At 41.1% G+C, this 57,671-nt stretch carries 54 protein-coding genes; 16 read left to right on the forward strand and 38 right to left on the reverse strand.

What is annotated here, in order from left to right; genetic code table 11:
- The first annotated feature begins 263 nt into the window (after positions 1 to 263).
- Positions 264 to 827: an Npun_F5560 family protein gene (locus ACFFAP_RS01360; RefSeq protein ID WP_375509536.1), complete on the forward strand. Its 564-nt coding sequence runs from the start codon at positions 264 to 266 to the stop codon at positions 825 to 827.
- A 762-nt stretch (positions 828 to 1,589) separates the two neighbouring features.
- Here the strand turns inward: ACFFAP_RS01360 and ACFFAP_RS01365 are convergent.
- Positions 1,590 to 1,943 (reverse strand): STAS domain-containing protein, encoded by a 354-nt coding sequence (locus ACFFAP_RS01365; protein ID WP_375509537.1) that lies wholly within the window; start codon positions 1,941 to 1,943, stop codon positions 1,590 to 1,592.
- Between the two features lie 488 nt (positions 1,944 to 2,431).
- On the opposite strand from ACFFAP_RS01365, the gene ACFFAP_RS01370 reads away from it, so the two are divergent.
- On the forward strand, positions 2,432 to 3,064 hold the full coding sequence (locus tag ACFFAP_RS01370; RefSeq protein WP_375509538.1) for a DedA family protein: 633 nt from the start codon (positions 2,432 to 2,434) through the stop codon (positions 3,062 to 3,064).
- Between the two features lie 190 nt (positions 3,065 to 3,254).
- On the opposite strand, the gene ACFFAP_RS01375 is transcribed toward ACFFAP_RS01370, so the two are convergent.
- The 5 genes from ACFFAP_RS01375 to ACFFAP_RS01395 all read right to left on the reverse strand — a co-directional run bounded on the left by ACFFAP_RS01375 (position 3,255) and on the right by ACFFAP_RS01395 (position 8,754).
- Positions 3,255 to 4,457, reverse strand: coding sequence for an argininosuccinate synthase (locus ACFFAP_RS01375; RefSeq protein ID WP_375509539.1), 1,203 nt, complete (start codon positions 4,455 to 4,457; stop codon positions 3,255 to 3,257).
- A 316-nt stretch (positions 4,458 to 4,773) separates the two neighbouring features.
- Positions 4,774 to 5,247, reverse strand: coding sequence for a PEP-CTERM sorting domain-containing protein (locus tag ACFFAP_RS01380; protein ID WP_375509540.1), 474 nt, complete (start codon positions 5,245 to 5,247; stop codon positions 4,774 to 4,776).
- A gap of 115 nt (positions 5,248 to 5,362) precedes the next feature.
- Positions 5,363 to 7,324, reverse strand: coding sequence for an alkaline phosphatase (locus tag ACFFAP_RS01385; RefSeq protein ID WP_375509541.1), 1,962 nt, complete (start codon positions 7,322 to 7,324; stop codon positions 5,363 to 5,365).
- A gap of 39 nt (positions 7,325 to 7,363) precedes the next feature.
- Positions 7,364 to 7,576, reverse strand: a complete 213-nt coding sequence (locus ACFFAP_RS01390; protein ID WP_375509542.1) for a hypothetical protein — start codon at positions 7,574 to 7,576, stop codon at positions 7,364 to 7,366.
- Positions 7,577 to 7,779: 203 nt separating this feature from the next.
- A complete protein-coding gene (locus tag ACFFAP_RS01395) occupies positions 7,780 to 8,754 on the reverse strand; it encodes a cation diffusion facilitator family transporter (RefSeq protein ID WP_375509543.1) in 975 nt (324 codons plus the stop codon).
- Between the two features lie 729 nt (positions 8,755 to 9,483).
- Between ACFFAP_RS01395 and ACFFAP_RS01400 the strand changes: the two genes are divergently transcribed.
- Positions 9,484 to 10,437, forward strand: a complete 954-nt coding sequence (locus tag ACFFAP_RS01400) for a glycosyltransferase family 2 protein (protein WP_375509544.1) — start codon at positions 9,484 to 9,486, stop codon at positions 10,435 to 10,437.
- Positions 10,438 to 10,482: 45 nt separating this feature from the next.
- Here the strand turns inward: ACFFAP_RS01400 and ACFFAP_RS01405 are convergent, their stop codons facing one another.
- The 6 genes from ACFFAP_RS01405 to rpsB all read right to left on the reverse strand — a co-directional run bounded on the left by ACFFAP_RS01405 (position 10,483) and on the right by rpsB (position 19,442).
- Complete coding sequence (locus ACFFAP_RS01405; protein WP_375509545.1) at positions 10,483 to 13,254, reverse strand: ParA family protein; 2,772 nt, start codon at positions 13,252 to 13,254, stop codon at positions 10,483 to 10,485.
- Positions 13,251 to 13,700, reverse strand: coding sequence for a hypothetical protein (locus ACFFAP_RS01410; protein WP_375509546.1), 450 nt, complete (start codon positions 13,698 to 13,700; stop codon positions 13,251 to 13,253). Before ACFFAP_RS01410 ends, ACFFAP_RS01405 begins: the two co-directional genes overlap by 4 nt.
- 44 nt (positions 13,701 to 13,744) lie before the next feature.
- Complete coding sequence (recG, locus tag ACFFAP_RS01415) at positions 13,745 to 16,258, reverse strand: ATP-dependent DNA helicase RecG (RefSeq protein WP_375509547.1); 2,514 nt, start codon at positions 16,256 to 16,258, stop codon at positions 13,745 to 13,747.
- Positions 16,259 to 16,394: 136 nt separating this feature from the next.
- Positions 16,395 to 17,231: a hypothetical protein gene (locus ACFFAP_RS01420; RefSeq protein WP_375509548.1), complete on the reverse strand. Its 837-nt coding sequence runs from the start codon at positions 17,229 to 17,231 to the stop codon at positions 16,395 to 16,397.
- Positions 17,232 to 17,483: 252 nt separating this feature from the next.
- Positions 17,484 to 18,428, reverse strand: coding sequence for a translation elongation factor Ts (gene tsf / locus ACFFAP_RS01425; protein WP_375509549.1), 945 nt, complete (start codon positions 18,426 to 18,428; stop codon positions 17,484 to 17,486).
- Positions 18,429 to 18,647: 219 nt separating this feature from the next.
- Positions 18,648 to 19,442 (reverse strand): 30S ribosomal protein S2, encoded by a 795-nt coding sequence (gene rpsB / locus ACFFAP_RS01430; RefSeq protein WP_375509593.1) that lies wholly within the window; start codon positions 19,440 to 19,442, stop codon positions 18,648 to 18,650.
- Here rpsB and ACFFAP_RS01435 point away from each other — a divergent pair.
- Positions 19,367 to 19,531: a hypothetical protein gene (locus ACFFAP_RS01435; protein WP_375509596.1), complete on the forward strand. Its 165-nt coding sequence runs from the start codon at positions 19,367 to 19,369 to the stop codon at positions 19,529 to 19,531. The genes rpsB and ACFFAP_RS01435 overlap by 76 nt on opposite strands.
- A 267-nt stretch (positions 19,532 to 19,798) precedes the next feature.
- Here the strand turns inward: ACFFAP_RS01435 and ACFFAP_RS01440 are convergent, their stop codons facing one another.
- A complete protein-coding gene (locus ACFFAP_RS01440; RefSeq protein WP_375509550.1) occupies positions 19,799 to 20,596 on the reverse strand; it encodes an HAD-IIB family hydrolase in 798 nt (265 codons plus the stop codon).
- A gap of 104 nt (positions 20,597 to 20,700) precedes the next feature.
- Between ACFFAP_RS01440 and ACFFAP_RS01445 the strand changes: the two genes are divergently transcribed.
- The gene (locus ACFFAP_RS01445) at positions 20,701 to 21,522 is read left to right on the forward strand and encodes a hypothetical protein (RefSeq protein WP_375509594.1); all 822 of its coding nucleotides are present in this window, start codon (positions 20,701 to 20,703) and stop codon (positions 21,520 to 21,522) included.
- A 140-nt stretch (positions 21,523 to 21,662) separates the two neighbouring features.
- On the opposite strand, the gene ACFFAP_RS01450 is transcribed toward ACFFAP_RS01445, so the two are convergent.
- The 6 genes from ACFFAP_RS01450 to psbP form a co-directional block, all read right to left on the reverse strand.
- On the reverse strand, positions 21,663 to 22,373 hold the full coding sequence (locus ACFFAP_RS01450; RefSeq protein ID WP_375509551.1) for a DevA family ABC transporter ATP-binding protein: 711 nt from the start codon (positions 22,371 to 22,373) through the stop codon (positions 21,663 to 21,665).
- Between the two features lie 126 nt (positions 22,374 to 22,499).
- Positions 22,500 to 23,654 carry an ABC transporter permease DevC gene (gene devC, locus ACFFAP_RS01455; protein ID WP_375509552.1) on the reverse strand — a complete coding sequence of 385 codons (1,155 nt, stop codon included), beginning with the start codon at positions 23,652 to 23,654 and terminating at the stop codon, positions 22,500 to 22,502.
- 221 nt (positions 23,655 to 23,875) lie between these two features.
- The gene (locus tag ACFFAP_RS01460) at positions 23,876 to 25,300 is read right to left on the reverse strand and encodes an HlyD family efflux transporter periplasmic adaptor subunit (protein ID WP_375509553.1); all 1,425 of its coding nucleotides are present in this window, start codon (positions 25,298 to 25,300) and stop codon (positions 23,876 to 23,878) included.
- Positions 25,301 to 26,421: 1,121 nt separating this feature from the next.
- A complete protein-coding gene (locus ACFFAP_RS01465) occupies positions 26,422 to 27,159 on the reverse strand; it encodes a phycocyanobilin:ferredoxin oxidoreductase (protein WP_375509554.1) in 738 nt (245 codons plus the stop codon).
- Positions 27,160 to 27,255: 96 nt separating this feature from the next.
- Entirely contained in the window at positions 27,256 to 27,849 is a 594-nt protein-coding gene (locus tag ACFFAP_RS01470) for a Maf family protein (RefSeq protein WP_375509555.1), read from the reverse strand.
- Positions 27,850 to 28,011: 162 nt separating this feature from the next.
- Positions 28,012 to 28,557 (reverse strand): photosystem II reaction center PsbP, encoded by a 546-nt coding sequence (gene psbP / locus ACFFAP_RS01475; protein ID WP_375509556.1) that lies wholly within the window; start codon positions 28,555 to 28,557, stop codon positions 28,012 to 28,014.
- 1,032 nt (positions 28,558 to 29,589) lie between these two features.
- Between psbP and dapB the strand changes: the two genes are divergently transcribed.
- Positions 29,590 to 30,426, forward strand: a complete 837-nt coding sequence (gene dapB / locus ACFFAP_RS01480; RefSeq protein ID WP_190943690.1) for a 4-hydroxy-tetrahydrodipicolinate reductase — start codon at positions 29,590 to 29,592, stop codon at positions 30,424 to 30,426.
- 18 nt (positions 30,427 to 30,444) lie between these two features.
- Complete coding sequence (locus tag ACFFAP_RS01485; protein WP_375509557.1) at positions 30,445 to 31,131, forward strand: phosphate ABC transporter permease; 687 nt, start codon at positions 30,445 to 30,447, stop codon at positions 31,129 to 31,131.
- A 133-nt stretch (positions 31,132 to 31,264) separates the two neighbouring features.
- Here ACFFAP_RS01485 and ACFFAP_RS01490 read toward each other — a convergent pair whose 3' ends face one another.
- From ACFFAP_RS01490 to ACFFAP_RS01510, 5 genes are all read right to left on the reverse strand, one after another.
- Positions 31,265 to 31,894 carry a precorrin-8X methylmutase gene (locus ACFFAP_RS01490; RefSeq protein WP_375509558.1) on the reverse strand — a complete coding sequence of 210 codons (630 nt, stop codon included), beginning with the start codon at positions 31,892 to 31,894 and terminating at the stop codon, positions 31,265 to 31,267.
- Between the two features lie 104 nt (positions 31,895 to 31,998).
- Positions 31,999 to 32,808 (reverse strand): TPM domain-containing protein, encoded by an 810-nt coding sequence (locus ACFFAP_RS01495; protein ID WP_375509559.1) that lies wholly within the window; start codon positions 32,806 to 32,808, stop codon positions 31,999 to 32,001.
- An 869-nt stretch (positions 32,809 to 33,677) separates the two neighbouring features.
- A complete protein-coding gene (locus tag ACFFAP_RS01500) occupies positions 33,678 to 34,217 on the reverse strand; it encodes a DUF948 domain-containing protein (protein WP_375509560.1) in 540 nt (179 codons plus the stop codon).
- An 11-nt stretch (positions 34,218 to 34,228) separates the two neighbouring features.
- Positions 34,229 to 34,579, reverse strand: coding sequence for a YtxH domain-containing protein (locus tag ACFFAP_RS01505; protein ID WP_375509561.1), 351 nt, complete (start codon positions 34,577 to 34,579; stop codon positions 34,229 to 34,231).
- A gap of 236 nt (positions 34,580 to 34,815) precedes the next feature.
- Positions 34,816 to 35,151 carry a hypothetical protein gene (locus ACFFAP_RS01510; RefSeq protein WP_375509562.1) on the reverse strand — a complete coding sequence of 112 codons (336 nt, stop codon included), beginning with the start codon at positions 35,149 to 35,151 and terminating at the stop codon, positions 34,816 to 34,818.
- Positions 35,152 to 35,946: 795 nt separating this feature from the next.
- Here ACFFAP_RS01510 and ACFFAP_RS01515 point away from each other — a divergent pair.
- Positions 35,947 to 36,939, forward strand: a complete 993-nt coding sequence (locus ACFFAP_RS01515; RefSeq protein ID WP_375509563.1) for a metal ABC transporter solute-binding protein, Zn/Mn family — start codon at positions 35,947 to 35,949, stop codon at positions 36,937 to 36,939.
- A gap of 93 nt (positions 36,940 to 37,032) precedes the next feature.
- Here ACFFAP_RS01515 and ACFFAP_RS01520 read toward each other — a convergent pair whose 3' ends face one another.
- Complete coding sequence (locus tag ACFFAP_RS01520; protein ID WP_375509564.1) at positions 37,033 to 37,566, reverse strand: DUF4330 domain-containing protein; 534 nt, start codon at positions 37,564 to 37,566, stop codon at positions 37,033 to 37,035.
- 394 nt (positions 37,567 to 37,960) lie between these two features.
- Here ACFFAP_RS01520 and ACFFAP_RS01525 point away from each other — a divergent pair, with 394 nt between their 5' ends.
- The gene (locus tag ACFFAP_RS01525; protein WP_375509565.1) at positions 37,961 to 38,824 is read left to right on the forward strand and encodes a M48 family metallopeptidase; all 864 of its coding nucleotides are present in this window, start codon (positions 37,961 to 37,963) and stop codon (positions 38,822 to 38,824) included.
- Between the two features lie 99 nt (positions 38,825 to 38,923).
- Here ACFFAP_RS01525 and ACFFAP_RS01530 read toward each other — a convergent pair whose 3' ends face one another.
- Entirely contained in the window at positions 38,924 to 39,679 is a 756-nt protein-coding gene (locus ACFFAP_RS01530; protein WP_375509566.1) for a metallophosphoesterase family protein, read from the reverse strand.
- A gap of 251 nt (positions 39,680 to 39,930) precedes the next feature.
- On the opposite strand from ACFFAP_RS01530, the gene ACFFAP_RS01535 reads away from it, so the two are divergent.
- Positions 39,931 to 40,215 (forward strand): DUF2470 domain-containing protein, encoded by a 285-nt coding sequence (locus ACFFAP_RS01535; protein WP_375509567.1) that lies wholly within the window; start codon positions 39,931 to 39,933, stop codon positions 40,213 to 40,215.
- 61 nt (positions 40,216 to 40,276) lie between these two features.
- On the opposite strand, the gene ACFFAP_RS01540 is transcribed toward ACFFAP_RS01535, so the two are convergent.
- Entirely contained in the window at positions 40,277 to 43,423 is a 3,147-nt protein-coding gene (locus ACFFAP_RS01540; RefSeq protein ID WP_375509568.1) for a plasmid replication protein, CyRepA1 family, read from the reverse strand.
- Positions 43,424 to 43,838: 415 nt separating this feature from the next.
- Between ACFFAP_RS01540 and ACFFAP_RS01545 the strand changes: the two genes are divergently transcribed.
- Together ACFFAP_RS01545 and ACFFAP_RS01550 are read left to right on the forward strand one after the other, a co-directional pair.
- Positions 43,839 to 44,120: a hypothetical protein gene (locus ACFFAP_RS01545; RefSeq protein WP_375509569.1), complete on the forward strand. Its 282-nt coding sequence runs from the start codon at positions 43,839 to 43,841 to the stop codon at positions 44,118 to 44,120.
- Positions 44,121 to 44,345: 225 nt separating this feature from the next.
- On the forward strand, positions 44,346 to 45,410 hold the full coding sequence (locus tag ACFFAP_RS01550; RefSeq protein WP_375509570.1) for a tetratricopeptide repeat protein: 1,065 nt from the start codon (positions 44,346 to 44,348) through the stop codon (positions 45,408 to 45,410).
- Positions 45,411 to 45,525: 115 nt separating this feature from the next.
- On the opposite strand, the gene ACFFAP_RS01555 is transcribed toward ACFFAP_RS01550, so the two are convergent.
- Positions 45,526 to 45,777 (reverse strand): hypothetical protein, encoded by a 252-nt coding sequence (locus ACFFAP_RS01555; RefSeq protein ID WP_375509571.1) that lies wholly within the window; start codon positions 45,775 to 45,777, stop codon positions 45,526 to 45,528.
- Positions 45,778 to 45,952: 175 nt separating this feature from the next.
- On the opposite strand from ACFFAP_RS01555, the gene ACFFAP_RS01560 reads away from it, so the two are divergent.
- Entirely contained in the window at positions 45,953 to 46,210 is a 258-nt protein-coding gene (locus ACFFAP_RS01560) for a hypothetical protein (RefSeq protein WP_375509572.1), read from the forward strand.
- Complete coding sequence (locus ACFFAP_RS01565) at positions 46,200 to 46,625, forward strand: type II toxin-antitoxin system VapC family toxin (protein ID WP_375509573.1); 426 nt, start codon at positions 46,200 to 46,202, stop codon at positions 46,623 to 46,625. The genes ACFFAP_RS01560 and ACFFAP_RS01565 overlap by 11 nt, the downstream gene beginning before the upstream one ends.
- 63 nt (positions 46,626 to 46,688) lie before the next feature.
- Here the strand turns inward: ACFFAP_RS01565 and bchB are convergent, their stop codons facing one another.
- From bchB to ACFFAP_RS01580, 3 genes are all read right to left on the reverse strand, one after another.
- A complete protein-coding gene (gene bchB, locus ACFFAP_RS01570) occupies positions 46,689 to 48,215 on the reverse strand; it encodes a ferredoxin:protochlorophyllide reductase (ATP-dependent) subunit B (protein ID WP_375509574.1) in 1,527 nt (508 codons plus the stop codon).
- A 475-nt stretch (positions 48,216 to 48,690) separates the two neighbouring features.
- On the reverse strand, positions 48,691 to 49,260 hold the full coding sequence (locus ACFFAP_RS01575; RefSeq protein WP_375509575.1) for a peptidylprolyl isomerase: 570 nt from the start codon (positions 49,258 to 49,260) through the stop codon (positions 48,691 to 48,693).
- 121 nt (positions 49,261 to 49,381) lie between these two features.
- A complete protein-coding gene (locus ACFFAP_RS01580) occupies positions 49,382 to 51,361 on the reverse strand; it encodes a primary-amine oxidase (RefSeq protein ID WP_375509576.1) in 1,980 nt (659 codons plus the stop codon).
- Between the two features lie 192 nt (positions 51,362 to 51,553).
- Between ACFFAP_RS01580 and ACFFAP_RS01585 the strand changes: the two genes are divergently transcribed.
- Complete coding sequence (locus ACFFAP_RS01585; protein ID WP_375509577.1) at positions 51,554 to 52,057, forward strand: NINE protein; 504 nt, start codon at positions 51,554 to 51,556, stop codon at positions 52,055 to 52,057.
- Between the two features lie 145 nt (positions 52,058 to 52,202).
- Here ACFFAP_RS01585 and ACFFAP_RS01590 read toward each other — a convergent pair whose 3' ends face one another.
- The 4 genes from ACFFAP_RS01590 to rpmI form a co-directional block, all read right to left on the reverse strand.
- Complete coding sequence (locus tag ACFFAP_RS01590) at positions 52,203 to 52,727, reverse strand: tetratricopeptide repeat protein (protein WP_375509578.1); 525 nt, start codon at positions 52,725 to 52,727, stop codon at positions 52,203 to 52,205.
- Positions 52,728 to 52,816: 89 nt separating this feature from the next.
- The gene (locus tag ACFFAP_RS01595; RefSeq protein ID WP_375509579.1) at positions 52,817 to 53,644 is read right to left on the reverse strand and encodes a transporter substrate-binding domain-containing protein; all 828 of its coding nucleotides are present in this window, start codon (positions 53,642 to 53,644) and stop codon (positions 52,817 to 52,819) included.
- A 12-nt stretch (positions 53,645 to 53,656) separates the two neighbouring features.
- Entirely contained in the window at positions 53,657 to 54,013 is a 357-nt protein-coding gene (gene rplT, locus ACFFAP_RS01600; RefSeq protein WP_375509580.1) for a 50S ribosomal protein L20, read from the reverse strand.
- A 19-nt stretch (positions 54,014 to 54,032) separates the two neighbouring features.
- Complete coding sequence (rpmI, locus tag ACFFAP_RS01605; RefSeq protein ID WP_109007939.1) at positions 54,033 to 54,230, reverse strand: 50S ribosomal protein L35; 198 nt, start codon at positions 54,228 to 54,230, stop codon at positions 54,033 to 54,035.
- 128 nt (positions 54,231 to 54,358) lie between these two features.
- Here rpmI and ACFFAP_RS01610 point away from each other — a divergent pair, with 128 nt between their 5' ends.
- Positions 54,359 to 54,880, forward strand: a complete 522-nt coding sequence (locus tag ACFFAP_RS01610; protein ID WP_375509595.1) for a GrpB family protein — start codon at positions 54,359 to 54,361, stop codon at positions 54,878 to 54,880.
- Positions 54,881 to 55,044: 164 nt separating this feature from the next.
- Here the strand turns inward: ACFFAP_RS01610 and ACFFAP_RS01615 are convergent, their stop codons facing one another.
- The 3 genes from ACFFAP_RS01615 to rpmG all read right to left on the reverse strand — a co-directional run bounded on the left by ACFFAP_RS01615 (position 55,045) and on the right by rpmG (position 57,661).
- The gene (locus ACFFAP_RS01615) at positions 55,045 to 57,105 is read right to left on the reverse strand and encodes a ribonuclease catalytic domain-containing protein (RefSeq protein ID WP_375509581.1); all 2,061 of its coding nucleotides are present in this window, start codon (positions 57,103 to 57,105) and stop codon (positions 55,045 to 55,047) included.
- 143 nt (positions 57,106 to 57,248) lie between these two features.
- Complete coding sequence (rpsR, locus tag ACFFAP_RS01620; RefSeq protein WP_012411240.1) at positions 57,249 to 57,464, reverse strand: 30S ribosomal protein S18; 216 nt, start codon at positions 57,462 to 57,464, stop codon at positions 57,249 to 57,251.
- A 2-nt stretch (positions 57,465 to 57,466) separates the two neighbouring features.
- Positions 57,467 to 57,661 (reverse strand): 50S ribosomal protein L33, encoded by a 195-nt coding sequence (gene rpmG / locus ACFFAP_RS01625; RefSeq protein WP_094333178.1) that lies wholly within the window; start codon positions 57,659 to 57,661, stop codon positions 57,467 to 57,469.
- Positions 57,662 to 57,671 lie beyond the last annotated feature (10 nt).

Here is a 57,671-nt window from a genome sequence, read left to right on the forward strand (position 1 = left end):
GGGGAGATGAAGAAGCAGTTCTGGGGGCAAGGGGGAGAATAAAAAATTACCTCTTTCTCTCTCCCCTCTGCTCCTTGCTTTGTGCCCCTCTGCCTCTTTCCACTCCCCACTCCCTAATACTCCATCCCATTCAATAAAATTTTGTTTTTTCTTTTTCCGTGACTTGCTTGGGAATGCTAAATTAACAAATACTTGCCAAAGGTAGTACTCCCGCAGTTATACCTAAGAGTGGACAAGATTCTGAATGGGAGCTGTAAGCTACTGTGAGCCAATCTGATACACCCAATATTCAAGTTCTCTCTACGGAAGTATCGCAGCTACGCCAAGAGTTGCAACTTCGTGATTCCTTAGTGCAACAACTATCTCAAGAACTCTTCCGGCTGGTAAAGGGTAACACTAATTTTATGCCCCAGCAGCCGGATCTTGAGCGCGATCTGACCCAGTTACAGGCTTTGCAAGAACAACTCCAAGCTGTGGAGCAGCAGGTGGCGTTCTACCAAGAGCAAATTACAACTCGTGACTCCGAAATTTACCAATTGCGACAGTCAGTTCAAGAACTCACCGATCGCAGTCGGATGTTGGAGCAAGTAGTACAAGAGTTGCCTCAAATTTACCGACGGAAGTTTGAAGAGCGGATGAGGCCAGTCAGAGAAAAGGTAGCAATGCTACAACGGGAAAATCGCCAACTACAAGCAGAACTGCAAAGTGTGAGTTACCGTTTAGCACTCAAAACTCGCAATGCTAGTCACAGTGGCATTGATTTGCCAAATTTTCCCCGCCCAGCATCTGACGAAGAAACTAACATTTCAACTCCCCAAAACGTCTAAAGCGATCATTATGGTGGAATTGAACAGGTAAGAAATTGTCGCGACAAAGTGTCTTAGAGACATCTAACTAGTACCGCAAGGCGGAAGTCATGCATTCAACACATTCACGCATTCATCTATAATTGTATTCCAAGCTCTTGCGCCATTTGAAATGGTGAACCAGCGCTGCGGGAGGGTTTCCCTTTGCAGGCGACTGGTGAACCCGAAGGGTATGTTTATTTCCGCGCCTGCTGTACTAGTACACTAAGGCAATAAATAACAACTATCGAGTTATAAATAACGCAAAGGCTGATAGTATAACCTTTCTTACCTCCTGCTTTTTTGCACTAGTTATGTCGGCTATATAACAATTAGTTCAGAGTAATTTCAAAAGCTGGGGAGTCTCACAAATAATTGCATTGTTTTGACCGATTTTGGTCATTTCTTATTTTGCTGCTTTAGTTAGTGCAATGTCTAAGTTAGTAATGAAAAGTTTGTAGTAAGTACAAAGCGTGCTTAGAACATTAGGACTAAAGTCCTTACTACGAACTTGCTTATGCATCAATTTAAACTTGACGCACTAGTAGATGGCTTCCAATAAACAGGTTTATTCATCTGCTTATTGATATTACCTACGTCAAAGCCATGAGTTTGGCTCAAGATTCTTCTCTAGAAAAAAAGAAAATCAGCCTGCTAGCACCAGACCGTTCTCTTTAATTTGAGAATATGAAATAATGCAAATATTGCTTGACTCCACCATCCATCTATAGGTAGATTTATTATTTAGGCTGCTAGCACCAGGCTGTTATCTTTAACGGTGGTAAAAATGTCTTCATAAGTGGGAAAAATTTCAAACACTGAATCTAGTTGGGTAAGTTCCAAAATTAACCGTACAGGATCTTGCACGTTGCATAGAACCAAGCGACAACCACTCTGACGTGCAGCTTTCAACCCTTTTACTAAAGGGACTAACCCAGAACTGTCCATGAAATTAACTTCTGCTAGGTCGATAATCCAGAGTTGATGAGCTTGGGGCACTACTTTAGCCATCTGTTCACTCAAAGTCTTACCGCCTTCCAAATCTATACTTGCTTGGGGTTTAAACAAAATCACTTGAAGTTCTTGTGTGAGAATCATAAATTTAACAGGGTAGTTGGAATACTTGACGAGAAATTGAAAAAAGACATTAATACTTCTTTTCTTTCAACAGCAAAATTACTGTTTTACCCTGATATTTGGGTAATTGCAGTCGTGCAGTTGAGAGTGATTATTTCAGTATTCATGCCGTATAATTTGTGATAACTTTCATCAATATAGGCATAAACGCCTAACAATTTCGGTATCAACCGTATCTTTTACAAGATTTTTATCATTTAACTGGATATTTATAAATTTTTTATAAAAATTTTAATTTGTTTGTAATAAATTATGAAATTTTGGTATGAACCTCTAAAAAATGCATAATTAATAGTAAAAAATTAATAGTTACCGTAAACTATAATTTATCGATTATTCAGAATTAAACTAATGACTCAATGGCTCTATGTAGCGGTTTAATTGACACCCCGTGCATAAACAAACAATGATATAATAAAAGTAAAAATTTGTAAAGACGGTGGTGCGGGATGTCTTTAGAGCTGATTTCACTAGAAAATATCCAGAAAGTCGCCCATACATACGGGTATTGGGCAATTTTTTTGGGAATTTTGCTAGAAAATTTAGGCATTCCCCTTCCTGGCGAAACCGTAACCTTAGTAGGCGGGTTTTTAGCTGGCAGCGATGAACTGAATTTCTGGCTGGTTCTCGGTGATGCAGTTATGGGTGCTGTAATTGGCGGCACTTGTGGCTATTGGATTGGTAGAGTTAGCGGTTGGCCTTTTCTGGTAAAAGTTGGTAGCTTCTTTCGGGTTTCTGAAGTGCGGCTGCTGACTATTAAAGATCAATTTAGTCAAAATAGTGCTAAAGCAGTATTTTTTGGACGTTTTTTGGCATTGTTGCGAGTTTTTGCTGCACCACTAGCTGGTATAGCCGAAATGCCCTTTGGAAAATTCTTTTTATACAACTTTTTAGGAGCAGTTGCTTGGGCTAGCTTGATGGTGACATTGGCTTTTTTTGCTGGCAAAATTGTTTCTTTAGAGCAATTAGTTGCTTGGGTGGGTCAATTTGCGATCGCAGCCTTACTGATATTGGCTACCTTAATTTTTGTGCCCCTGTGGCTAGAGTCTCGCCAAGTTAAAGAAGCGAGTAGTGAAAAGTAAAAAATGAGGAGTGAGGAGTAGAGACGCGATTAATCGCGTCTGTACAAAGTTATTTTTTACTTTTTGTATTTTGCATTTTTAACTCCTAACTCTGCCAATTTTGGATTTTAGATTTCTCCTTCAATCCAAAATCCAAGTTGCGCTTCCAGCGCACCAAAGGTGCGACCCAAAATCTAAAATTGAATGATTGCTAACTTTTAATTTTCTGCGACCAAATACGAGTTGGTAGCCCCCAAACGTAAATAAAGCCTTCAGCAGCTTTGTGATCAAATTGGTCTTCGGCTCCGTAGGTTGCTAAATCAGGAGTATAGAGGGAATTATCACTCGAACGCCCAACTATCGTAGAGTTGCCCTTGAACAACTTGACTCGCACGGTTCCAGAGACTTGCTCTTGTGTCTTTTGAATAAAGGCATCCAGGGCAACTTTGAGTGGACTGTACCACAAACCGTTGTAAACGATTTGGCTGTAAGTCTCTTCAATCCCACGCTTGTAATGGGTGACATCTGCCGTCAAAGTCAAACTTTCTAAATCCCTATGTGCCTGAATTAGCACCAACATTGCCGGTGATTCGTAGATTTCCCGCGATTTGATGCCCACCAGACGGTTCTCGATCATGTCGATCCGTCCGATACCGTGATTTCCTGCCGCCTGATTGAGTTCTTCAATTAGTTCAACTGGCTTTTTAGCTATACCGTTGAGGGTTGTCGGAATACCACCGTGGAAGCCAATTTCGATGTACTCTGGCTCGTTAGGAGTATCAGCGATCGCTTTGGTCATTTCATAAATTTCTTCTGGTGGCTCAAATGACGGATCTTCGAGTAAACCAGCTTCAATACTACGACCGAGCAAATTTTTATCAATGCTGTAGGGAGAGGATTTTTTGACTGGTGAGAGGATACCAAACTTTTCCCCATAAGCGATGGTTTCCTCACGGCTCATGCCCCATTCTCTGGCTGGTGCGAGGATTTTTAGGTTGGGGTTTAAGGCGGTAACTGAGACATCAAAGCGAACCTGATCGTTACCTTTGCCGGTGCAACCGTGAGCGATCGCATCAGCGCCATATTTTTCAGCCGTTTCTACTAATACCTTGGCAATCAGTGGACGAGCAAGGGCAGTTCCGAGAGGATAACGACTTTCATAAAGAGCGTTGGCTTGAATCGCTCCAAAGGCGTAATCTCTAACGAAGCTGTCTTTGACATCCGCCACGAGGGATTCACTTGCACCCGATTTCAGAGCTTTTTCTCGAACTGGCTCTAATTCATCTCCCTGACCTAAATCTGCTGCTAGGGTAATCACCTCTTCCACACCCCACTCCTGTTTGAGGTAAGGGATGCAAACGGAGGTATCCACTCCACCAGAATATGCTAGGACAACCTTTTTGGCGCGACCCATTAATTTCTCCAGTTAGGAAAACAAACAATGAGTCATTATTATATCTAAACAATCCATGTATATTTTATTCATGCAACAACTAATAGGTTAATTAACTGCAAACCCAGACATTACCGTTAACTCTTGTCTGATGCTAATAAAACGATGTAGTAATCCTAAATTATTATGTGAATAACAAGATTCCCTAACTTTTTAGAAAAATTGGGAATCTGAGCTTTGAGATTTTCTAATTTTAAAAATTTGCGGGGTAGATAATCCTACCCCGTTATTCTTGATAATTTGATTTAAGCTTTTGTGCTTGATGGTTTAGAAGATGCTATCTTTTTACCCAAAATAAACTCAACCCGAATACAGACAATCCAAGCATCAAACTTGGCTCTGGAACACTGGTATAAGTGACGGTCTGAACACCTGCACTACTTGAATCGTTCAGATTGATAAAATTTTCGCGGTAGACATTAAAAGCGCTAGGTGTAAAATATAACCCTAACCCTGCTTGGTTAAAAATTGTTCCTGAGAAGTCAGTGAAAACTGACGCTAAAGGATCATCAGCTTCAGTGTATGACTGACCACCATAGCTAGCAGAAATCTTTAAACCTTCTGCGATCGTTACTTCTTGATCGTCTGCTGCTGCTTGGTCAAATGAAAAAGTGCCTGTGAGAGTTTTATCGTCGTTAGAAAAATTATAAGTTACGGCTGCTGCTTGAGCAGGGATAGTCTCCCCTAACGAAAAAATCAAAGCAGTTCCTACCGTTGCAGCTGCTAACTTCTTGAAGATGGAGTCAGTCATTTTTTACCCTTGATAAAGAACAGGTGCAATAGTTTTTTGAGACAGAGACGTGCTTACACACGTCTCTGCAACACAAAGCTTTTCAGTTAGTGTTTAGTGAAGCGGTGTATTAATTTCACGGACTTGCGATCGCAGTTTTCATGGCTTGGAAGATATGACTTTGGTCAACCACACCCCGAACACCAGGGACACTGTAAGTACCAGAGCTATCTTTAATCTGAAAACCTTGTCCTAGCGATCGGGTCAGAGTTGATGCGTAAGCACCTTGGTAGTAAACAGGTACAACGCGGCGGCTATGGCTACCCCAGAGATATTTGTAATTTGGATCAGACCCCCAGAAGTGACCAGCATCAGTAGGATTGTGCTTGACGAAGGTGATGTCCTTGGCGTTATATTTCAAGCCTTTAGCCTGATTTGGGTTAGGATTGGCAGTCAATTTAGAGGCAAAGTCATTATTCAGAGTTAGGTAATGGTCATGGTCAGCAGTAACCAGTAGCAGGTTCTTGCTCCAACCACCATGATTATCTACCCAACTAATTACCTGCTGGACTGCCTTATCAAAATCATTCATGGTACCAATCAGGTTATCCATGTTGTTGTCATGAGCAGCCCAATCGATATCGCCTCCCTCAACCATCAGCCAGAAGCCATCTTTGTCTTTACCTAAAACGGTTAAAGCTGCTTTGGTTAAATCAGCCAAAGTTGGATTTTCGTTAATTTCTTTGGCGATAAAGCTGGCATCAGTTTCACCAGGAGCCAGAGGACGAACAGTATCGGGTGCAGGAGCATTAGGAGCGATGGGATTACCAGCTGCATCAATGACAGGAACACAATCGCCAATACTACCAGTTATTATCTTTCCTGATGGACAGGTAGCCGGAGTTCCAGGCTTGACAACAGAGGTATAAAGTGTGAAGTTACCCAGACCTGTACTGCTGTAGTCACCTTTAGAGGAGCTGGTAGGAATGTTGCCATCTTGTCCACGCGCACCATACAGACCAAATAATCTGCCTCCCTTATTGGGGTCGATTTTAGCAGCCGTTTTTAGGAGTGTCTTAGCTGCATTAGGGCCGCGTTCCAAAAAGGTATAGCCGTAACGATTGGATGTAGGATTATTCTTCAAATGCTGGTAAGTGTCTTCTGTAATATACGTATACTTAAATACGCCATCGGCTGTACTTGTAGTGGCTTGATTTTCAAAATCTTTGGGATGACCGCCACCCAACAAAATATTGGGCTGAAAGTTCAGCAATGTCTGTTGCAAAATGCTGTCTTGGTTGGTCTTGCTGGGGTCGTAAACACTGTCGTACTTACTACGACGATTTACGAAAGAAGCCGCAGCGCCAGGTGTTGCATGGCTAACAGGTACGGAAGTTACCAAGCCTGTAGACTTACCTTTTTCTTTGGCAATTTCCAGGATTGTTTTCAACTTCTTCTCGTAAATGTCTACGCCCATCGCGTTGTTAAAGCTTTTTACTCCCGTATACAGAGTTGTAGCTGTATTAGCAGAGTCGGGATAACTATATTTGATGTAATCTTTGTCATAAGTACCAGAATTAGCAGGGGTCAAAGGAACCCAAGGAACAGGGCCGCCCTTACTGATGTCATAACCTGACAGATTACCATTCTCTAAGCTATTGCCATCAGCTCGATTGCCAGGATTAAAAGGAGTAGGCTGGAATGAGAAGTTGGGACGAATAGGACTTGCACCAGTGAGTGGATTAGACCCATCTAAAGCAGAGTTAGTTGTTAGATGGGGTTGGTCTGTTGGGTTGGCTGGTGTATTTCCTTGAATTGTTGTGCCGTAAGTAGTCACCAATCCATATCCACTTAGCTTTTGGAAGCTCAGACCTGAGCCTTTACCACTTGTGTAAAAAGGAGCGCCTTTGGCAACGGCTGCGGCCCGTGCCATATTCCAACCCATACCATCGCCAATCATGATAATTACGTTAATTCCATTACCAGCGGCCATAGTCGGCTGAAAAACAGAATTACCAAATACCAGTAGAACGGTGCAGAGGAAGCCAGCCATAGTAAAGGCTAGAAATCGCTTGTACTTTTGCAAAAATGAAATCATTGCAGTGTGCCTTAAAGTTTATTGAGTAAGTGTTAGCCGTTAATACTGATAAAAATTGGGTTCTAGATGACTAGCACCAAAATCTGAGTATGTAGCAGTCACATCTGGCACAGTTGAGGCTGTAGCTTGACTTTGGTCAGAGGCGGTTGCTGGTTGTTGATTTGATGTTCCTAAGAACAACAAAGCTGCCATAACCAGACCAGATATAAACCAAACCAAGGCGCGTTTGTACTGTTTCAGTATTGAAATCATTTTGGATTTTTGAATTAGAGTAATCATTAGGAAACCTCTTAGTAAATAACCAAGTTACAATCAGCGATCGCTATGCTTTGACAATTGGCAAAAATGTCAACAAGCATTATATTTAAAAATTATTTAAAAGCTAAATTTAGATAAAAAATTGAGAAACCATACTAATAATTATCAAAACTATCTATTTAGCTAGGTTCTAGATTTTAATTTGTTTTATTGGCAGATAACTTAAAAACTAAATCTTGGTTAAATAAAGGATGAATTTGTAGCGCTGAAGGTTTTATACAGCTAGTTAACTGCAAAGTTATCTCAGCAATATTAAAAGTTTTTCGGATGTGAGTTTCCAACTTAGTAAGTAAGCGATCGCGTTCCTGGATAGTTATACATTCAACTGTCAAATTGGTACAAAGCATTACCTTGTCTAAGCTAATTGTCCAGATGTGAAGTTTTTCTACTTCAACAACACCAGGAAAAGATTTGAGAGATATTTCCACCTCAACAGGGTCTATTGATTCCGGTGCATACTCCAAAAAAATCCTTAAACTTTCTTGCACTAAAGGTAAAGCACTCAAACCCGTAAAAGTTGCAACGACTATACTAATAGCAACATCTGCCCACCACCAATCCCAAAGATGAACTGCTAAAGCAGCTATAATTACGCCAACAGAACTAACAGTATCGGCGATGACATGAAGCAAAGCTCCCCGCAGGTTTAAGTCGTTGTGAGTGTGGGGATGAAGTAAAGTAATATTGAGCAGATTGACCATTAAGCCTAATACTGCTATTGCTAACATTGGTAAGCCTAAAATTGCTGCTGGATGTTGCCAGCGTTGAATAGCTTCAAATACGATAAAAGTAGCGATCGCAAGTAAACCTAATCCATTCACCAAAGCTGCTAAAACTTCGATACGCTGATGTCCAAATGTTGCTTTTTTATTAGCTGGTTGCTGTGCTAAAAAACTAGCAAGTAGCGATATCACCAAGGCTGTAATATCCGATAGAATGTGTCCTGCATCCGCCTGTAAAGATAGACTTTGACTCCATAAACCCACACTCCACTCAGCAACAAAAAAAATAGCGAGTAAACCTACTGTTATCCACAAATTTTTTGCTTTTTGGTAATTATTAACTACTTTTACACAATCATCTGCACATCCACACCATTGAAGTGAAAGCATTACTCAAAAAACCTTTTTACAGTACAGTAGTAGCTTCAAAAATTATCACCAACCGTATTTGTGGTTAGGATTTTCTCAATTCGGAATTTATATCCTCAAATATTGTCTTTGAACAAGCTATGCTGAAATACTTTGTTTTCTATACTTTTTTATAAAATTACTCACCAATATCTTCTGAAAATATGTTTTTTTAGATTCATTAGTATGTGAATACTATAAAAAAATTTATCCCGCTTAATTTAAGAAATGGTAATGCTTTTGTTAAAAATGAAAAATTAAAGTAAATTAACACTTATAATTTCCAGCAAACTTAGTACCAATCATCCTGTATGAATTTGTTACTAGTTACACATAAGTTTATTGGTAATCAAAACTTGCGATTAGCCTCCGAGTTGATATTATAGAATGATAATCATTATTTAAAACCTAATGATGTAGGTAATAAATATTTTTTTGATACGCAAATAGATATCTATAAGATGCGAATACAATTATCAAGTATATGAGCTTCTAATTTGTATATTCACTTATTACCAATACAGTTAGTTTAATCATTTTCATTTTTCAAAGTTCCTCCCGGTTCAGCCTGTACCAGAACCTATGACTCTTGGTGGTATAGCGAGCACTGGAAAGTAATATGGGCAGATTTACCATTTCCGTAACCAGAATTATCTAAGGAACAGTGTCAGCGTCACATCTGTCCTATCCTGGAGATGGATAAATAGTGTTGTGGGTGAGACTGTGTTTTTCAGCGTTGTGATACCGACTTATAATCGCCAACCGATTTTAGAAAAGTGCCTCCGCGCTTTAGAGGTGCAGGAATTAAGTAAGTCAAGTTCGGTTACTGATTACGAGATTGTCTTGGTGGATGATGGTTCTACTGATGGCACATTGGAGTGGTTAGCAGCACACAAAGAAGAGTTTCCACATGTACGCTGGTTTCAGCAAGACCATGCTGGCCCTGCTGCGGCTCGAAATTTGGGGGTAGAACAGGCGCTGGGAGATACGATTATATTTATTGATAGTGATTTAGTAGTGCTGAATAATTTCTTACATGCTCACGCTGAGGCGCTAGTGCAAGGAAAGGAGAAATTGGGGAGCGATCGCTTTTTTACTTACGGTGCAGTTATTAATACTTGTAATTTCAACAACCCAACGGCTGAACCCTACAAAGTAACCGATTTTTCCGCAGCTTTTTTTGCTACGGGAAATGTGGCAATCCCTAAATATTGGCTAGAGAAAGCTGGACTTTTTGACACTAGTTTCCAACTTTATGGCTGGGAAGATTTAGAACTAGGTGTGCGACTGAAAAAACTAGGTTTGACACTAATTAAATGTCCCGAAGCCGTCGGCTATCACTGGCATCCACCATTTAAATTAGAGCAAATTCCCCGATTGATTGACCAAGAAATTCAACGCGGACGTATGGGAGTTTTGTTTTATCAAAAGCATCCTATATGGGAAGTGCGAATGATGATTCAAATGACTTGGCTGCATCGTTTACTTTGGGGGATTTTATCACTCAATGGTGCGCTGAATGAACGGACAATGGCTCCATTGTTGCAATGGCTAATTAATTTAGGTAAACCACAATTAGCTTTAGAAATTGCCCGAATTTTTCTTAACTGGTATAACGTTAAAGGTGTTTATCAAGCTTATGCTGAAATGCAGCAAGCATCGTGATTAAAAAGTAATGAGTACAGAGTTAGGTATAACACACAAGTAAAATTACAAAATCCCTTTTCCTAATACCTTACGCTTCAAAACCAGTATCCGAGGTCTTGCTCCTGTACCTGAAAAACCTAAACCTTCGCGGAAGATTTCTGGCATATAAAATCGTGCCTCGCTATCCTTTTCCTTATCTTCGTAAATAACCCCCATTTCCTCTAGCATTCTTACTGTCGGCTGATCCATTTCAAATTGTTCTACGTCAAAAGGAATTTTTCGTTCAGAAGGGGGATATTTAGGTAGTATTTCTTCAACCCAAGTTTTGAAAGATGGATATTCTTCCTTAGCTTCTTCCACCTTCTTTTCACTACATGGCTTAAGAGCGCGGCGAATAGCTTGAGGAGGTAAAATACGGCTGGTAGACCACTTTTCAAATTGCACTTCTTTAGTTATTTCTACAGTAATATCGGCTGCATGAAACAAAAAACGAACAATATCTCTCGCTTGAAGCCTACCATTAAAATCTGTCAAAGCTGCAAATATCCAGGAAGCTGTATATGCTTCTTTAGAGTTATCTGAACCTAGCCTTTTACCCCACAATTTTTCTAATCGCTCTATAATATTCTGTTTATTTAAACTGTTAATCTCTACTAGAGATGCATCTATTACTTGAGACTGGCTGCATATCCAAAAGACTAAACGTAGAAAAGAATCTTGATCCCAAGATAGATCATAAGAAAGGTAAAGATTTTCAAATTGTTTTAAGTTTTGAGTAATTGTATAACGCAGAAAATCACGGCGCAGAAAAATTATTACCCCAAGGTTAGACTGCCTAATTTCTGATAATCTCTTTGGCAAATCATCAATCAAAGCTTTTAAGGCAATTTTTTCTTGATTGCTGGATGCAATGTTTGAGAATATATCCTCTAATCCATCAAACAGAAAGATAATACGTAAGCCTCTATCTTTCAAATCACGATTTATGATGTTAAGAATATTAAGACTATGTGTTTCAGGATTCACACCTATAGCTTTTGCAATTTGACCAATCCAGAATTCCGTCCATTCTGGTTCACTCCAGTTTTCAGTTGCAATTGATCTTTTTATTCTATCCACATATTCTGAAAGTATAAACTCAGGAACACTATCTCCCAAAGCTAATCTCACCTCCTTTCTAGCTTCGTTAATCACAGTTTTTGCATTATCTTTAATGTTACTTGATTCAAGGAAAGGAAAAATATGTGTTTTTAGCTGTGATTCTTGAATAGTATTATCTATACGATTCAAAAAACTTTCCCAGTATTTAAAACGTGATAACTGTATATAGTTAAACGTTTTTCCTGCACCTTTAGCTCCAATTGATACGACATGAGGTAATTCATCTCGAAAATTAGTCGCTAAATTCTTCAATGGTTCCGTTACTAATAAATCTTCTCCCCGGCCTTGTTCAGCATACTCATATTGCTGACACAAATCTCTGAGTCTACGAACCTCAACAATTACCTGATGCTCTTTTATAGATTTTGACTTCAATTCCTGATCATTGGTTATAAACAACTGTTCTTTAGCCCACTCATTTGCTACATTCATTACTGAAGTTGGACTTAGTTTTAAGCGGGAATCTTCCCAATTGTTAATATATAGTAATTCTTGGGCAAAATAGGTTTCTTTTATTTCTAATCTTGTAGCATATAAATTATCTTCTTCAGGCTGTGCATAAGCAGACTGAAATCTCACCAATGCATCTTCAAAGGCTGGTAAAGACTTTAGTTCTGGCATTAACATACTAATTAATAAACACGGCTCGTAATAGCTTTTATCATCAACTCTTTCTTCTGGCGGTGCAACTCTACCAATTTGCTCTAAAACAAGACTTGTACCTATGACTGATTGCTCGGTGATTGTTGTCACAAGAAAGCGTTGAATTCTGGGATCAAAAATGATGGGGCTGGATATTTCACTCAAACCCGCTCTCAAATCAATGAATACATAGTCAGCACCAACAGCCTTACCTAGACTATGAATAGCATTGCCCCATTCCCAAGCTCCGTCTGGACTTCTAACTAACTGCTCTGGCAGAATAGGTGTATCTAATACCTGATCATCATCAAGACAGGCAGGTAAAAAATAGACAGTTGATTTTCCTTCATATTTAGAAGATTTTTTAACTTCTCTGGCAAACAATGAGAGTGTTTGTTCTCTTTCAATAGGAGAATAGTGATAAACTTCAAGAAAATCAATTAAAGAAACAGATGGTTGCTGCTTTTCTGAACGATTCCAATAGGTAAGACCAGGAGCTTCTAAATCAGCATCAATAACCAATACATTAATAGACAAATCTAGTTCTTTAGCTCTATCCAGTACAGCAAAAAGATGCGCTGCTAAATTCAATGTTCTACCTACACCACCCTTGAAAGAATAAAAGGCTACTAAATTAGGCTTTTCAGTATATGCATCTGGAAGTTTAACTTGTCTTTCTATTACACTTTCTGTTTCTGAATCATTTTCAATATAAGCAATTTCTTCCCAAAATGGACGTATAGAAATATCGATTGCAGATGCTTCTTCTCCGAGAATAAATTCCACTGGTAATGTAGCATCACCAAGGTCGAGTTGTATAAGAGACTGATCTTCTTGATACCAGTCGCCAAACCATTCTTTTAAGGTATAGTTTGCATTTTCTATACTCTGGTCGTTTTTCAGACCAATTTCTAAAGCATCTGAGAAACAACGAATTCTTAATACCCCATTTGGTAGTTTGCTGCCATAGTGGGTTTTACGACAAATAGTTCTTCTAACATCAAGCCATGTCAGTAGCCTTAGAGATTTCATAGTCTTTCAAGTTCTCCATTAATCCATTTGACAATTTCTAACAATTTATTTTCTAATTCTTCATCAGTTGTATCTGCTAATGAAGAGCATCCACCATATCGCCACATTTGGTTAACTTCTCCAGGAGTAAATTTTCTTTCATCATCCTTGCCACTTTTACCTTTTATTGGTTTCATACTTAACTGTGCTGGTAATTTCAAATTGTTGCCAGCAGATAAACAATCTAGTAGTTTGTTCACATCATGCTGGCATTTCTCAATATCTCTACATAAATCGGTACGATTTGTTCGCCGTTTCTCTCTCCGCATCAAAACTGCTTTCAAACCACATTCAACTGCATAAAATAAGAGTAACCGATGAGCGTTAGTTCGTGGTGTTATACAAGAAGCAGACCAATTATCTCGCCAAGCTTTCTCTATTTCTCTATCTGTAAACGGAATTACCATTATGCTATTTACAGTCTAAGTAACTACGAATAAACTCAGATATATTATGTCAAAATCGCCCCACCCATCAATCGCTCATACCGATATTTCAACTCTTCTTTCATCAAATACCAGCGCTCTAAAGTTGCATCCGTCTCTATTATTTTCTCTGCTGCTTGCCGCGCTAAAAGTAAAACTTCTTCATCTTCAACCAAGCTTGCTAAGGTAAAATCTGGCACTCCAGATTGACGAGTTCCCAGTACTTGCCCTGGCCCACGAAAACGCATATCCATCTCTGAGATGAAAAAGCCATCCTGAGATTGTTCCAATACCTTCAACCGTTGTTGAGCATCAGGACTCCTAGAACTGCTCATCAACAGACAGTAAGACTGAGCCGCGCCACGACCAACGCGCCCCCGCAGTTGGTGCAGTTGCGATAAGCCAAATCGCTCTGCATTTTCAATGAGCATAACCGTAGCATTAGGTACGTCTACACCAACTTCAACAACAGTAGTAGAAACCAAAATTTGTGTTTGGTTATCACGAAATTTGGTAATCGCTTCATCCTTGTCGGCTGAACTCATACGACCATGTAGCAGCCCTACTTGAAAGTCAGGAAAAATGCTTTCTTGTAACTTTTGATGCTCCTCCACAGCCGATCGCAGATCCAGTTTTTCTGATTCTTCTACCAAGGGCAAAACCACGTAAACTTGTCTACCTTGAGCAATTTCTCGGCGGATGAGGTCGTAAGCATGGTTGCGTTGCTGACCTGACAAGACTGTTGTCTGAATCTTTTGTCGTCCTGGCGGTAACTCATCAATTTGGCTCACATCCAAATCCCCGTGTATCGTCAGAGCCAAGGTTCTGGGAATCGGGGTAGCTGTCATAGTTAACACATGGGGTTGCTCACCTTTTTGCTGCAAACGCGCCCGTTGTTCTACCCCAAAGCGATGCTGCTCATCTATGACCACTAAGCCCAGTTGATGGAAGTTTACGGGGTCTTGAATCAATGCATGGGTTCCCACTAACAGAGGTAATTCACCAGTTCCTAACTGAGAATGTATTTGTCTTCGTTTAGCAGTTTTAGTAGAACCTGTCAGTAATTCCACTGGTAAATGCAAAAGGTTAAACCAACTAACTAACTTGCGATAATGTTGTTCTGCCAAAACTTCTGTGGGAGCCATCAGCGCTGCTTGGTAGCCAGATTGAATTGCTGCGAGGATAGCCAGTACAGCGACGACAGTTTTACCAGAACCGACATCGCCTTGCACCAAACGATTCATTGGTACAGGTTTCTGTAAATCGTTGAGGATGTCGTTGAGGACTCGTTGCTGTGCGCCAGTGAGTTGAAAAGGCAGTATTTCATGGAATTTCTCTACAAGTTGACCTCGTGGAACGAGGATGGCGCTGGTTTGAATCGCCCTTGCTTGCTGCTGACGTTGCAATAACCCAAGTTGCAGGTAGAAAAATTCATCAAATACTAGGCGACGACGGGCAACTTGCAGGACGGCGCTATCATTGGGAAAATGGATATTAGCGATCGCATCTTTCAATTCCATCAAACCATACTTCTGTCGCAAACCATTTGGCAAAGGGTCTTTCAGGTGAGCCGCAGCAGGTAAAGCAGCTATTACCGCCTGTCGCACTGTATTCGCCACCACGCCTTCAGTCAGCCCATAAATTGGCACTACCCGCCCAATATTCAGCGACTCAATGGTATCTCCTGGATTTGCCAAAACCTCTAATTCTGGATTATCTAGTGTCAAGCCGTATTTACTTTCTTTTACCAACCCACACGCCGCTAAAATACTACCCACTGGATAACGGCGTTTTAAACTTTCTTGCCAAGCGCGACTGCTAAAGCGCGTACCTGCATAAAAACGACCAATTTTGATTTGACCACTGTTATCTTTTACGACCAGTTCTAAAATTGATAACTTCTGATTTTTAGGGCTAGTAAAGCAGTTGCAACGCTTCACTGTAGCCACTATTGTCACCGTCTCACCTGCCTGTAACTCGCGGATATTCACCTGACGCGCATAATCAATGTGGTCACGAGGATAGTAGAAAAGTAAATCGCGGACGGTGTGTAAACCAAGCCGTGCCAAATTACCAGCTTTTTTGAAGCCTATTTCTGGTAAATCGCTGAGTTTTTGGTCAATGTTCGGTGCAAGCCTCCGACTTACCTCAGTGATAATTTTAGATTTTGGGTCGCACCTTTGGTGCGCTGGAAGCGCAACTTGGATTTTGGATTGATAAATTCTCCCTTGCTCCCCTGCTCCTTTGCTCCTCTGCTCCCCATGCTCCTCTTGCTGTAGTTGCGAGAGATACCTACGAGTCTCTGCTACTAAATGTTGTCTTTCTTCTTGTGCGAGATGTGGATAACTAGCAAATTGCACCGCTAGTCCTTGCCAACGGCGGCGTTCAGTTTGGGGTAAGCCTGTTGGAAATTTGCCCAAAGTCAGGCTAAGAAATTCACTGAAGCGGTATTGTCTGCCCACCAAGTCTGTAAAGCCGCGTTCGGCTTCTATTGCCAAGGCTTTGTGCAATCGTATCCAATCTGGTTTTTCATTAGTCATTGGTCAGCAGAGTTAGGAGTTAGGAGAGGCGATTAATCGCGTCTGTACAGGAGTGAGGAGTACAGACGCGATTAATCGCGTCTGTACAGGAGTTAGGAATAAATAACTCATAACTTATAATTCATAACTCATAACTTTATTCAAACCAACTAGCACGCCATGCAGCTTCAGCTTCAGCGATCGCTTTTTCTCGATGTTTCTTTTGATACTCTCGTCCTAGCTTGTTTAGCTGAACTAAAATACTGCGGATTTGCCTGCGCTCAGAGGAGAGTGTTACATCAGCAAATTCAATTTCTCCTAACCGCAGGTTAATAGCCATAATTTGCGTCAGTCCAGAATCTTCTGACTGCTGCTCATTTTCAATTTCAATTACTAAGTTTAATAAGTTGGGTGGCCCTGGCATGGCCTCACCAGACGCTTCTGATGCCGCCGCAGCCGCAGCTGCTAAAATCGGTTCTGGTAATTTTTTCGGTAATACTCCAGATTTTTGTATTAAAATATTAGCATCATGCGAAAGTTTTTTCAGTATTTCTTGCATGACCTCTTCTAAGTTCTGTTGCCATTTTACTAGTTCTATAGGATTATAGGTGTCGGCGGTGAAAGACTGAGAATTAGAGGTATCCAGAAGTCCAGAAGATAAAGAGGATGTTACTTCCTCATCCCTCTCATCCCTCTCATTTTCCCCAACTTCCTCACTTTTTATACAACCAAGCAACTGCTTTGCAGCCACTTGACCCAACTTGCGGATGGCTTGTTGCAATTGTTGACGCTGATTCAATGACAAATGCAGAAAGTTTTCAGGATAGCCCTGAGTACAAAGGTGGTAACTCGCCAGAATCAACTGTTTTCGTACAGCTAGCCCCAAGGTGTTTAGATAACTAGCATAAGCGTTTTGTAGTTCTACTGCGATCGCCCGAATCGCTTCTTTTATTGCTGCAATATCCCGTTCAATTCGCTCGATTGCTCTTGCCATATCTTTTTGTTCTTGTCCATGTGAACTATTACATAGTACAAATGTACAAATTTATTTTAGGATAACTTTCCAGAGGATTTTAGATTTTAAATTAAATGCGATATTTCGCGTCTCTACTAAAAAAATACAGGTCAGGCTATTTGCTTGACCTGTCCTTTAAGCAGTTAAGAATTAAGAATTATGAATTATAAAGCAACTTCCTATTAACTTTTAACTCCTGTACAGACGCGATTAATCGCGTCTCTACTTATATTACTTACTGCCCATTTGTGCAGCGACTTCATCAGCAAAGCTAATTTCTTGCTTTTCAATGCCTTCGCCGAGTATATAGCGGACAAAGCGGGTCACTTGAATCTCTTCGCCTAATTGCGCCTTTGCTTGCTTCAAGAGGTCTTCCACGGAAATACTCTGATCGCGAATGTAAGGCTGATCGAGCAAAGTCAATTCTTTCAGGCGTTTTTCAATCCGTCCCTGAACAATCTTTTCTTTGATGTTATCTGGCTTGTTCGCCAAATCATCCTTGCCCATTTCAATATCTTTTTCCTTTTGGGCAACTTCGGCGGGAATTTGGTCTACGCTCACATACTCGACATTTGGACAAGCCGCAACTTGCATTGCAGTATTCCGTGCCAAAGTTTGGAACTCTTGATTGGTAGCTGCTGACTCAGTTTGAGAACCGAGTTCTACCAATACACCAACTCGACCGCCAGTGTGAATGTAGCTGTCTACTACACCTTGCGTGCCTTCTGCTAGTGCAAAATTCACAAAGCGACGCACTTGGATATTTTCACCGAGCGTGGCAATGGTTTGCTTGATGAATTCTTCTACAGTTGCATTTTCATTATCAATATAAGGTTGAGCCAACAAAGACTCAACACTATTAGCAGTCGCTGCTTGCTTTGCTAGATTCTTAACTAAAGCTTTAAAAGCCTCGTTACGAGCAACAAAGTCGGTTTGGCAGTTGACTTCTATGAGTACACCCACTCGACCACCGGGCTGAATGTAAGTGTCTACTAGACCTTCTGCCGCAATGCGATCGCTTTTTGCCCCCGCCTTAGAGATGCCCTTTTTTCGTAGCCAGTCTGCGGCTTCTTCTACGTTGCCTTCAGTCTCTATCAGCGCCTTTTTGCAGTCCATCATGCCGGCACCAGTTTTTTGGCGTAGCTCTTGGACGAGTTTTGCAGATATTTCCGCCATGTTGCCTCAATTCCTAACTTGACCTCAAGTTGTAATCGTTCACGGGTGTTGAGTATTTCTATCTTACTCAGGGCTGGGGGAGAAAAAATAATCAAGTTATAAGGTATGAGTTTTTTCGCCTCTACCTTAGCCTCCGATTTGCCGTTCTTCTAGGGCGGCTTGCTGCTACTCTGCCAGCCACCGCCCTCCAACGGAGCACTTGCTTCACCCCTGCTTTACTTATTCCTCTGTTTCCTCGTCGGGAATTACGGCGTCAGTATATTCGGTTTCTTCGTAGTCATCGTCATACTCACCGCCGTCGTAATCTTCGTAATCATCTTCAGCCTCAAGCTGACCGTGACGACCTTCATAAATGGCATCTGCCAATTTTCCGACTATCAGCTTAATTGACCTGATAGCATCGTCGTTTGCCGGGATGGGGATATCTACTACATCGGGGTCACAGTTTGTATCCAGCATGGACACAATCGGAATATTCAGCTTTTGGCATTCTTGAACTGCGTTATATTCCCGCCGTTGGTCTACAATTACCACGATATCGGGTACTTTCCGCATTGTTTTAATGCCGCCTAAGTATTTCTGAAGCTTCGTCATTTCCCGACGTAGCATTGATGCTTCTTTTTTCGGTAATAAATCTAGTGCGCCAGTTTCTTCACGGCGTTCTAAATCTTTCAGACGGTCTACCCGTGTTTTGATGGTTGCCCAGTTGGTCAACATTCCGCCCAACCAGCGTTGGTTAATGTAGTGGGAACCACAACGGCTGGCTTCTTGGGCAATAATTCCAGCTGCTTGGCGCTTAGTGCCGACAAAAAGAAATTTCTTCCCTTGTTCTGCGTGCGATCGCATGTAGTTGTAAGCATTATCCATCAACTGGGCAGTTTGCACCAAGTCGATGATATGCACACCATTGCGGGAAGTATAAATGTAAGGAGACATTTTTGGGTTCCAACGTCGGGTCTGATGCCCAAAGTGAACCCCTGACTCCATCATTTGAGCCAATGAAACTACTGGCATATATTTTTCAACTCCGATTCGGGTTAAACCTCCATCCAAGTGTATTTCCCAATCGGGAAACACCCGAATTCTTAGATGTGCGAGATTAGTTAACCATACTAGGTTAGCATATTCCGAAGAGTTGTAGTTGCTCGACAGAGTGACGGCGATAAAATAGTTATGTAGGACGGGCGTAGCTACAGCGTAGCTACAGCAACTTCTGGAATTACACCCTGTATGTTACTGAATAGTATCAGGGTCTACATTGAGCGATCGCAACCTTGCCTTTAACTGTTCTATCTGCAATTCTGCCTGCTCTGCTCGTTGGCGTTCCTGTTCTGCACTACGAGATTATTGTAGAACAACTCTACTTCTCTCTAACTTGAGATGTGCAAGCTTTTCAAAATATAACTAGATAACTCACAAAATCCTTCGCCTTCGGCAGCGTTAGTAATATAAGCAGGGTGATATTTCAACTGATTCACATATTCCAGTACGTTTGCCACGCCTACAGAAATAGGAAAATAACGCCGATCAAATAAACTTTCATCATTGGGGCTATCGCCCACAGTGACAATTTGTTCTGGTGAGTACTGGGGTAAATATTCGCGCAAAACTTGCAACAATCCCACAGCTTTATCTTGCCCTTGGGGTTTAATGTGACACTGCACGTTGCTATAGGTAAATCCCCAACCCATTTGTTGACAGAGATTGTCTAGGGTTTGTAGTTCATCTTCACGCAAACCAGCTACATCAAAAGTCCAATCGGTGATCCGAAAGCGATTATCAGCAGATTCTTGGATTTGGGGAAATTTAGTTTGTAAATTCTCAAAAGTCGTAGCCAAGTGCTGGCGATGTTTAGCTAAATCGGGAATGGATGTTAAAACTACTGGTTTCTGGTTTGCAGGTGGAAAGTACAAACCGCCATTTTCTGCCATAGCACCTGCCACTGGCATAATCGCACTCAATCCACTCACCCACCCAGCAGAACGTCCGGTGACAATCAGCACCTTAATGTCAGCTGCCGCTAAATCTTCTAAAGCTTGCAGCAATGCGGAAGTAAATTTTCCTCGTCTAGTCAAGGTGCCATCCATATCTGTGGCTATCAGACGAATATGAAGACAGTTTGTAGATGAAAACTCAGACAGGGCAGGGATACTCTGGTGTCTGGACATACGTAATTTGTAAAAGGCTGTAAAAAATATTAATGATACAGCAAGATGGCATTGAAAATTTGGGCATCCTAAACATCAGGAGTCAAGTTTTTCAGTTTCCAACCATGCCCACTTCGATGTTTCTTGCCCAAACCCAACAAGGAAAGCCTAAAAAAGCATCCCAGGAAGTGCCAGCAAGTAATCCTCAAATACCAGTATTATTGCTGGCAACTTCTGGAGGACTGGCTTTAGCTGTGATTGCAATGATAGTGTATAGTAAGCTCCAGAAGAATAAGCTGGAGAAAAAAGTTAAGTTTGAACAATTCCGGGCGCGAGAATTAGAGAAAAAGTTTAAACTGGCGCTGGAAACGATTCGCAAAATGGAAACTAATCCCGATTTGGTCAATTCACGGGACTTTAACCTGGATTATCTGCGAATGCGGATGGCAGAAGAGGTGTTTCATTTTGCAATCCTTAATCAAGTGAAGATTCAGATCAAAGAAAAAGTTACTCAAGCCCTGCGTCCAAATCAAGCACAACTTGGATCAGTCGGAATTGCTAATAGCGCTGCACGGCAAGTAGATGAAATTTTTGATGTAGAGTATGAGACTGGTAGCCCGCCGAACTGTGCTAAAAGAGTACTATTTCGGATTCAAATCCGGTTAATGAAGTTACCGACGCAAGCGACTTCTGCAACTATTAGTCAAATTATTGACTGTATAGAAACTTACCTAAGCCCTATGGAAGATGAAGATAGTTGGCAACCAACAATTCAAGGTCGGATTGCTACTATGCATTGGGATCAAAAAGCTAAACCTACGCCTCTACTGGTGCTGGAGCAATCTAATGAAGGCGTGAATGTGACTTTTCGTACTAATCGCCAATCAAACACCCCAACTTTGCCAAACCAACCTAGAATGAAAAAATCAGGTTCGGCTAAACAATAAATTATGGCTGTCATTAGTCATTAGTGATTAGTCCTTTGTAGATACAAATGACTAATGAGAAAGAATGATTCTTATGAGTAAAATGGCTATGTTTATTTGCGTCACAGCTTAGTTATCAGTTGTGATTTATCACTTTGGAATCATGACTGAATAGCTGTATTGGGGGAATTACGGGTTAAAAGACCATCTTCCATTTCTACGATGCGATCGGCTATATCTAAAATGCGGTTGTCGTGTGTCACTAATAAGATAGTAGTTCCCTGATTTTTGGCCAGACTCTGCATTATTTCCACAACATCGCGTCCTGATTGTTTGTCTAATGCTGCTGTTGGTTCGTCTGCTAGCACCAGTGGGGGACGATTCACCAAGGCGCGAGCGATCGCAATTCTTTGTTTCTGTCCTCCAGAAAGATTGTCTGGGTAGTAATCAACTCGTTCTTCTAGACCCACAGACCCCAGCATGGCTTTTGATTTAGCCACTGCTTCTGTTTGAGAAATATTATCATTCAATTCTACCGCCATTTGCACATTTTGCTTCGCTGTCAAAAACCCTAGCAAATTGTGAGCTTGGAAAATATAACCAATGTTGCGTCGCATCTGCACCAGTTTGTTTTGACTGACGCCAATGAGTTCTTCACCTAAAAATTTTAAACTTCCCTCTTGTACAGACCGCAAACCACCAATTAAGCTCAGTAGTGTGGTTTTACCTGAACCTGATGGCCCGGTCATAATTACAATTTCACCTGGATATATTTCTAAGTTTATGTCAAATAATATCTGTTTTCTCAGTGCCCCTTTGCCATAGTAGTGGTTGAGATTTTTAATGGCAATTACAGGTTCTTTTTCTATCATATTTTTATGAGTTACAAGTTAAGAGTTTTGAAACGTAACTGTAGTGCCTACAAAAAATCCAGCTTTCTTAATTATTGATTATAAACTATATTTTTTTATAAGAACTTTTAATTAATATTGACTTAATTAAAAGATATCTGCTGGATCGGCAGAACTTAATTTGCGGACTGCGATCGCACCAGAAATAATGCACATCAGCATAGTCAAAATCAACACCATTACCGCCCGATCGAAACTCATGAAAACTGGTAAAAGTGTTGCACTTCTGGCGCTATTATACATAAATAAAGCAAAAACTATTCCAGGAAAATATCCTAAAATTGCTAATAATAAAGCCTCTTGAAGAATGACTGTCAATAAATAGTTTTGTGTGTAACCTATTGCCTTGAGAGTAGCGTACTCAGCTAAGTGATCTGCAACTTCTGTATAAAGTATTTGATAAACTATCACAGTCCCTACAATGAAACCCATGACAGTCCCTAATGTAAAAATAAACCCAATAGCTGTACTATTTGCCCAATAATTCCGCTCAAAATCAATAAATTCTTGCTTGGTTAAAACATTTACTTCATTAGGTAAATACTTTCGTAATTCTTGGGCAACAATGTTAGCATTAGCTCCCGGCTTTAATCTAATTAGCCCAATATCAATTAATCCTTTTTGACGATTACTGAATATTCGCAGAAAGTTAATATCACTCGTAATTAAATTACCATCTGCGCCAAATGATGCTCCTAATGTAAATAGGCCTTCAACTTTAATTCGCCGCCTTCGCACTTCTGCTGTTACAGTCTTTTTTTGTTCATAATTAGCAGCAATTGGGCCATACTCTACTCTAGAAGAACGGTCAAATAGAACTACATCAGGTAGTTTAAGTTTATCTAAATTCTCCTGAACTCCAGGTAAGTTAACTATGTTAGTTTCTGGGTTCATTCCAAATATCAGAATACTACGAGGGCGGCCTGTTACAGGATTTTTCCAAATTGTAAAGTCTAAATATATCGGATGTACTGATTGGACTGCGGGTAACTCTAAAGCTTTATATAACCGTCTTTGAGAAAAGCTCCTCATCGCCAGAACAGCGCTAGATTGACTGTTAATTAAAACAATATCGCCTTGCAAGCTGTTATGGAATCGAACATTACTATAATACAAAGCATCCCGAAAACCGAGTTGCATAAACATTAAAATATCAGCGAAAGCAATTCCTGCTAAAGCCACAGATAGGCGAGTTTTTTCTCTTGTTAGTTGTAGCCACGACAGAGGTATTTTTTGACTCATTTTATAGGCATCCAAGCACAGTTAAAATAATTCGTAATGACGCTATCTACGAGACGCTAAAAGCAAATGAATACTAGCTTTGCGCGTCGCTAACGTAATTCTTAAAGACGCTCGGAGCGAATTTAGAGAATGCTTAAAGTTCATTGGGCAGCCTAATTAATAATATTTATAATCCAAAATATCAAATTATGAATTAGTATTAATGCTCGTCAATGACTTAATTAGTTATTAATATCGACAACAACTTTAGCGTAAGTTAAACCAGAAACTTTCTGGCTATCTTCTGGAGATAGAGCAATTTTCACTTCTACGACTCTGGCATCCACATCTGCTGCTGGATCTGTATTCAGCACATCTTTTTTACCAATTTTTCTGCCAATTTCAGTAACAGTTCCCTTTAATTCGCCGCTAAATGCTCCATTATCGCTGCTAATAGTGGCATTTTGACCAATACGCACTTTACCAATACTATCTTCGGCGACTTCCGCAATCACAAACATTTGGCTGGTTTGTCCAATTTCAGCAATGCCATTTGCACCGATCGCTTCGCCTGATTTGGTGTAAACCTTTAAAATCTCTCCAGCGATTGGTGCTTGAACGTAGCTTAACCTTAGTTCTGCTTCGGCTTTTCTGATATTTGCGATCGCATTACTAACTTGGGCTTGCGCTACTTGCACATCGGTAGGACTAACGTCTAAAATTCTGCTCAGTTTGGCTTTTTCTTCATCGATTTGTCTTTGCAAAGTTGCTACGGTTTTATCACGGTTAACTTTGGCTTCGATTAGCTGCTGTTGCAAAGTTGCTAAATTTTGTATTTGGGTAGCTCTGGCTTCGGCAACTTGCTGTCGTAGAGTTGCCAATGTTTGCTTTAGTGTAGCTTGGCTTTCAGCAACCTGTTGATTAGAAGTTACTGCACTCAAGCGTCTTCTATCCCGCTCTTGCTGAGAAATAGCACCTTCTTTGTATAAATAATCATAGCGTCCGGCATCGACTTGAGCATTGCGCTGTTCGGCTTGAATACGTGTAAGCGTTGCTCTGAGAGCATCTCTTTGCCCACTAAGTTCAGCTTCTAAGCGATTCACGGTTGCTTGTTGGACGAGTTTATCCCCACTTAACTGGGCTGCAATCCGCGCGATCGTCGCTTGCCCTGCATTCCTTTCCCCAATTAACTGCGCTTGTAGGCGAGCAATAACTGCTCTTTGGGCTTGAATATCTCTTGGAGATCCAGCCCTAACTTGCGCTAAATTCGCACGGGCTTCTTGCACTTTGGCTTTTGCCTCTTGTAGTCCGGCTATTTGGGTATCGCGGTTGTCTAAAATTGCGACAATTTGGCCTTGCTTTACCTGTTCACCCTCTCTTACCAAAAGTTGCTGAATTCGTGACGATGGTGCTAATCCTGATGATGGAGCGGACAATTTAACAACTTCGCCTCGCGGTTCCAAACGCCCAACAGCACTAATGCTATTGGTAGATGGCATTACGGGGACGGATGTAGTTAGTTTTCTCAACTGCTCGATTTTAGCTGTACCTAGTATCCCAGCAGCGATTACTATTGGCACAGCTACAGCGATACCCCACCAAATCTTAGGTTGTTCTTGATTAAATGCCTGCTCAGTTGGCTTTGGCTTTTCAGTCACCCTTGACATAGTATGTTGCCCATTTACCTGAATTGTGCTGATGGAAGTAAAAATAAAAAGGTTTTTAATCAACAGCCAGCCGCTTAGGACAAACAACAGTGGTTTAAAGCTGGGTATGGCTTAAAATCCATTGCGCGATCAACGCTCAACACTATGGTTTTATAAAATGGTGTTTTCTATAGCGATCGCTCGTTTGTATGCAATACATTTTGACCTCTAAAAGCAGAGAGCCTTTGAGGCATACTCCCCAACGCTAGTTCTTAAGGGGCTGTTGTTGTTAGGTCTGTATTGATATTGAGAAACGCTATAGTAGCTGGCTATTCAAGAACTCTGAGTATTATTGAGACATGAGTGCAATGGAAGTTAGCAGAATTCACAAGCAGTATGAATCTAGATGTAGAGACGCGATGTATCGCGTCTCTACACAAAATCCTAAATTGGTATGATGCGGTACTTTACTGCTACATTCACTACGGCTATAGTTAGTTACAAAATTGAAAAGAAACGTCAAAAATAGACTGTTGCCTTTGCTGGATACAATCTTGGTACAAAAGTTAGTCTTCCTTAAGTGAATCAAGGATTAATTAACTAAAAAATATCTGTCAACTTGAGCATTCCTAACATTAGAGTTTCCTTAACTTTCTGGTCAATGAGTTAGCAGGGCTAGTTGCTTGCACCTACCAAGACAACAAACCATTTTTTTTGTGATATTCGCTTCAAAGACCTTATATCATGTCCGCTTGATTACTTATGATAAAACGAGCAATGCAAATAACCTCAAGTTCTTTTTTCACGTACTTGGTGCATTGAAATGATATCGTAACTGTTTTGCCGGACATGATATTACTATTCTCCCTGCTGCTGTTTTGGGACTCCATTAAACTCTCGTTGAATGAATTCTACATTTATCCCTTAGGCGAAAACGTAACAGAGCCTACAGATAAGGGAGATCGGGAAAATGGGGGAGATGATTAACTAATTTCGGGGGTTTAAGTTAAGAGCAATTAACAAGCGGCAAGTTTTGTGGCGCGGTCTAAATCACCGTTACAAAACTTAATTAAGTTAGCGACGCGCAAAGCGAGTATTCGTTCGCTTTTAGGGTCTCGTAGAGAACGTCATTACGAATTATTTTAAGTTGGGAGGTCGAATAAAACTGTGGTCATGTAATTTTCTGCCCAAGCTGGGCCAAAGGCTTTCTCTAGTACGCGGCGGGTTTTATCGTTTTGCTGCTGTTTAGTGCAGTAGTTGTGTTGTCCGGCGAGATTTTGTGTAACTTGTTCAGCTGAAACAGGATGTGAAGCGATGGCTTGGGTGCAATGAATATCTAAAAATTCTCGCACCCGCGAGAGAAACATTGTTTCTTCTTCTGGGGTACTGGGGCGCACAAAGATGCAAAAATCCGAAAAAATATCTCCCCATTCAGGTAATTCACGGGGTTGGGAAAAGTTAAGCACTGTTAACTGTGTCAGTGCAGAAGTATAAGATTCTGGTAAGGTGCGCTCTAATTGAATAGGAGAAAGGTCTGCGATCGCAGCACTAATTTGACCTCTTCCCCCAACTAAATCGCAACCAAACATCGGCAGGTTGTATTCTGGACGGGGAAACATGACGCAGTGCAAAATATCCAGCATATTTCCGATTTTTGCCAGTTCCAAATGCATTTTTCGGAACTGGGGCGTTTCATAGCAACGGTTTTCAATCGTCAATTTTTCGCCTTCTAGTCTACCTTCCACATACCCCAACTCATCAGGCAAATGGTAGGGCGATAGATCCAGGTGCTGATGCCAAGCTGTTTCAATACAATCAGCTAGCTGACGAATTAGGGGATGTTGTTGCTCACGTAACGATGGTATAGAAGTAAATGACATATTCTAATACTTGATGGGAATTGGGCATGGGGCATGGGGCATTGGGCATTGAGCATTCACTAATGACAAATGACAAATGACAAATGACTAATGTGACTATTGCCAGAAATCAGTGACATCGTATCCCAGTTCCTCTAGCATCTGCCGTAGCAGGGGTAAGCTGAGTCCAATGACATTGGTATGACAGCCTTCAATTTTTTCGACGAAGAAACTACCAAAACCCTCAATTGCAAAGGCTCCAGCACATTTAAGGGGTTCACCTGTGGCAACGTATGCAAGAATTGCGCGATCGCTCATTTGAGTAAAGTAAACTCTTGTAACTTGAGCCTTGACTATAGTAACGTTTTGAGACACATCAATTAAGGCGTGACCTGTGTACAAGTCGCCAAAGTTATCTTGCATTATCTGCCAACGTGCGATCGCTTCAGAGGTGTCTGGTGGTTTGCCGTAAATTTCACCATTCATGAACAAAACCGAATCACAACCCATAATCAAAGCCGATTCAAACTGTGGAGCTACAGTTTCCGCCTTATATTGGGCAAGAGTTTTGACCAATTCTGCTGGTTCACTTAATTCAATTTGCGACTCATCAAAATCACTTGGTTTAACTATCGGTTCAATACCAACAGTTTGCAGCAAGCGGCGTCGGGCTGGGGAAGCTGAGGCAAGTACAAAAGGTGGAATTTTCATGATATTTCTGACAAACTTCCTAATTGGAAATAGAGCATGGGGCATTAAAAAGAGGCTCCAGGGGCAAGGAGCTTTTAGCAGAGAGAGCGGAAAATTCTTCTCCCTTGCTAAGAGCTAAGAGCTCCCCTGCTTCTTCCCCATTCCCTATTCCCCACTCCCCAATTAATAAACAGAAAAAGAATTTACAACCTCATCAATCATTCGTTTAACTTTCTGCCAGCGTTTTTCAGGAATTGAGGCGTTGAGGGTAAAAACTTTACCACGGCTAACAGCGACGCTGGCGATGTTGTGTCGTTGCTGTTGATTGGGGAGTTTAACCTCATACTCTAAAAGGTAGTATATTTTACCGTCTACTTCTCGCTGTGCAGCATTGACTAATTCAGCTGAACGACCAGAGTCAGGAGGCGCAAGAGCTGCTTTTCCCAACTTATATCCTACTTCTGTTGGGGTTCCCAATTCTGACAAAGTTTTGCCTTCTGGAACTGGGCTAATCACAACCGAAACATTTTCAGACACCTCAATCAAATCGTGGAAAACCACATCTGGCCCGTTGGCAACTTTAACTTGCAGCCAGCCGTTAGGATATAAAAACTGATAGCCATCATTAGTGTTTACAAAGCTTTTGAGTCCAGATGCTGCCGCTACATCAGAATTACTCAGGCTGAAGCTCAACACCAATAGCAAAATTAATATAATTCGTTTCCACATTTTTACAGATTCCTTTGGGCTGGAGACAACACCAAGCTTGCATCATTTCTCGTTATTATTCTCCCACCAACCGACACGCTTCGGATGAAGCATTATATGGGGAGGGATAAATGCTCAAATGTTGGTAAATACTCCCTGACTCCCTGGTGTATCGCAAGTGATGTGAAATGCGTAAGCGTAGATTGTCGTAGACATCGCCTACCCGCTTCGGAATGAATTCCAAGGCTAATAGCGAAAGTCATCTCAAAGATGACTAAAGAAAAGTTAAAAAAATTAAAGGCTAATTGAAAACACAAAAAACCCCGACTTGATAGCCGAGGTAGATGGGAGAAGTCCAAATGTCGATGGGATATACCGATACCGAAATCTTTTTTTCTTAGCTAACACCAGTTAGATAGTTAACGTTTGGTCTTTGCTAAGTTATGTTAATAAATTTAACAATAACATTACAAATAGTCAACTAGACTTGACAAAAAAAGACTGATATCTTTTATAAGAACTACTTATCAAGGACAGTATAGGATTATTTTTCAACGAAGAGGCAGTTCTTCAAGGGGGCTAAAAGCTTGGGGAAATCACCCCAACATTGAGCCGTGAAATGAAGGGGGGAACATGTTCTTACTTCCCCCACTTTTAATAAGTGGTTCTGGAATTGATTGGGTGGTCACTGAGCGACTTGCCTTGATCTATTGTACTGAGCATCTCGACTTCGCTCGATGGAACCGTAGTCGAAGTAAGTCGAAAGGAGCCGAAGTGTCGAATCCCAATTTTTTTCCTTCTCCCAAGCTTTAAGCTAATAGCTCCCTTGCCTCTTCCTCAAGGTGTGGTGAGTGAAGTAGGGAAAATAAAACAGTTACTGGCTAAGATAGTGAGATGAAAATGAGAACATATCTGCTGTAAAGAGTACAAAACTGAGTGATTAGCTGCATAAATCAGGGTAGTTGGAATTAAGCCAGAGATTTTAGAAGCTAGCTACTAGATCACCAAAGTCTTTACAATTCCTTTGTTAGCTCAAAAAGTATTTCTCGACCTATGACGAATCAAGCTCCTATCCCGGTTATTGTCAACGGTGCTGCTGGTAAAATGGGCCGTGAGGTGATTAAGGCGGTGGCGCAAGCGCCAGACTTAAACCTAGTGGGTGCAATTGACCACAGTTTAGAACATCAAGATAAAGACGCTGGAGAATTAGCGGGTTTAAGCGAACCCTTGGAAGTGCCAATTACCAATCAATTAGAACCGATGTTGGGGTATGTGGCTGGCGACAGACAGTCTCCTCCAGGAGTGATTGTAGACTTTACCCATCCCGATTCAGTTTATGACAATATTCGTAGTGCGATCGCCTACGGTATTCGTCCTGTAGTCGGCACCACTGGGTTAAGCCCAGAACAAATTCAAGACTTGGCAGACTTTGCCGACAAAGCTAGCACTGGTTGTCTAATTATTCCTAACTTTTCCATTGGCATGGTGCTATTACAACAAGCCGCGATCGCAGCCTCCAAATATTTTGACCATGTGGAAATTATCGAACTGCATCATAACCAAAAAGCTGATGCTCCAAGTGGTACTGCCATTCAAACGGCGCAGTTATTAGGAGAATTGGGTAAAACTTTTAACCCTGCTCTTGTAGAAGAAACGGAGAAATTACCAGGAGCAAGGGGTAGTATAGCAGATGAAGGGATTAGAATTCATAGCGTGCGCTTACCAGGATTGATTGCTCATCAAGAAGTTATTTTTGGCGCAGCAGGACAGATTTATACTTTACGACATGATACGAGCGATCGCGCTTGTTATATGCCAGGAGTGCTACTAGCGATTCGCAAAATCTTAGCGCTAAAGTCGTTAGTATATGGATTAGAAAAGATCCTTTAAACATACTATTCAGGACTCATGTTAGTACCACTAACTCGCCAGAAATTTGAACAAGTTATCCCCCTAATTGCCACTGGTTTGCAGTACAAGTACTACTGGGGGAAGTTCTCAAATTTTTTGCAACGGCTGTTAATTTCTGTAGTTGCCGTAGTTGTTATTTTGCTTGTGACAATCATTTTTAGGCTTGAGTTTGCTTCAATAGTATTTGTGCTGGGGGTAATTAGCGCTTTTTTTTGGCTGTGGTATCCAGTGTTTCAAGCAAGTATGCGGAATTTGCAATGCCGCCGTTATAAGTATGGCGGCTTTTTCCGTGGTCGAGTGCTAGATTGGTGGATTACAGACCAGTTGATGGGTAAAACTGAAACAGTCAACAGCAAAGGCGAATTGGTGATTGTAGAAAATCGAGAAAAACAGATTAACTTAGAGGTGGGTGATGAAACAGGATTTAGTATTGAGTTTGTAGCACCATTACGTCCTGCCCACAAAGTTATTACTCGTGGTCAAATTGCAGAAATGGTAGTGATGTCAAATCGCCCAGATTTGAGCAGTATTGAAGAATTCAGCGATATATACTTTCCTAGCAGTGACCTGTGGGTTAGCGATTATCCTTATCTACGGCGAGACTTCTTTAACGAAGTTGGTCGCCGCTTGCGTGAAGACCAACAACAAAAGCCACGTCGGCGGCGTCGTAGCACAGAAGAGTAAACTAGTCAGCAATCAAAAGATTTACGAACGGCATAATCTAGGCTCCTTGCTCGCCACTAATTAACAAAAATATCTGGATCTTAAATATTTTAAAATAGTATTTGCCATAAAGAGTCCAATAGAGCCGACGTTCCTAACTCCCCCGATTTCCATCTTGTCCATAGGCTTGCCAAGCCAAGTCTACCAATCCATCAACGATCGCAGCTGCTACAACTGCATTACCTTTGCGGCTATCAATTGTAATGTGAGGCACTAAGGAGTCTTGTAAGCGCCTCTTCGCTTCATCAACATCTACAAATCCCACTGGAGTAGCAATTATCAAAGCAGGTCTAATTTCCTCAGCTTCAATTAAATCCACCAGTGCTGTTAGTGCTGTTTGCGCTTGGCCCACCACAAAAATGCCCTCTGGATAACGCTTTGCTAAGGTTTCTATTCCCCATGCTGCCCGAGTTTTTTCTTTTTGAGGACGTGTCAGAGCTTCCATGCTGCAATACAGGGGATTGGCAAAGGTGTTTTGAATCTCGTAGGCAATACCTACTTGCACCATCGGGACATCTACCACAATTGTGGTACGCGCGGCTAGTGCTGCTGCTCCTGCTTGCAAGGCACGCTCAGAGAAACGAATCAAATACTTATACTCAAAGTCAGCTGTAGAGTATATTACCCGACGCACAATTTCATACTCTGCGGGTGAAAAAACATGATTTTCAATTTCACTATCAATGATTGCTAAACTTTGAGCATCAGTTACGTGCCATTCCATTTTTGTTGAGCTTCTCAAATATTAGCTTTCAGCTTATCAGCTTCAGAGAGTCAGGAGTTAGGAGTTAAAAATTATAAGTTAATTAAAAACTCATAACTCAGCACTCATAATTCATTACTGGAAGAAGACCGACTGAAAACAGGAGATAGGTAAGCAACCAAGACACCAATAAGAAACCCAGAGATATTGCGAACTAGAGGTAACCAGTCGCTTGTGCGTGTCACTACTGGCCCAATGCCAAAAGCAAGAAACAAGATTCCCCACAAAGGTGAGAAAATTAAAGCCCATTGCCAAGCGAAAACTTGTCCTTTCTCGCGGGGTTGAGCTGCAAATCCACAAATCACCCCACCAATAATTGAGGTAATCAAGGTGAGAATCCATTGCTCTCGTGGCAGTCCGGGGACAACATTGCAACCACCTTTGAGCAAACAGCCTTTAACCGATTCTAAGGCTTGCAGAATCGCTTGGTCTTCGCCTTGTTCGCGGACAAAGTACAAGTTACCGAAGCGGGTTTGCAGTTCTATCCAGAACGTCCGGGGTAAAAGTTCATAAACAGCATCGCCAACGCTAAAACTGAGGATGTTACCGCCACGAGAATCGGCAACTAGTAGAATGCTTTTGTCATCCAAACCCCAATATTTTATAACTGCCCGACCTGGGGTGCGGTCATACTGGGTCAATACTCGCAGTTTCCAGCCCGTATCGGCTTCAAACTGCTCTAAATCTTTGACAAGCTTTTCTTCTTGCTGCACAGGAAGAGATTTTGCTAAGTCTACAACTGGGGTAAAGGTGCTAGGAAGTAAGTCAGGATTGTCGTAAGCCAGTGCTGGGGGAGAATGCATGACCCAAATTGACCCAGCCAGGAAAAATACTGCAATGGATACCAGAATTCGTCGCCAAAAACAAGATTGCATAGACGTTTTTATACAAATATCAACGGTAAAAGCGAACAAGTTGTTTTAAAAGAGTAGTGGAAAAGTGATGCTTCTTTACACTTGTTTACTTTACTCTAATCTAAGGGATCAAAGCAAAGCGTTTTTAAGGAGTGGGGATTGGGAGTGGCATTCGTGATAAGTAAAGATAAAGTCCATTTTGTCAATCAGTTAAAATACTTTATTTTAATGAAAATGATAATCGTGGATGGTGAGAGGTGTAGCAGGCAGTTGTCGCATACCTCCTACCCCTCTTTTTAATTATCATTATCGTCAAAGTTGAGAACAACTCAAAATTGACTAAGCCATAGCGGAGTTCCCCATACAATAAAAGGGGAATGATTATAGGTGAGAGATGACTAACAAAGAATTATTAATTCGAGAAATAGAAAATTTACCGCCGGAGTTGCTAACAGAAGCACTCGATTTGATCCGTTCTATTAAGGTTAACTATACAAACTGGATATAAATATTTGCCAAACTCACACAAATTGACAACATTACGAGTGCGAATGTAGCCTTTATCAAAACTGCGATATCCGCTAAGTTTTGCAAATACAAATAAATCTCCTATTGAACTGTCCCAAGATTTATATTGGCTATTCACGCTATCTACAAATTTGCGAACAACTTCGTATGTACTTGGTTCCTGACAAAAATTTGGAAACAAGCACATTTATCCTAAAAAGATGGCTTCATTAAAATATGCTTCAGCCGTTTTCCCAAATTGCGGAATACAATGCCAAAGTTTATCCATAAACAAAAAAAATCGCTTTTTTTTAAGCTGATAAAATAGCACGTTTTGACACCGTAACAAGGAAGATAAGCAAAGCCCCACGCCCTTTTTTTGGTCAATCTTCATCATTGAAATTGTTTTCCCAGCTTGCGGCATCGTTATAACCGTCATTAACGCGGTATACTTCTGCTTTGCTTTGGTGATTTTCTTGCTTTAGCACTTCCCGTTCTCGCAACGTTAGTGGTGGTTTTTCATTGCTTGGCAAGTGATCGCCTGTTCGCCTTGTGGGTTTTTGGTGCGTGAATTTTCTCCAAGCAGCTTTCGCGCCAACAAAGATGCTGCGTGTACCTACTTGCAGATTTTGAGCCTGAATTCTTGCACTATCAAGGCTTTGATCGACTTGTTTCACGACTTTACTAGCACTTTTTACACCTTCACTGACATCATCAGTTAAGTCAGTGATTTCCAAACCAGTCACACGGATAGCTTCTAGAGTGGGCGGTAACTCCCGCGAGAGTGTATCAAATAGCTTTTCTGCACTACGAGCAGCGCGTGCTAACTCCTGCAAAGCAGGTATTGCCGCCACTAAAACCGCAGTCAAACTTGTGGCGACTAAGAGTAAAGAAAGTCCCAACCAAAACAGGGGGTCAATCACGGTTATGTCATTTATGAGCGTTCTAATTGCTGGGGAAGAGAATCTGAGTCTTCAACAGATGTTTGCCGCTTCAAGACTTGGCTTTCTCGCTGACTGGCATCTACACCTGCTGCGATCGCTTCCTGTAATCTATCTAAAGTATCATCCCAGTTTCGTAAGGCGATCGCAGAAAGACGATCTGCCTGGATTTGCACACTCGTTGATAAATCTTCTGCCAATTCTGGGATAGCATTAGCAGATTTTTTCAAAATTTTACGCGTTTCGCGCCCTGTGCGGGGAGCTACGAGCAAACCGGTCAAAGCACCGATGGTAGCTCCCAGCATCAAACCGCCAAAAAATACTCCAGAACGGTTATTAGACATCTTGTTATTTCTCTCCTTACACCTATTTTAGGTGGGTTTTCTCTCCTTGTAAGACTGCACCGATTTTATTCAGTTAATCTATCGTGACAAAATATCAGCCAAAAATGTTGCTTTTATTCATTAAAATATCAAAACCACTAATTACTTATAATTCAAAACTCACGGCGTCCCCGTCTCAACGTGTCACCGCGTCCCTGTGTCAGCCCTAATTATAAATGTTCATGTGTTGACATAACTCATTTTCCAACAGTTCTTTTCCCTGGTGTTAACTCTAGCCTACGAAAATAACGCTGCCAGATTTGCTGTCCTAGCAAAAGTAGACTGATAATTTGCCGCACTTGTTGGATTTGCATTTGTAGCGCTTGATTTCTCTGCCGTAAATTATAAATATTCTCCTGACTGAGATAAATATTTTCGGGTGCTTTATTCAGTGCTGCATGGGTACAACTTTCATAGACGGTTAAACTATCTGCTATGTATGCTAGCTGTCGCTTGAGTTGCCCCACCCGCCAAGCCACATAGAGTAGTATCAGCGAAATGAGGGTGTTAACGAGGATAACTAAAATTACCATTGTTTATCTTTACCAATATCAGTTTTGAGGAATTGTTCTATATACTTGACTTGGCTGTTAATTTAATGATGAAGAAACTAAAGGATAAAAATTATGGTATAAAGTACAGCCGGGATTATGGCAAGAAAGAACAGTTAGATGATGCTCTGAGCGTTATTGAAAGGCTTTAGTTGGTGTAAATTCGTGTAAGAAAGGCTGATGGCTAAAAAATCGCCAATTCGCCAATTTTATAACAACTATATGCCCACACCTCGCAAAACCACAGCTACAATTGCCTTAGATTCACGACTCGGGAAGGCGAAATCAACCCGTATGCTCAATCAGCTCCAGCATTACTACGTTCCACTCCAAAACCTGATAATCCTAGACAATTTGCGACCTTTGTGGAATGTAAGCACAATGGTATAGCCCCTTCAACAGACGGTGAGAGAACTACACTACACTCTTTACCGGAGGCTCCCCAGCATCACCTTTATTATTGTGCTTTTACTTCTACCTGTTTTCCAGTCTGTCGCGTGAACTTAACTAACATTTTGCCTGCAAAAACCTCACTTGGGGTTCACCAAGCAAAAATTGCTGGATGTGCAATGGGCAAAGGAGAGAGTCTATTAATTCCTCTTCTCTTAAAAAGGCTTGCTCTAATTCCCTCCTTGTTAAAAAGGGTTAGGGACGATCAAGCCTTAACCCAAGCGTATTGCCTTTAAACTCTTCCTTGTTGAAGGCTTCCACCTGGTATTTCACTAATCCGCTTACTGATAATGATTATTTTTTCTATACATCCAGTAGGAGTTTAGGATGTCAAAAAAATTACCATCAACTAATTCCTTCCGAGCTATTCTTGTTGCCTTGACGATTGGATTTGTTGGGTGTGGAACTCAAACTGCAAGAACTGCATTCACTCAGACTACCACTCAGGTAAATGAAAATCTTCCCAGAGTCGTTGCAACTACAAGTGTATTATGTGACTTAACCAAACAAGTTGCCGGAAATACAGTTAACCTCACCTGCTTAATTGACCCTAGTGCCAACCCCCAATTTTATAAACCAAAGCCGGAAGATCGTAGAGCCATTGAGCAAGCTAATCTTATTCTCTATAGTGGCTATAATTTAGAACCAAATCTGATCAAATTAATTAAAGTGACTAAAAACACTGCACCGAAAATAGCCGTTGGTCAACTTGCGGTGTCTAAGCCACAAAAATTTCAGAAAGGGGGCAAGAATGTAACTAATCCTCATCTTTGGCACAATACTAAGAATACTATCAGGATGGTGGAGGTAATTAATAGTAACCTGAGAAAATTAGAATCTAGCGAAGCGGAGGCTTATACCAGCAATACCAAAAGAATCACAAATGAACTCACTCAACTAGATAGCTGGATTAAGTCAAGAATTGCCAGTATTCCTCCCAAAGAACGCAAGTTAGTTACAACCTCTAATGCACTGAGTTATTACACCAAAGCATACGGTATTCCATTAGCTGGGGGATTACAAGGTATTAGTAGTAGCGAAAACCTCACAGATGCAAGAGTGAAAAATTTGGTTACAAATATTAAACTGGCTAAAGTATCAACAATTTTCCCTGAGGCGGCAACTAACCCTAATTTGCTTCAATCTGTAGCAAGAGTTGCTGAAGTGAAAATTTCTGAGAGGAAGTTGTATGCTGAGGGACTTGGTGAACCAGGAAGCGAGGCGGACACTTATCAGAAAATGATGATTGCCAATACACGCACAATTGTAGAAGGGTTAGGAGGGACATATTTAATGTTTGAAGCGAAATCTGCTCAGTAGTTAGAACCTCAATTGATTAATCTGATAAACCGACTTTTTTATTACATAAAATTCGGTTTATCAGCCTCTTTTGTTAAAATGAAAATGGGAATGCTATTTGTCTTTTAATCTGATATCAATAACAGTTGCATTGAAGTTATAGTTAAAGCCTTCTAACTCAAATGGCATTCCAATTTTAACTTTACTGTTACCGAGAACCGGGCCATTATCAGTTAACTGGGCTTTGCCATCTAAAGTCAAAATCAAATCTGTACTAAAATTGTTGCTTTTTGGATCTGGTAATTCTTTAACAGTACCATCAGGTTGGGGAATATTGATTGTTCTAGGTAGCTGTTGAACGGATTTAATCTCAATCTGTCCGTAGGGTTGATTGCGGATAATCACATTAGTTTTTCCGCCTTTTTTGAATCCGTTATTGAATAATTGTTCCGGGTCACGGACATTCAAACCACGAACTACTAAGTCTACTTCTATGGGTACTGTTTTCGCACCGACTTGGGCAACAGAACCAGAAGTGCCAGGAAAGATAAAGATGCCAAATATAACTAGCAGAATTACTAGTGCAGCACCTAAATCTAAGAGGTTGATTTTGCCGAACAAGCGACCTTTTGAATCTAAAATAGCCATAAAAAGTTTTCCGAGGTAATAGCGAAGTAATTGATTGTAGCAAGAAGGTTTTGAATGGGAATAGCAATTTTCCCTATTTGGTAATAAAGGAAAAGCGGCTGGGCATTGCGGTTATGCGACAGTTTATCACGAGTTCGGAAGTTCGCAAGGGTGGCAGCTAACCCTCAAACTTTTGCCTGTTAAGACTGACACACCCAAAATAGTAATATCTAGTGTTTAAGCCTATTTCAAGAGGGAATCTCTAACCAGCGCAATTCGGTAGATTTGCCTAAACATTAGCTGTATAACAACTCCTTTGGTCTTGATTTAAGAATGCAACTTAGAATACTCTAAATCCGTCTCATAATTTGTCCCATCATTTTATGTTCTCCCAAAATAATCTTCAGAGCGTATTATGTTCAACTGGAAAAGTTTTGTTGCAAATTACCGTGTGTGGCGGCGTAGCTGGTTTTATCCTTTAATTTCAGTGATAGTTGCCTTGAGTCTGTGCCTGAGTACACCGTTACCTGGAAGAACTTTAGACTTTTTGCCTCTTCTACTCCAAGGAGTTCAGGCATTTCAGCTTTCTAATATGTCCCCTCGCCAGGAAGTTGATCTGGGTAAGCAGATTAATCAAGAATTAGTAGGCAGTGAAGTGCGGCTTTACCGGAATCCAGAAGTTAATCGCTATGTGGAACAAGTTGGTCGGCGTTTAGCAGCTAATAGCGATCGCCCCGATCTCCCCTATACTTTCCAAGTAGTTCAGGATGACAGTATTAATGCTTTTGCTACCTTGGGCGGCTATGTATATGTCCATACGGGTTTGCTGAAAACCGCAGACAATGAAGCGGAACTAGCAAGTGTACTCGCCCATGAAATTGGTCACATTGGCGGTAAACACGTAGTTAAACAGATGCAGCAAAAAGCGCTCGAAAGTGGTCTATTAACAGCAGCTGGCTTAGACCGGAATACGGCGGTGCAAATTGGTGTACAGTTAGCGCGAGACTTGCCACGCAGTCGTAACAATGAATTTGAGGCTGATCAAAGAGGGTTAAGAACTTTGACACGGACTGGTTACGCCCAGTCTGCAATGGTTTCCTTTATGCAAAAGCTGCTGAAAAAGGGTGGTTCTGCCCCGACATTTTTGAGTACGCACCCCGGAACGAGCGATCGCATTGATGCCCTCAGACGTGCAATTAACTCTCAACCTAGTAAGGGAAATTACGGCTTGGATAAGGCTAGTTATAAAGCTAAGATTCGACTATTAGTAAGGTCTTGAGGGTATTAGGCAATTGGCATTGGGTATTCTCCTTGTCTCCCTCATCCCCCTCAACTCCACACTCCCCACTCCCCACTCCCCACTCATCTCGAATATTGCTTAATTCTTATTGCGGCGATCGACTTTGATTTTCGCTGGATCAACTCTAATCACTACATCTTCTAAAGGCAGGGTACGGAGATAGTCTTTAAAAATATTAACTTGATAAACCAGGTTATTTGTGACATCTAGTCCAGTCAACCAGCCACTCCGGGGATGATAAGCGCCAGTATCTATGTCTAGCCATCCCTGCCCTTGTGCCAGTTTACCAGGAGAAACACCCGGCAGAGTAAAGGTAATGGTGTGACCGATGATAATGAGCTTATCTGGAAAGTAGGGTTTTTCAATGCTGTGAAATTCTTCTCGTATCCAGCACAGTTCATCGGTAGTTTGTTCTGTCACCGACTTGCAAGGATCAACACCAGCATGAGTTAACCAAATATCCCCCAAGTCGAGATATGTAGGCAAACTCTTGAACCAATCCAGATGGTCATCAGGAATAGAAGCTTCGTGGTAACTGGCTACAGTAGCTTGCCCCCCACTGTACAGCCATGCTTGCATCGTCGGGGAGGAAGTTCTTTCATTGGTCAGAATGTTTAATAACATCTGCTCATGATTTCCCAGCAAACATGGGTAGTTATGTCGCTTGACAAAATTTACTACTTGTGAGCTATGAGGCCCACGATCAATTAAGTCTCCCAGAAAATAGATTTGATCGTCTGACGTGGGGGCGATTGCCTCCAACAATGTCATCAAACCTTCATAGTGGCCATGCACATCCCCAATTACAATTCGTCTGGGGCTAGTTTCGCTCATTGTCTCTTGGCTTCAATAGTTTGGCTAATACTTCTGCTACAGTTTAAGCTGTTTGGTTTCCATAATAGAAGGTAAAAATACTGAATAAGTTTTATTTAAATTTAATTATTTACGTGTAAATAATATTAATTTATGATAAACCGGGTAAAATGCAAAATTTTGAGTGCTAAGAAAGAAAATCAGTAAATTTCATTCGCGTTATTAGCTTAAAATTTAAGCTGTTGCTGTATTGCTCACTTTCTATCTCAACAATGTCTAAGGATTTTTCTGCTGATATTAGTTCGCGCATCTGCAAGCACATGAATGATGATCATGCTGATGCCATAGTTGTGTATGCTAAGGCTTTTGGCGGTATAAGAAATGCGATCGCAGCACAAATGCTGTCAATTGATGCACAAGGTATGGATTTGACAGCGCAAGTGAATGGGGAAGCTGTGCCAGTTCGCATTGAGTTTGATCATGTTTTAGCAGATGCGGAAGATGCCCATCAAACTTTAATTGCGATGGTGAAGCAGGCGCGGGTGAAGGCAAAGTAGAAATTGGGCTAATTGTATGACTAATGCTTGGGTGTCTTTAGACATGCCGTTTCGCTTTATCTTAGCTGTTAAGGATATTGGCTACTGTGGCATAAGCCTTGGTTTGGATAATTTCAAACTTCCAGTCTGAAGAATAATCAGGCAACTCATAGCCAACACTCTTAACATGAGCCAACATCAACTCATCTCGTTGATGCCAAACTGCAAATATTCTCTCTCTGCCATCATAAAGCGTTTCTAGGTCGATTTGATAAACCTCATTTATCCGCTTTAGTTTCAAGCCTAACAAATTTAACAGTCGGCTGAGTATTTTTATTGCCGAAATCTGCTCTTTCTCGCCGACTAAGTTAATACTAAGCGCTCTCTTAATATGCTTACTATGCTGAAAAACAACATTTTTCAGCAATATTAAATCTGGATTACTCTCGGTAAATTCTCGTTCTGCTTCGAGAAACTGAAGTATTCTCAAAGCTCTCATAGCCTCAACTTTGAGCGTGTAAGTTTTTAAATCTGGCAGAAAAACTTTCCCTTCACCCCAAGACAATTGCTGATGCCATTCTTGCTGATCTCTGACGTGAAAATACTCGCTTTCGTGAGTTAGATAATAATGAATTAACAGTTGACGATAATATCCGTGGTCATCCTGCAATTTCAGGCAAGGAGTAACTTCTACACCATACCTTTGCCTAAGGACATATTTATTGATTTGGTTGCGTTCTCCATCAGTCAGAGAATGCTTCATTAATAACTGCTCATATTCTACATAATCGATATCTTTAGCATTAGCTACAGCAGTTGCTACAGATAGTTGATTTTGCTGCTTAATATCTTTAATTTTGCGTTTAATATCTTTAGCTTTTTGACGGCTTTGCGTCCAATCTTTTTGAACTTTGACAATTTCTAAAATTAATCTTCTGCGGGTAGCTAAATCATCAGCGTCAGTTGCCAAAAACGCCAGGCGTAAATCTCGAATAATATTATTGTGAACAGCATTACTCCGCATCTGAATTTGATGTCCATCAGCAATCAAACCATCTTGCATTGATTGACGGTAGAGGCGGATAGAGGCATTTACCCGTGCAGATAACTTGGCCCAAGTTCGCAAATGAATCGGATCATAAACTAAAGGTAAATCCACATCTATTTTATGTAGTGGACTAAGCAAAGCTAAGTTTTCTTTTTGATTTTCTTGATACCAATCAGATAGCAAGCGATAATTTGTACTACCACTACCAATTAAGCCAATACCTCGTTTAGCGCACCAGACGACACGCGGCACATCATCCCGCACTCTTGCTAATGCTTGTCTTGCTTCTGAGTCAGGAATTACCCCTTGAAAAATGCCATAAACTCGGTCGAAATGTTGGACATCAATACTAATTCCTGTACCAAGGCTTGGGGTAACAAAAACGCCGTCATATTCAGAGATTTTTTGGTTGATAGCTGCGATAAAATCAACCGCTGCGTGGCCGGGTGTGTTTGTAGTGTGGCTACTAACCACCAAAGTTTTAGGAAATTGCCTTCGTAATTTTTGTAACCGCTCTTTCAGATAACGCTCAATTGTTTCACAACTGTAACGCCCAGCGCGACTATCGGTAGTAACATAACATTTACGTCCAGCAAGTAAATCTAATTCCAGTTGGTGAATTAGCGGTGTTGGATTCGGCGAATCATAAAAAGTTACGTCCCAACCATGCTGAGGTTTCCACTGGTTAAGAACTACCCAAGGTGTTAATTTAATTCCTGCCAATCCCTGTAAATATTCAAGTGACACATCTGATAAATCGGCATCTTGGGCAATTACTAATCCCCCAGTTGTTAAAACTGTAGAAATTAGTCGCTGGAATAATTTTAATATTTTTACACGCTTGTGTTTACAAGTATTACTGTTTAATAGATGCCACAAAGATTGCTCCACCTCATCCAGAATTACTATTGCTCCCCGCCAATTTTCCAGGTTAAGTTTCCAAATAGAATCAACGCACAATCCAAGAGAGTGCTGAGGAGAGAGAGAGCGAAGAATGGGAGGAGCGGGGGTAAGTGTTTTATCAATCCTTTTATCCGCATCTTCTTTATGTGTTCCCCATTGAATACCAATTTTATCACACAAAAATCTTCCTAGTAGGATTCTGTGAGTAATTAACAAAACGGGTTGATTTCTAATTTTTGCTTGCTGAACAACGGCTTGCAGTGCTGTAGTTTTACCTGTTCCTTTTGCTGATTTGACTCCTACTAATCCAGAGGTGGGGAAAGGTATTTCACTTATATAAGGGCGATTGAAGGTGAGTGCAGCAGGAATGCTTAACTCGGTGTGGGGTTTGGTTTGAGCAAGATAAATTTCTAAATCAACACTTTGACGATAAACTTTCTCGAAACTACTTGCACCTTTAGCAACGATAAACTCATCAACTCCTTTTTCTATTCCTGGAAGTTCAATGACTTTAACAGTGCAATTTTTTTGCTGGAATAAACAACCAAGCTGGGAAATGGCATTATTTACAGCAGCAATTGTTTTAGGTTGAGTTTCAAAATCAAAGCAAATATAAAAGCTACGCTTTGTAATTGCAAACGCTGCTAAATCAGGAATTAGCTGACGACGGGTAACTTTGCCAAATTCATCTTTAACAACCCGATAACCACTGGTAATTCCGGGAATGGCAATAGCTGCATATCCTTGCGTCAAAAGCGTTGCTGCTTTCTTCACACCCTCGCAAAGAATGAGCGGAATGTTCTGTTGCATCACCCATTGCCAAAAGCCTTCAGCTTCACCATCAGCAGTAATGGTGATATTGTCAGGCATAACCAGATTGTAACGTCCAGCGACTTGCTGCCATACTTGCAGCGTTACGCGCAAACAAAATATCCGCGTTGGTGTGCTAGGGGGATGCTCGTATTTGATGGATTTACCATTGTGATTCTGTCGGGGCTGGTTTGGCTTAAAGCATCCCCATTCCATCATTTGCCAATTATTCAAAGGGTCTAGCCCCGAACACCACCAACCACCTTCAGTGATATGAGCATAACGCTGCAACCATCCACTTTTCACCATTCCGGTATTGGTGCGAGGGAGTAGCTCAGAAATCAATAGGTACTCATAAGCTGTTACGCCTTGGAGCGACTTAAAATTGAGTTGCGCTAAGTGTAAGTCTATACCACTACTCTTGACTAATTCTTCAAGGTGTTGGGGGTGTAAGTAGTGCAGATGCATAGGGAAAGGCACGAAGGGAAGACAATGAGATTAAAACATTAACATGCATCTGCTTTTTTTCTCTAAGAGAGATTGCGATGCTTTTATGATGCTTTTTTTACTTCGTTATAGGAGATACATCGGTTCGGATATTAGTAGGTTATTCTGCCTATTAGATCCCCGAAGTAATAATTTTGTATTGTGATATTTGTTCGCTATTAATTTTTATTTATCAGTAAATTTTTCTGTTAAGCAATGCGATCGCTTGAGGGGTTACCGCAGCGATCGCTATGGGGTGACATTTTGCAAGACAAGCGTTGTCAGGATTCATAGATGCACAGTAGGTTGTCGTCAGATATTACTTTTGGGATAAAAGCCTATTATTCTGGCTAGAAGCGATGAGTTACACTATTAAGCAAAGATGGTGTCTGTAAACATGGATTCTCTCAAAGAAAATATTTTAGAGAAACTAGAACACCTTCGAGAAAATGCACAGCAGGAAGTTCTAGATTTCTTACAGTTTCTAGAGTGGCGAAAACAGAATCGTCAGGAATCTCAGTTATCTGTAGTCAGTGAAGAATCGGATGCAGCATGGCTAGAGACTGACTTATCAAATTTGGGTAGCTATGAACCTTATGATTGGCAAACCGGTGAACTAGATAAGGGTTTGCCTATTAAGTATGTTTCTGGGATGGGAGTAGTAATTGTTGAAGAATGACAACTCGTTCTTTACAGTTTGGGGACGTTGTAACAGCACGTTTTCCTCAACAAAACCCCCAAGGTCGTGAGCAAGAAGGTTATAGACCTGCAAATGTTATTAGTATAATCACTTTAAACTGCCCTGTATATATCATATATTAATAAATTTTAACCCGTATAATTTCCGAGGCTACCCAATAAGTCTAAAACAGAAAATGTAGATGTGTATTTAGAGGGTGTAGCCATGTCAGAAAGTTCAGCTTTTGCTCGTGTGTTTAACTTAGGAGTAGACCTTCTTCAGAAAGGAGATAAGCAAGGAGCAATTATGGCTTGGAACGAAGCATTAAGTCTGAATCATAATAATTCCCATGCTTACTATTATAGAGGTGTCACCAAAGCTGAGATAGGAGATTACAACGGTGCAGTTGAAGACTTGAACCAGGCACTCCGTATCACTCCCCAATATTTAAATGCTAAACGTAAATTAGAAAAAATATATCAAGATTTATCACCAGATGTCTTTACACCTCAAGCAAATGACCATCTTACACGCTATCGACGTGGAATATTTAGATTACAATTTCAAGAGTATGAAGAAGCAATCAAAGAATTCAATCAATCATTACACATTAGTCATGATTTTGCACCAGCATACTACAATCGAGGAAAGAGCTTTCATAAATTGAAAAAAAATGATGAAGCTGCTAAAGACTTTCAAATAGCTGCCAAATTATTTTGTGAAAATGGTCAATCAGAAAAACTAGCTGTTTGGAATCCATTTGAGTTAGGTGAGTCTAAGAGAGAGGAAGCAATTTCTTATCTTATTACATATTTATCAAGAACAAGTTCCTATGATGACAAAAGATTAGCCGCATCAGCTATACGCAAACTTGCTATAAACTTCAAAACTGTTCCTGATTTAGCTATTAATCTTTTATTAGATAACTTAACTCATCCTGCTCCACAGGTTAGACAGTATGTTTTAAAGGCTCTTACAGTTATCAACTTACCTAGTTATGTAATTCCAAATATTGAAGAAATAGCTAAGAATGATCCCAAAGTATATAATAGAAAGATAGCAGAAGATATGTTACAAAAATTAAAACCTGTTTCTCATAAAAGATTCCAAAATCACAATAAATATGAACCAGATCATATACATTCTGTAAAGGAAGCAGATGTGGATTCGGAAGAATTTAGTCATTCTTGGAATCAAGAATATTTTTATGAACAGGCACATGACACATCTATGGATTATGGTTATTTGGATGACCTAAGTAATCCAGAGGATTATCTTTACAATTATTAATCTTTGATAAGAGTGAGGACGTTATTTTTAAGTAACGCCTCTGTATCAAAAGCGTTGATTTTTTTGAAACCGCGATCGCAGAGAAAAGTCAGCCATGAGTTTGATTTTTTCTCCTTTAAACTGTCTGTCTTGTATCATTTTCAATACTTCCCCAGGTTTCAGGTAGAGGGTTAACCCAGGAAATAGGCACGGTAACTACATCTAGAGTTTCACCGTCTTTAAAGATTTCTAAAATATATCCTGGCTCTTGCTGAGTTTTAATAGGACGCAGATGATCCAACACAACTCCTCTATCGCCAGCTTTTACAGGGCTGTTAGGAACATGCTGCTTCAGTTCTACCCACTGAAATAAACTAGCTGTTGTCATCGTTTAATTCTCCCGTGATTTATCAGGATATAGTGTTATAAATAGTTGCGATTGTTCCCAAGCTAAACAAAGGCTTTCTTCCACTTGCTATTTGGACATATAATGAGATTCTGAACATCTTAGTTAAATACTCATTTTATAATGTTCTTTTTATCATTTATAACTGGTGATTAAAATGGCTAAAACATTAACAATACAGTTGTCAGACGACTTAGAAAGTAAATTAACTGCTCAGGCGCAAAAACTGAATCTATCTTTAGAAGATTTAATTCTGCAATCGTTATCTCAATCAGCTAAACAGGAAAATATCTCCGAATTCGATCCAATTTTACCTTTACTAGGTACATTGAAATTTGATAATTCTGATATAGGAGAAAACCACGATCAATATCTCCAGCAAAGTTTGCAGCAGGAATTAAAGATTGGCGAATAAAGTCTTTATAGATACATCGGGATGGGCTAATTTATTTATTGCAACTGAGTCCTACCATGAACAAGCAAAGCAGTGGTTTCAACATAAGCGTCAGCAAAATCAAGCAATGGTAACAACTAATTATGTTGTTATTGAACTGGTGGCTTTGCTGAATAGCCCTTTACGCGTACCTCGTCCGCAGTTATTTAAATATATAGAAGCTGTCAGAACTGCTCCTTATATCAACTTGATTTATATTGAACCAGCAATAGATTCAGTAGCTTGGGAACTACTCAAAACTAGAGAAGATAAAGCTTGGTCTTTGGTGGATAGCACTTCTTTTATAGTCATGCAACAGCTTGGCATTAAAGAGGCATTAACCACAGATCACCACTTTGAACAAGCTGGCTTTATTCGTCTGCTGAAGTCACAATAAGTAATAATAAAAGGCATTCATTAAGATATGCCCTTTATTATTAAAAATTGCTAACCCGTTAACTTACGCCCCGACAGCTTCCTTGGCAGCATACAACACCTCAGCGTTGATTTCCTTGAAACCGCGATCGCGGGCAAATTTCTCGGTATTACGCTTCACTTTCCCGCGCACAAATCCCGGAATCTTATTCAATTCTGCTTGACCATCTTTTGTCCAATTCAAATCAGAATCAGCAGAAATTCCCCTAGTAATAACTTCTTTGGTATCATGACCACCGAAGATTTCTAACAGGTGATCTTCCATTCCCAAAGTGAAGGAATTGTAGATCAAATCTGTAATCTGATTCGTGCCTTCGTAACCCATAAATGGTTTGTAACCAATAGGGAAGTTTTGGACGTGGATTGGTGCAGCAATTACGCCACAGGGAATATCCAAGCGTTTACCAACGTGGCGTTCCATTTGGGTGCCGAAAATGGCAGAGGGTTCGACACGAGCGATCGCATCCCCAATTGCACCATGATCTTCAGAAATTAGCACTTCATCGCAATACTCGCTAACTTGTTCGCGGAACCAATCTGCATCATATTTACAGTAGGTTCCAGCCCAAACAACATGAATCCCCATTTCTCGCGCCAGAATCTTGGTAATAGCAGCAGCGTGGGTGTTGTCACCAAAGACTACAGCTTTTTTGCCAGTCAAGTTTTGACAGTCAATCGAACGAGAGAACCAAGCAGCCTGAGATACATACAGGGTTTGCTCATTGATGAAGTCTTCATAGTCAACTTCTGCGCCTTGAGCGTTGATTACCTGCTGAATCTTGCGAATACAACGGGCAGTTTCCACTACACCCATTGGAGTAATGTCTATATAAGGTGTGCCAAATTGTTCTTCCAGGTAACGGGCTGTGGTCAAACCGAGTTCACGGTAAGGCACTAAGTTAAACCAAGCTTTGGGCATCTTCTTCAAGTCGTTCACCGAAGCACCTTCGGGAATTAAGGTATTTACCTCAATTCCCAAGTCAGCCATCAGCCGCTTGAGTTCGGTGCAGTCGTGATTGTTGTGGAAACCAAGGGTGGTAGTACCGATAATGTTAACCGAGGGCTTTGCTGTTTTGCCCTCTGCCAATTCGCCCCGTTTCCGGGCTTTTTCAATGTAGTATTGGACAATTTGATCCAAAGTGCGATCGGCTGCTTGCAGTTCGTTGTAGCGGTAGTGGTTCACATCCGCCAGCATTACGTCTCCTTTAGCTTCCAACTGCGATCGTTCGACAAAGTTGTGTAAATCCTCTTGCAAAATGCTGGAGGTGCAGGTGGGAGTTAACACAATCAAATCTGGGTGTTCCTCAGCATCCTTGCGGACGATGTTATCTACCACCTTTTCTTGGGAGCCGCGTGCTAAAACGTTGCGGTCAACGACACTGGTTGTTACCGGAGTAAAATCTCTCTCCCGCGATAGCATGGAGCGCATGACGTTAAAGTAGTCATCGCCAATAGGGGCGTGCATGATCGCATGGACATTTTTAAAAGAGCTAGCGATTCGCAGAGTGCCGATGTGGGCTGGGCCTGCATACATCCAGTAAGCCAATTTCATGTTTGTGTTCTCCCTTTTCAACAGAAATAACACGGAGTCCGATAAAAGTGGACTATAAGTGCTTGATTATTATTAAATCGTTTCTGATTGTCTCAAAAGTTGTATACCTGATGAAGTGAAGACTTGTAAGGGTTTTAGCTGTGGTGTCTAGGCGTAGGCATCGCTCAAACCTTCTCCCTGATTGGAATCTAGCTTCTGAATTTAACAACATTACTGAAGATTTTTTAAAATAAATCTTAATTTTTCGGCAAATTTGTTTTTAATTTGGGGCGGTGTATTAACCATCACCAATAAATTTAAAAAATTTATGTACAACTTCTCGAAAATTACAAACATCCTCTCAGAGGATGTTTGTAAAAAATCACCCTGTATCAATATCCCCTCTAACCCTCCTTAAACAAGGAAAAAAGGGGATAATAATACTAGCGCAATTTGTTCATTCGAGGGAGTAGAAATTAACTTAGAGAGGTGTTAATTACTGCCGAAAAATTTCTACTTTTTCTAACACTACGTCTTGATTCGGACGATCTCTAGTTGTAGGAACATTGGCGATGCGGTTGACTATATCCATACCTTCAACAACTTTACCAAAAACACTGTGTTTGCGGTCAAGATGAGGCGTTGGCCCTTCTGTAATGAACCATTGCGAACCATTTGTACCGCGTCCTGCATTTGCCATTGAGAGGATACCTGCACTAGAGTGTTTCAATTCAGGATGAAACTCATCTTCAAATTGATATCCCGGGCCACCAGTACCCCACCGATTGGCCATATCCGGATAACGAGCCAGGGGATCGCCACACTGAATCATAAAATCAGGGATGACTCGGTGAAAGCGAACTCCATCGTAGGCAGGAGTCCCTTTCAGAGATTGACCTGTCTTAGGGTCTTTCCAGTCGATTGTCCCGGTTGCTAAACCTACAAAATTTTTGACGGTGTTGGGAGTTTTGTCTTCCTCCAAACGAACTATAATTTGACCCAAGGAAGTAATTAAACGAGCGTGCAGTGTGCCTTCACCGGGAATATTAATTTCTGGAAAATTCATGAGCTATCCTATGAATGAAAACTGCCAGTATTTGACCTACGATAAGCTTATCAGCATTCAAGTTACAGGTTTACGGATTGCGAAAAGACTGAAACCTTGGAAACTTTAGAAAAAGAATATTTTACTCTGGTAAATTAATTGCTGGATTACGGCTAAAGAATCCTCTAGGTACTAGCTTAAAGCCAACTTGGTGAACAGGCATCACAGGCCAATCTTCCGATCGCGGAATATGAGTTACGCCCATTGTGTACCACAGCACGATATCTTCACCCATCAAGGATTCATCGTCTGCAATATATTTTGGTAAACCCTGTCCGGGCTGAGTCTGGTTGGGATAATCACCGCCAGCATAGAGTTCAGCAGGTTTATATTTTGTTACCCAGACGTGGTGAGTTGCAAATTCTGCCTTTTGACGGATGTTTGAGCCTTCCACAGGGAAAAATATGGAATTTCCTCCAGGCATTAGCATATATCCAGGTGCAGCTCCTAACGTATTTTTCTTATCTGCACTAACAATCATCCATTCCCGACTGCTTTTCATATCCAAATCGCGCAAAGCAGATGTTTCGTTTGCTAGTGGGGTTTGTGTAATTGCGATCGCATTTCCTAAAGGATTTTTCTCATCCATCGGCAAAGCTTTCACATTCATTTCCATCACAGAATTAGCCTGTCCATCGACATCGAAATCTAGGCGGTAGTTGAAAAAGTGCTGGTGATTTACTCCGAAGATATTCTTAGCAATTAGCCGACCATAAGAATCATCCTCAGATTGCTTTTGGGCAGCCGTTCCCTGCGCCAGTACGATACCCGTTAATTCATTTTGGACTTCCAAAGTCCCATCTTGGTGAAAAATCCAATTAATGCTGTAATCATAGTTGTCAACGGCCGCAGTCATCGTCATCACTAATTCTCGATTGCGACGGACATCATTACGCTGAGTATTATACTCATAGTGTTTCCAAAGCATTCCGTTATCGCGTTCATAGATACCGATAACTCCTGGTATCTTATAAGGTTCTCCCTGCTGATTAGCAAATACAGCATTTAGCAAAAGACCGTTTTCAGGAATTTCTTTACCTAACTCCATCGTATTTGCTAGCAAACCAAGGTTATATTCTCCAACATCAAATGCATTTCTAAACGACCAAGTAGGATCTGGATCGCCATAAGGAACTACCATTTCTGATAGGCTAGCGCGGTATAAAACTGGTCGAATATTTTCCCCGTCATTGTGCGTCACTTGATAAAGCATTAATCCATTACGAGGATGCATTAAATAGCGAAACTTCCAACCTTGCCAGCTAATTTCATTGTCTTGAATCTGGAAACTTGCACCATTTGGTTGCAGAATCTTTAATGCTTTAGGCGCTGAAAGTAATTTGCCCAAGGACTTTAAATCGTAGTTCCAGTTTTCTTTAGAGAAAGGTACTTTTCCTCTGTCAACAAAACTGGCGATTTTACCCGTGTTTAAATTGACTGTTGCTAAAACTTCTTCAATGGGACTACCGTAATAGTTCCAGCCTTTGCCTTTGTAGTAAGATAAGGCTCGACACAGACGATTACCTGTTGCTTCTTCCTGTTTACTTAAAATTCCTGATGCCCAACAACTAATTGTGACTTGATCAAAATCAGTAATTCCCCGCCTTTGCATCGCTTTTTGCCATCGGAGATCGGCTTTAACTACCTGAGTTGCGAGTTCATATTCTGGATTGACGATCGCAGGTTGAACAGAGGGTATTTCTTTCCAAGAACTTAAGGTTTTGCTTGTGAGATCAACAATTCCTTCATAGGTTTTATTTAGCGATCGCTCATAGATTATCAAAAAAGCTTTTCGCCCAAAAGCTTTACCAGATGTAAATTTCAGAACTTCTTCTTTATCTGGTTCTTGTAAAGCAATCAGTGGAAAAACTGCCATTTCGCTCAAACTTTTTTCTCTTTTGATCGCTGAAACTGCTGTGCTAATTTCTGCCTCGGTTAGCGAAGTCAGAGGATGGGAAATCGAAGCTTGTTGAGCCGTCAATTTTTCCATTAATCCCAGTGAAATAGAAATGACGATAGTGATAGTAATAGCTATCCAAAAAAACTGTAGCCGCTTAATCATTCCTTTACATTCTTTCAACAAACGTATAGTTATTTATTTCTAAGCAATAGCTCAGAAACCGATAGATTAAGAAATTAATTTGCTAACAGTATTTGTAATTATCAAATCCATCACTCTAATCAATTGTTAGCTTTACATTCAAACCTGGGAATACTGTATACAGGTATTCATGGTAAATTGGAGTACACTGTTATGCAGCAAGCAAATTCAGGCGTCGCATACATTCTTTGGTGTTTGTGCTTCTTTGGTATCTGTGGTGGGCAAAGATTCTACACCGGACAGATTGGTAGTGGTTTGATATATTTCTTTACAATTGGTTTTTTTGGGATTGGTCAACTAATCGATTTGGCTCTCATTCCTGGTATGGTTGACAAGCGAAATATTTATCTGCGTGGGTTACATGGTAATGGAACCCCCAGTGTCAATCAATCAATTACGTTGAACATTGGTGAGATTCCCCAACTTCAACAGTTACAAGCCATACAGCCACCAATATCTACAGGTAGTCCAATGCAGAAACTGCTCAAAGCTGCAAAGGAACATAATGGGCAACTTTCCATCGCTCAAGCGGCTATGTATACTGAGCTAGAATCAGAGCATCTGAAAGAGTTGCTTCTTGAAGCAACGAAGATAGGGTACGCTGAAGTCAACAATGATCCAAATACTGGAGCTATCCGTTATCACTTTGATGTCTAAGGTTTAAAAGTAAATATTCATATATTTTCAGATTTAGGACTTACGCATCAATCACGAAATCCGAGGGCAATTCATAAATTGCCCCCACGGGAAATCAAGACTATAATCATCTGTTAATAACTGATCAATTCTGATCCGTTAGCAATCACGCAGAAACTAAACGACGTAAAGATTCAGCACGACGTTTAGCAATAGAGTTATTTGGAGCGAATTTTAGTGCTTCTTCATAACTTTGTAACGCCTGACTAGTTAACTTTTTTTTCTCATAGGCATGACCGAGATTATTCAACCCTGTTACGTAGTCTGGTTTAGATTTGAGGGCTTCTTTATACTGACGAATTGCTAGGTCATATTGCTCTTGGATAAAATAAACATAACCCAGCCCGTTGTAAATGGGGGCAATATTTTCTTCTCCCTCTTCTGGGGCAGCTTTCAGAGCTTTTTGAAACAGCGCGATCGCTTGAGAATACATTTTTTTGTCTGAATAAATACTGGCTAACTCATAATATTCTTGAGTCGTACCTTTTTCTTTCTCTAACTTCTTCCGCAATCTTGCAAAGGAGCCTTCAATCTTACGAGTTTTGAAAATCTGGCGAAAAACACCCACGGCTGCAATTGTGAGTATACCCACCAAAACTGAGAGATAAACAACGGCTAGACTGTTATCCATTGCTGCAAATACAAATATTAAAAGTTACTTCTGTAATCTATTATCAGCCTATTGTCATTTGTCCTTTGTTATTCACTAATGACCAATCACTAATGATCAATTGACGGTAAGCCCCAATATTGAACACGTTGCTGGAGCCAACCTTCTGCTAAGTAACGAGCGATCGCTTGATTCACATTTCGTCTTAACTTATCGTACTGCAATCCTTTGGGCATGACTACAGACAAGGGTTCAGTTGATAGCTTGGTTGGCAGTAGCCGATATTGGGGATATTGTTGCACCCAACCGCTCAAAACGCTAGCATCTGCGGCAAAGGCAAAGGCTGCATTATTTTCTATTTTCTCTCGCGCTTCTTGATATGAATTCACTCCTACTAACTCGGCGTTTGGCACATAGTACCGCACTTGGGCAATGGTGCTGGAGTTATTCAGTACAGCAATTTTTTGTTTTGCCAACTCACTAAACTTCTGCACAGAGGCATCTTTTGTAACTAATACAGTGCCATCCAAATAGTAAGGAACACTTAAACTAACTATGCGGCTGCGAGATTCAGTTGCTGTTACCCTAGCGATCGCAAAATCAACTTTCTTATCTAAGACTACAGACAAGCGATCGCGATTCGCTACGGGTTTCAATTTGACAGCCTCGGCTTTGCCAACCAAGTCAAGTGCCAATCGCTGTGCCAAGTCAATTTCTAAGCCTTGCAAATTACCGTTAGCGTCTCTAAATCCCAACGGACGCAAGTTATCTTTAACGGCAACAGTTAGATAGCCTCGCTGCTGAATTTCTGGCATTTCGGCAGCAGATGCAGTTAATCCTGTCCCCACTATGGAAAAGCAACATATCCAAAAAATAGTGGCGGATAATACCAGATGTAACCGAGTCATTACTTGCAATCTGTTACATCTGTTATACATCCCTTACCACCTTTATCCTTTAGCTTGATTTGCGAGTTCAGCAACTTTGCCGAAGCTAGTTGGATCGAGGATTGCTAATTGTGCCAACATCTTGCGATTTAGTTGGATATCAGCTTTTTTCAAGTTACCAATCAACTGGCTGTAACTCAAGCCGTGTTGCCTTGAAGCAGCGTTGATCCGGGTGATCCACAGGCGACGAAAATCGCGCTTTTTCTTTTTGCGATCGCGGTAGGCACTTCGTAGTGCCTTCATCACTTGTTGGTTGGCAGTTCTAAACAGAGTTGAGTGAGAACCGCGAAAACCTTTAGCTAGTTTGAGAATTTTATTGCGGCGTTTCCGAGCTACATTACCGCGTTTTACCCGAGTCATAACTTATTTCCTTAAATACTTACAAATATGGGAGCATCAAGCGCACGTTAAGTTCATCGCGTTCATGTACAAGCGCACTCTGACGCATACTACGCTTTTTGTCAGAACTTTTATGTTCTAAAAGGTGGCTTTTGAACGCTTTACGACGGACGATTTTGCCGGTGCCGGTGGCACGGAATCGCTTTGCTGCTGCTTTACGAGTCTTTAGTTTAGGCATGGTCTAGCTTTAATTCGACACGATCCATTATTATACTAATAAAATTGCTTGAATGGTAATTAAGTGAACTATTTAACCAACTACCACTGTTATAGACAAAATTAATTTCACCGATAAATGAAGTAAATATAGTCGAATATGACCCACGGTGGCAGACTTTGTTTGCACAAGAAGCCGAGCGGATTTGGCAGGTACTAGGCAATGACTTGGTTGTGGAAATTGAACATATTGGGAGTACGGCAGTACCAGGAATGGCAGGCAAGCCAGTTGTTGACATCATGGTAGGAGTCTGTTCCTTAGTAAATGCGAAATCTACTATTCCGGCATTGGAATCTTTGGGATACGTTTATTGGCGTGAAAATCCAGATCCAGGACGGATGTTTTTTGTGAAAGGAATGCCACCATACGCAAAGCAACGTACTCATCATGTTCACATAGTCGGGGTTGACAGCGAATTTTGCCAGGAGCACAAGCTATTTTGCGACTATCTGAGAAGGCATCCTGAAGAGGCGAAACGATATGAAGCTTTAAAACGCGATTTGGCGGCAAGTTTTCGGAGCGATCGCGAGGCTTATACCAATGGTAAAAATGACTATATCCGGGCTGTGATGGCAAAAGCACAGTGTGAAAAGATGGGGAAAAAAGAGTGAGTGGGTTCAATCACTACGAGTAGAATTCTGGCAAACAGTTCAGCCGAAAATAATTACTTTCTTATGACTTATTGATATATTCGACAGGGGTTAGAGCAAGATTAAAATAATTCGTAATTGATAATACTACCCTTTGGCGAGTATTACAAATGACAAATAACAAATTAATTCGCTGCCGTTTGGGCTTCTTGATAAACTATTTCTTGAAACTGGATCATATCTTTTTGCGGATCGGCGTGGCTAACTTTCACCAATATCTGTTCGCCCAACTTCACAGAACGTTTGAAAACCATTGGTAACTGCAAGCCCAAATCTTCTAACAAAATTAGAGCTAAGTTGCTGTCTTCTCGCAGCCACATCAACACTGTTACATCCCAAGTTTCCTCTGGATGACGGCGTAAATATTCTAGAGCATAATATCTATTAGTTTGCCGTTCCACCATTGTCACCTCTTGGGTAATGCTGGTGACAGTCATCATCACTTCTTTAAGTTGATCTGCGGTAAATGGTAAAACTTCACCCCGCAAATGGGCTTTAAGTTGGAAGTGGGTAAGCAAATCACTGTAACGACGGATGGGAGAGGTTGCTTGGGTGTAAGTATCCAAACCCAAACCAGCATGGCGCAGAGGCGTAATGCTCATTTCGCTCTTGGGCATACAACGACGCATAGCGCAAGCGCGAACGAATCCGGCGGGAAGTAGCAGCAATTCCTCTTCTGGGGGTAATTCTGGTTGCGGCTGACCGCGAAAGGGCAAAGGTATGTTATGAGCTTTACCATAACGAGCTGCAACTTCACCGGCAACAATCATCATTTCAGCCACTACTTGCCGTGATGGGGAATCGTCCAAAATGTCAATATTGATCTCGTCATCTTTGACTTTGATCATCGCTTCCGGCATGGTGATGCTAATTGCCCCTTGGGCGTAACGCCAAGCTTTGCGCTTCTGTGCCCAAGTTGCGATCGCTGCAATTTCCGGTTCTGCCTGTACCCGTAATTGCAGCATTTCATCTACATCTTCGTAGGTGAGACGATAAGTCGGCTTAATCAAGCTGGTATGAATGCTGTAATCTTCTACTACCCCACTTGTACCTAAAATAATTCCGAAACTGAGGGCGCAACAAACCCGTCCCTGGATCAGACTCATTGGCCCAGTCGCTAATACCTCTGGGAACATGGGAATCATCCCCGTAGGTAAATAGACTGTACTACCCCGCTTTCTGGCTTCCAAATCTAATTCATCTTCGGGTACTAACCATCGAGTAGGATCGGCTATATGCACCCACAGGCGTTCTTGCCCATCGGGTAGTACTTCCCAACTCAGACCATCGTCGATTTCTGTGGTAGTTTCATCATCAATGGTGTATACCTTCAGGTGAGTCAGATCAAGGCGGTTTGTATCTGAGTCAATTGGCGGGAAATCCAAACGCTGTTGCGCCACTTCTAATACCTTATTAGGAAATTGGATCGGAATTGAAGAACGACGCAGGAACAAGTTTTCATAAGGACTCCAGCAACCTAAATCCACCAACAGTTGAAAGGCCCCTTGGGGTGTTGTGGGGCGTCCCAGCATGGTCATAGTTTCTAATACTGGAGCGCTTGGCGGATAAGCGCGAGCCAAGGAGTCATAATTGACCCCTGTCCGCACGGTGTCAGCAAGCAACGCGGCGTATTTTTCGAGTCCTTCTAAGCGCTGGCGATCGTGACGCCCCCACTCTACTGCTTCACCTTTGAGCGCCTGCTCTACACGAGTTAAAAATTCCTGCTGTCCCTTAGCTTTTAATGCCTCTACTTCCATCTGGTGCTGGCGTTCTGCCACCTGAGCAGCAGTTCGCGGCTCGTAAGCGTCTCCTTTTTGCTTGAAATAAAGTTTGTCGTCTGATAACAAGCAATAGGCGGCGTAACAAGGAGGCGCAGTTGATTCTGAAAATAGCAGATTCGCCATTTGGTCGGGGGTGACTGTTTCCCCATCCTCAACCAGTAATTCCCAAGCTACTTCTAAGCTAGATGGGTCTAAATAAGGCTTTAGCTGCTCCAAAAAGCTGGCAATCTCTGAGGGCTTGTACGTCTGTCCGGTAACTGTATAAGTTATTTGTCTAGGCGCGAGGCTGTGGGATTGACCACGTTCGTCTACCACAAACCAGCGGGTTTTACCGTCTGGACGTTCTACGATGCCCAGACGGCGATCGCCTTGAACCCTAAATTCAACTAGCGTCCCCTTCTCCACAACTCTCGCACTTGTAATTTGGTGAACAGTTTAAATAGTTTTAAGTTAGGAGTTAGGAGTTAGGAGTTTTGATTCTTAACTCCTGTACAGACGCAATTAATCGCGTCTCTCCTGTACGCGATTAATCGCGTCTCTCCTCATTTTTAGCCTTCCGCATTGATAAATGGCAACAAGGCCACAATCCGCGAACGTTTAATTGCTAATGTCAACTCTCGCTGTTGCTGAGACGTAAGCCCAGTAATCCGACGTGGTAATATTTTACCCCGCTCGGTGACAAACTTACGCAATAAATCAACATCTTTATAATCGATTGGTTCTCCTGGCTTGATTGGAGAAAGACGACGACGGAAATAACTCATCTCTACTTAATTTCCTTATGAACGGTATGTTTGTTGCAGTGGGTGCAGAACTTTTTCAGTTCTAGGCGGTTAGTGGTGTTGCGGCGATTCTTGGTGCTGGTATAACGTGAAACACCAGCAGAACGCTTGTCTGAATTTGTCCGACACTCGGTACACTCTAGTGTCACAATAATGCGGGCACCTTTACTCTTAGCCATAATCTTACAA

This window comes from uncultured Nostoc sp. (genome assembly GCF_964245575.1).
GTDB lineage: Bacteria > Cyanobacteriota > Cyanobacteriia > Cyanobacteriales > Nostocaceae > Nostoc.

What these genes read in the sequence shown, in the direction of transcription:
- ACFFAP_RS01420 (WP_375509548.1), bottom strand. Translation starts at nt 17,231, where the DNA reads ATGGCAAGAGCAATCGAGCGAATTGAACGGGATATTGCAGCAATAAAA.
- ACFFAP_RS01545 (WP_375509569.1), top strand. Translation starts at nt 43,839, where the DNA reads ATGGATTCTCTCAAAGAAAATATTTTAGAGAAACTAGAACACCTTCGA.
- ACFFAP_RS01465 (WP_375509554.1), bottom strand. Translation starts at nt 27,159, where the DNA reads ATGTCATTTACTTCTATACCATCGTTACGTGAGCAACAACATCCCCTA.
- ACFFAP_RS01580 (WP_375509576.1), bottom strand. Translation starts at nt 51,361, where the DNA reads ATGATTAAGCGGCTACAGTTTTTTTGGATAGCTATTACTATCACTATC.
- ACFFAP_RS01530 (WP_375509566.1), bottom strand. Translation starts at nt 39,679, where the DNA reads ATGAGCGAAACTAGCCCCAGACGAATTGTAATTGGGGATGTGCATGGC.
- ACFFAP_RS01405 (WP_375509545.1), bottom strand. Translation starts at nt 13,254, where the DNA reads ATGAAATCTCTAAGGCTACTGACATGGCTTGATGTTAGAAGAACTATT.
- ACFFAP_RS01470 (WP_375509555.1), bottom strand. Translation starts at nt 27,849, where the DNA reads ATGAAAATTCCACCTTTTGTACTTGCCTCAGCTTCCCCAGCCCGACGC.
- rplT (WP_375509580.1), bottom strand. Translation starts at nt 54,013, where the DNA reads ATGACTCGGGTAAAACGCGGTAATGTAGCTCGGAAACGCCGCAATAAA.
- rpmI (WP_109007939.1), bottom strand. Translation starts at nt 54,230, where the DNA reads ATGCCTAAACTAAAGACTCGTAAAGCAGCAGCAAAGCGATTCCGTGCC.
- ACFFAP_RS01395 (WP_375509543.1), bottom strand. Translation starts at nt 8,754, where the DNA reads ATGCTTTCACTTCAATGGTGTGGATGTGCAGATGATTGTGTAAAAGTA.
- bchB (WP_375509574.1), bottom strand. Translation starts at nt 48,215, where the DNA reads ATGAAATTGGCTTACTGGATGTATGCAGGCCCAGCCCACATCGGCACT.
- ACFFAP_RS01410 (WP_375509546.1), bottom strand. Translation starts at nt 13,700, where the DNA reads ATGGTAATTCCGTTTACAGATAGAGAAATAGAGAAAGCTTGGCGAGAT.
- ACFFAP_RS01560 (WP_375509572.1), top strand. Translation starts at nt 45,953, where the DNA reads ATGGCTAAAACATTAACAATACAGTTGTCAGACGACTTAGAAAGTAAA.
- recG (WP_375509547.1), bottom strand. Translation starts at nt 16,258, where the DNA reads ATGACTAATGAAAAACCAGATTGGATACGATTGCACAAAGCCTTGGCA.
- ACFFAP_RS01485 (WP_375509557.1), top strand. Translation starts at nt 30,445, where the DNA reads ATGTTAGTACCACTAACTCGCCAGAAATTTGAACAAGTTATCCCCCTA.
- ACFFAP_RS01550 (WP_375509570.1), top strand. Translation starts at nt 44,346, where the DNA reads ATGTCAGAAAGTTCAGCTTTTGCTCGTGTGTTTAACTTAGGAGTAGAC.
- ACFFAP_RS01460 (WP_375509553.1), bottom strand. Translation starts at nt 25,300, where the DNA reads ATGTCAAGGGTGACTGAAAAGCCAAAGCCAACTGAGCAGGCATTTAAT.
- rpsB (WP_375509593.1), bottom strand. Translation starts at nt 19,442, where the DNA reads ATGCCAGTAGTTTCATTGGCTCAAATGATGGAGTCAGGGGTTCACTTT.
- ACFFAP_RS01515 (WP_375509563.1), top strand. Translation starts at nt 35,947, where the DNA reads ATGTCAAAAAAATTACCATCAACTAATTCCTTCCGAGCTATTCTTGTT.
- ACFFAP_RS01385 (WP_375509541.1), bottom strand. Translation starts at nt 7,324, where the DNA reads ATGATTTCATTTTTGCAAAAGTACAAGCGATTTCTAGCCTTTACTATG.
- ACFFAP_RS01555 (WP_375509571.1), bottom strand. Translation starts at nt 45,777, where the DNA reads ATGACAACAGCTAGTTTATTTCAGTGGGTAGAACTGAAGCAGCATGTT.
- tsf (WP_375509549.1), bottom strand. Translation starts at nt 18,428, where the DNA reads ATGGCGGAAATATCTGCAAAACTCGTCCAAGAGCTACGCCAAAAAACT.
- ACFFAP_RS01540 (WP_375509568.1), bottom strand. Translation starts at nt 43,423, where the DNA reads ATGCATCTGCACTACTTACACCCCCAACACCTTGAAGAATTAGTCAAG.
- ACFFAP_RS01510 (WP_375509562.1), bottom strand. Translation starts at nt 35,151, where the DNA reads ATGGTAATTTTAGTTATCCTCGTTAACACCCTCATTTCGCTGATACTA.
- ACFFAP_RS01525 (WP_375509565.1), top strand. Translation starts at nt 37,961, where the DNA reads ATGTTCAACTGGAAAAGTTTTGTTGCAAATTACCGTGTGTGGCGGCGT.
- ACFFAP_RS01380 (WP_375509540.1), bottom strand. Translation starts at nt 5,247, where the DNA reads ATGACTGACTCCATCTTCAAGAAGTTAGCAGCTGCAACGGTAGGAACT.
- ACFFAP_RS01495 (WP_375509559.1), bottom strand. Translation starts at nt 32,808, where the DNA reads ATGCAATCTTGTTTTTGGCGACGAATTCTGGTATCCATTGCAGTATTT.
- ACFFAP_RS01440 (WP_375509550.1), bottom strand. Translation starts at nt 20,596, where the DNA reads ATGTCCAGACACCAGAGTATCCCTGCCCTGTCTGAGTTTTCATCTACA.
- ACFFAP_RS01535 (WP_375509567.1), top strand. Translation starts at nt 39,931, where the DNA reads ATGTCTAAGGATTTTTCTGCTGATATTAGTTCGCGCATCTGCAAGCAC.
- psbP (WP_375509556.1), bottom strand. Translation starts at nt 28,557, where the DNA reads ATGTGGAAACGAATTATATTAATTTTGCTATTGGTGTTGAGCTTCAGC.
- ACFFAP_RS01505 (WP_375509561.1), bottom strand. Translation starts at nt 34,579, where the DNA reads ATGTCTAATAACCGTTCTGGAGTATTTTTTGGCGGTTTGATGCTGGGA.
- ACFFAP_RS01445 (WP_375509594.1), top strand. Translation starts at nt 20,701, where the DNA reads ATGCCCACTTCGATGTTTCTTGCCCAAACCCAACAAGGAAAGCCTAAA.
- ACFFAP_RS01595 (WP_375509579.1), bottom strand. Translation starts at nt 53,644, where the DNA reads ATGTATAACAGATGTAACAGATTGCAAGTAATGACTCGGTTACATCTG.
- ACFFAP_RS01585 (WP_375509577.1), top strand. Translation starts at nt 51,554, where the DNA reads ATGCAGCAAGCAAATTCAGGCGTCGCATACATTCTTTGGTGTTTGTGC.
- ACFFAP_RS01490 (WP_375509558.1), bottom strand. Translation starts at nt 31,894, where the DNA reads ATGGAATGGCACGTAACTGATGCTCAAAGTTTAGCAATCATTGATAGT.
- ACFFAP_RS01375 (WP_375509539.1), bottom strand. Translation starts at nt 4,457, where the DNA reads ATGGGTCGCGCCAAAAAGGTTGTCCTAGCATATTCTGGTGGAGTGGAT.
- ACFFAP_RS01520 (WP_375509564.1), bottom strand. Translation starts at nt 37,566, where the DNA reads ATGGCTATTTTAGATTCAAAAGGTCGCTTGTTCGGCAAAATCAACCTC.
- rpmG (WP_094333178.1), bottom strand. Translation starts at nt 57,661, where the DNA reads ATGGCTAAGAGTAAAGGTGCCCGCATTATTGTGACACTAGAGTGTACC.
- ACFFAP_RS01575 (WP_375509575.1), bottom strand. Translation starts at nt 49,260, where the DNA reads ATGAATTTTCCAGAAATTAATATTCCCGGTGAAGGCACACTGCACGCT.
- ACFFAP_RS01590 (WP_375509578.1), bottom strand. Translation starts at nt 52,727, where the DNA reads ATGGATAACAGTCTAGCCGTTGTTTATCTCTCAGTTTTGGTGGGTATA.
- ACFFAP_RS01390 (WP_375509542.1), bottom strand. Translation starts at nt 7,576, where the DNA reads ATGATTTCAATACTGAAACAGTACAAACGCGCCTTGGTTTGGTTTATA.
- dapB (WP_190943690.1), top strand. Translation starts at nt 29,590, where the DNA reads ATGACGAATCAAGCTCCTATCCCGGTTATTGTCAACGGTGCTGCTGGT.
- ACFFAP_RS01450 (WP_375509551.1), bottom strand. Translation starts at nt 22,373, where the DNA reads ATGATAGAAAAAGAACCTGTAATTGCCATTAAAAATCTCAACCACTAC.
- ACFFAP_RS01370 (WP_375509538.1), top strand. Translation starts at nt 2,432, where the DNA reads ATGTCTTTAGAGCTGATTTCACTAGAAAATATCCAGAAAGTCGCCCAT.
- ACFFAP_RS01365 (WP_375509537.1), bottom strand. Translation starts at nt 1,943, where the DNA reads ATGATTCTCACACAAGAACTTCAAGTGATTTTGTTTAAACCCCAAGCA.
- devC (WP_375509552.1), bottom strand. Translation starts at nt 23,654, where the DNA reads ATGAGTCAAAAAATACCTCTGTCGTGGCTACAACTAACAAGAGAAAAA.
- rpsR (WP_012411240.1), bottom strand. Translation starts at nt 57,464, where the DNA reads ATGAGTTATTTCCGTCGTCGTCTTTCTCCAATCAAGCCAGGAGAACCA.